This is a genomic window from Streptomyces sp. GS7 (assembly GCF_009834125.1).
Taxonomy (GTDB): domain Bacteria; phylum Actinomycetota; class Actinomycetes; order Streptomycetales; family Streptomycetaceae; genus Streptomyces.
This window is the reverse complement of sequence record NZ_CP047146.1, coordinates 4689018-4746159: the sequence shown is the minus strand read 5'-3', so window position 1 is coordinate 4746159 and position 57142 is coordinate 4689018. Positions and strand designations below refer to the sequence as shown.

46 protein-coding genes and 11 pseudogenes (2 of these 57 only partly in view) are annotated in these 57142 nt (G+C 67.9%); 32 read left to right on the top strand and 25 right to left on the bottom strand.

Features of this window, described 5'->3' with window-relative positions:
• A protein-coding gene (locus tag GR130_RS21130; protein ID WP_159506145.1) for an Lrp/AsnC family transcriptional regulator crosses the window boundary here: on the bottom strand, positions 1–250 show its 5' portion. 248 nt of this gene lie to the left of the window's left edge; 250 of the gene's 498 nt are visible here — the first part of the coding sequence; its start codon is at positions 248–250; its stop codon lies beyond the left edge, outside the window.
• Positions 251–349: 99 nt separating this feature from the next.
• Here GR130_RS21130 and GR130_RS21125 point away from each other — a divergent pair, with 99 nt between their 5' ends.
• On the top strand, positions 350–1561 hold the full coding sequence (locus GR130_RS21125) for a trans-sulfuration enzyme family protein (protein ID WP_159506144.1): 1212 nt from the start codon (positions 350–352) through the stop codon (positions 1559–1561).
• A 628-nt stretch (positions 1562–2189) separates the two neighbouring features.
• On the opposite strand, the gene GR130_RS21120 is transcribed toward GR130_RS21125, so the two are convergent.
• The 3 genes and pseudogenes from GR130_RS21120 to GR130_RS21110 all read right to left on the bottom strand — a co-directional run bounded on the left by GR130_RS21120 (position 2190) and on the right by GR130_RS21110 (position 4016).
• On the bottom strand, positions 2190–2438 hold the full coding sequence (locus tag GR130_RS21120) for a hypothetical protein (RefSeq protein WP_236573301.1): 249 nt from the start codon (positions 2436–2438) through the stop codon (positions 2190–2192).
• Positions 2439–2512: 74 nt separating this feature from the next.
• Positions 2513–3396, bottom strand: a pseudogene (locus GR130_RS39935) (AAA family ATPase); the annotation flags it as partial.
• Entirely contained in the window at positions 3297–4016 is a 720-nt protein-coding gene (locus tag GR130_RS21110; RefSeq protein ID WP_159506142.1) for a helical backbone metal receptor, read from the bottom strand. The pseudogene GR130_RS39935 and the gene GR130_RS21110, both read right to left, overlap by 100 nt.
• A 72-nt stretch (positions 4017–4088) precedes the next feature.
• On the opposite strand from GR130_RS21110, the gene GR130_RS21105 reads away from it, so the two are divergent.
• The 4 genes and pseudogenes from GR130_RS21105 to GR130_RS21090 all read left to right on the top strand — a co-directional run.
• Positions 4089–4949 carry a haloalkane dehalogenase gene (locus GR130_RS21105; protein ID WP_159506141.1) on the top strand — a complete coding sequence of 287 codons (861 nt, stop codon included), beginning with the start codon at positions 4089–4091 and terminating at the stop codon, positions 4947–4949.
• Between the two features lie 670 nt (positions 4950–5619).
• Positions 5620–6396: an alpha/beta fold hydrolase gene (locus tag GR130_RS21100; protein ID WP_159506140.1), complete on the top strand. Its 777-nt coding sequence runs from the start codon at positions 5620–5622 to the stop codon at positions 6394–6396.
• 1292 nt (positions 6397–7688) lie between these two features.
• Entirely contained in the window at positions 7689–8903 is a 1215-nt protein-coding gene (locus GR130_RS21095; protein ID WP_159506139.1) for a metal-dependent hydrolase family protein, read from the top strand.
• A gap of 42 nt (positions 8904–8945) precedes the next feature.
• Positions 8946–9065: pseudogene (locus GR130_RS21090) on the top strand (IS21-like element helper ATPase IstB); the annotation flags it as partial.
• 2 nt (positions 9066–9067) lie between these two features.
• On the opposite strand, the gene GR130_RS21085 reads toward GR130_RS21090, so the two are convergent.
• The gene (locus tag GR130_RS21085; protein ID WP_159506138.1) at positions 9068–9850 is read right to left on the bottom strand and encodes a GNAT family N-acetyltransferase; all 783 of its coding nucleotides are present in this window, start codon (positions 9848–9850) and stop codon (positions 9068–9070) included.
• Positions 9851–10305: 455 nt separating this feature from the next.
• Here GR130_RS21085 and GR130_RS21080 point away from each other — a divergent pair, with 455 nt between their 5' ends.
• Both GR130_RS21080 and GR130_RS21075 read left to right on the top strand, forming a co-directional pair.
• Positions 10306–10839: a hypothetical protein gene (locus GR130_RS21080; protein WP_159506137.1), complete on the top strand. Its 534-nt coding sequence runs from the start codon at positions 10306–10308 to the stop codon at positions 10837–10839.
• Between the two features lie 263 nt (positions 10840–11102).
• Positions 11103–12632, top strand: a pseudogene (locus tag GR130_RS21075) (ISKra4 family transposase).
• Positions 12633–12670: 38 nt separating this feature from the next.
• Here the strand turns inward: GR130_RS21075 and GR130_RS21070 are convergent.
• Positions 12671–13156 (bottom strand): hemerythrin domain-containing protein, encoded by a 486-nt coding sequence (locus tag GR130_RS21070; RefSeq protein WP_159506136.1) that lies wholly within the window; start codon positions 13154–13156, stop codon positions 12671–12673.
• Between the two features lie 473 nt (positions 13157–13629).
• On the opposite strand from GR130_RS21070, the gene GR130_RS41985 reads away from it, so the two are divergent.
• Both GR130_RS41985 and GR130_RS21060 read left to right on the top strand, forming a co-directional pair.
• Complete coding sequence (locus tag GR130_RS41985; RefSeq protein WP_159510115.1) at positions 13630–14214, top strand: NUDIX hydrolase; 585 nt, start codon at positions 13630–13632, stop codon at positions 14212–14214.
• Positions 14211–14672 (top strand): hypothetical protein, encoded by a 462-nt coding sequence (locus GR130_RS21060; RefSeq protein WP_159506135.1) that lies wholly within the window; start codon positions 14211–14213, stop codon positions 14670–14672. Before GR130_RS41985 ends, GR130_RS21060 begins: the two co-directional genes overlap by 4 nt.
• A gap of 21 nt (positions 14673–14693) precedes the next feature.
• Here GR130_RS21060 and GR130_RS41980 read toward each other — a convergent pair.
• Positions 14694–15663, bottom strand: a protein-coding gene (locus GR130_RS41980; RefSeq protein WP_443043640.1) for an IS110 family transposase whose coding sequence is annotated in 2 segments (ribosomal slippage) — positions 14694–14846 and positions 14848–15663 — 969 coding nt in all. Because the reading frame shifts where the segments join, the coding sequence is not laid out codon by codon here.
• A gap of 438 nt (positions 15664–16101) precedes the next feature.
• On the opposite strand from GR130_RS41980, the gene GR130_RS21050 reads away from it, so the two are divergent.
• Together GR130_RS21050 and GR130_RS41630 are read left to right on the top strand one after the other, a co-directional pair.
• Complete coding sequence (locus GR130_RS21050; protein ID WP_159506134.1) at positions 16102–16413, top strand: cupin domain-containing protein; 312 nt, start codon at positions 16102–16104, stop codon at positions 16411–16413.
• 83 nt (positions 16414–16496) lie between these two features.
• Positions 16497–17630: pseudogene (locus GR130_RS41630) on the top strand (IS630 family transposase).
• A 7-nt stretch (positions 17631–17637) separates the two neighbouring features.
• Here the strand turns inward: GR130_RS41630 and GR130_RS21040 are convergent.
• Both GR130_RS21040 and GR130_RS21035 read right to left on the bottom strand, forming a co-directional pair.
• On the bottom strand, positions 17638–18417 hold the full coding sequence (locus tag GR130_RS21040) for a methyltransferase domain-containing protein (RefSeq protein WP_443043639.1): 780 nt from the start codon (positions 18415–18417) through the stop codon (positions 17638–17640).
• A 381-nt stretch (positions 18418–18798) separates the two neighbouring features.
• Positions 18799–19437, bottom strand: coding sequence for an aminotransferase class IV (locus GR130_RS21035; protein WP_201304957.1), 639 nt, complete (start codon positions 19435–19437; stop codon positions 18799–18801).
• A gap of 152 nt (positions 19438–19589) precedes the next feature.
• On the opposite strand from GR130_RS21035, the gene GR130_RS21030 reads away from it, so the two are divergent.
• Entirely contained in the window at positions 19590–20156 is a 567-nt protein-coding gene (locus GR130_RS21030) for a putative immunity protein (RefSeq protein ID WP_159506132.1), read from the top strand.
• Here the strand turns inward: GR130_RS21030 and GR130_RS21025 are convergent.
• Positions 20153–21114, bottom strand: a protein-coding gene (locus tag GR130_RS21025) for an IS5 family transposase (protein ID WP_443043638.1) whose coding sequence is annotated in 2 segments (ribosomal slippage) — positions 20153–20727 and positions 20727–21114 — 963 coding nt in all. Because the reading frame shifts where the segments join, the coding sequence is not laid out codon by codon here. The genes GR130_RS21030 and GR130_RS21025 overlap by 4 nt on opposite strands.
• Before the next feature lie 1040 nt (positions 21115–22154).
• Here GR130_RS21025 and GR130_RS21015 point away from each other — a divergent pair.
• Positions 22155–22415, top strand: coding sequence for a DUF6415 family natural product biosynthesis protein (locus GR130_RS21015; protein WP_159506131.1), 261 nt, complete (start codon positions 22155–22157; stop codon positions 22413–22415).
• Positions 22416–22533: 118 nt separating this feature from the next.
• Here GR130_RS21015 and GR130_RS41975 read toward each other — a convergent pair whose 3' ends face one another.
• Positions 22534–23355: an SCO2400 family protein gene (locus GR130_RS41975; RefSeq protein WP_443043637.1), complete on the bottom strand. Its 822-nt coding sequence runs from the start codon at positions 23353–23355 to the stop codon at positions 22534–22536.
• 469 nt (positions 23356–23824) lie between these two features.
• Here GR130_RS41975 and GR130_RS21010 point away from each other — a divergent pair.
• Positions 23825–24470: pseudogene (locus GR130_RS21010) on the top strand (histidine phosphatase family protein).
• Between the two features lie 247 nt (positions 24471–24717).
• On the opposite strand, the gene GR130_RS21005 reads toward GR130_RS21010, so the two are convergent.
• A complete protein-coding gene (locus tag GR130_RS21005) occupies positions 24718–25638 on the bottom strand; it encodes an alpha/beta fold hydrolase (RefSeq protein ID WP_159506130.1) in 921 nt (306 codons plus the stop codon).
• Between the two features lie 112 nt (positions 25639–25750).
• Between GR130_RS21005 and GR130_RS21000 the strand changes: the two genes are divergently transcribed.
• Positions 25751–26392: a TetR/AcrR family transcriptional regulator gene (locus tag GR130_RS21000; RefSeq protein ID WP_201304956.1), complete on the top strand. Its 642-nt coding sequence runs from the start codon at positions 25751–25753 to the stop codon at positions 26390–26392.
• 42 nt (positions 26393–26434) lie between these two features.
• Here the strand turns inward: GR130_RS21000 and GR130_RS41970 are convergent.
• Positions 26435–26625, bottom strand: a pseudogene (locus GR130_RS41970) (IS256 family transposase); the annotation flags it as partial.
• A gap of 852 nt (positions 26626–27477) precedes the next feature.
• On the opposite strand from GR130_RS41970, the pseudogene GR130_RS40790 reads away from it, so the two are divergent.
• The 3 genes and pseudogenes from GR130_RS40790 to GR130_RS41965 form a co-directional block, all read left to right on the top strand.
• Positions 27478–28146: pseudogene (locus tag GR130_RS40790) on the top strand (ArsR/SmtB family transcription factor).
• A 1169-nt stretch (positions 28147–29315) separates the two neighbouring features.
• A complete protein-coding gene (gene infA, locus GR130_RS20985; RefSeq protein ID WP_014182332.1) occupies positions 29316–29540 on the top strand; it encodes a translation initiation factor IF-1 in 225 nt (74 codons plus the stop codon).
• Positions 29541–29692: 152 nt separating this feature from the next.
• Positions 29693–30127: pseudogene (locus GR130_RS41965) on the top strand (transposase); the annotation flags it as partial.
• A 665-nt stretch (positions 30128–30792) separates the two neighbouring features.
• On the opposite strand, the gene GR130_RS20975 reads toward GR130_RS41965, so the two are convergent.
• The 4 genes from GR130_RS20975 to GR130_RS20960 all read right to left on the bottom strand — a co-directional run bounded on the left by GR130_RS20975 (position 30793) and on the right by GR130_RS20960 (position 35329).
• Positions 30793–31752, bottom strand: a complete 960-nt coding sequence (locus GR130_RS20975) for an alpha/beta hydrolase (RefSeq protein WP_159506127.1) — start codon at positions 31750–31752, stop codon at positions 30793–30795.
• 413 nt (positions 31753–32165) lie between these two features.
• Entirely contained in the window at positions 32166–33059 is an 894-nt protein-coding gene (locus GR130_RS20970) for a hypothetical protein (protein ID WP_159506126.1), read from the bottom strand.
• A 311-nt stretch (positions 33060–33370) separates the two neighbouring features.
• Positions 33371–34324 (bottom strand): IS481 family transposase, encoded by a 954-nt coding sequence (locus GR130_RS20965; RefSeq protein ID WP_159506125.1) that lies wholly within the window; start codon positions 34322–34324, stop codon positions 33371–33373.
• A gap of 186 nt (positions 34325–34510) precedes the next feature.
• On the bottom strand, positions 34511–35329 hold the full coding sequence (locus GR130_RS20960; protein WP_236573287.1) for a lipase family alpha/beta hydrolase: 819 nt from the start codon (positions 35327–35329) through the stop codon (positions 34511–34513).
• 552 nt (positions 35330–35881) lie between these two features.
• On the opposite strand from GR130_RS20960, the gene GR130_RS20955 reads away from it, so the two are divergent.
• A complete protein-coding gene (locus tag GR130_RS20955; protein WP_159506123.1) occupies positions 35882–36073 on the top strand; it encodes a hypothetical protein in 192 nt (63 codons plus the stop codon).
• Between the two features lie 111 nt (positions 36074–36184).
• Here GR130_RS20955 and GR130_RS20950 read toward each other — a convergent pair whose 3' ends face one another.
• The 3 genes from GR130_RS20950 to GR130_RS20940 form a co-directional block, all read right to left on the bottom strand.
• A complete protein-coding gene (locus tag GR130_RS20950) occupies positions 36185–36343 on the bottom strand; it encodes a hypothetical protein (protein WP_159506122.1) in 159 nt (52 codons plus the stop codon).
• Positions 36344–36650: 307 nt separating this feature from the next.
• Positions 36651–37895: a serine hydrolase domain-containing protein gene (locus GR130_RS20945; protein ID WP_159506121.1), complete on the bottom strand. Its 1245-nt coding sequence runs from the start codon at positions 37893–37895 to the stop codon at positions 36651–36653.
• Positions 37896–38096: 201 nt separating this feature from the next.
• Positions 38097–38759, bottom strand: coding sequence for a DUF4097 family beta strand repeat-containing protein (locus GR130_RS20940; protein ID WP_159510114.1), 663 nt, complete (start codon positions 38757–38759; stop codon positions 38097–38099).
• A 262-nt stretch (positions 38760–39021) separates the two neighbouring features.
• Between GR130_RS20940 and GR130_RS20935 the strand changes: the two are divergent.
• A pseudogene (locus GR130_RS20935) lies at positions 39022–39243 on the top strand (helix-turn-helix domain-containing protein); the annotation flags it as partial.
• Between the two features lie 259 nt (positions 39244–39502).
• Here GR130_RS20935 and GR130_RS39920 read toward each other — a convergent pair.
• Both GR130_RS39920 and GR130_RS20930 read right to left on the bottom strand, forming a co-directional pair.
• The gene (locus GR130_RS39920; protein WP_201305277.1) at positions 39503–39775 is read right to left on the bottom strand and encodes a hypothetical protein; all 273 of its coding nucleotides are present in this window, start codon (positions 39773–39775) and stop codon (positions 39503–39505) included.
• A 164-nt stretch (positions 39776–39939) separates the two neighbouring features.
• Positions 39940–40158 (bottom strand): hypothetical protein, encoded by a 219-nt coding sequence (locus GR130_RS20930; protein ID WP_159506120.1) that lies wholly within the window; start codon positions 40156–40158, stop codon positions 39940–39942.
• Between the two features lie 1385 nt (positions 40159–41543).
• On the opposite strand from GR130_RS20930, the gene GR130_RS20925 reads away from it, so the two are divergent.
• The 3 genes from GR130_RS20925 to GR130_RS41960 all read left to right on the top strand — a co-directional run bounded on the left by GR130_RS20925 (position 41544) and on the right by GR130_RS41960 (position 44116).
• Positions 41544–41777 carry a hypothetical protein gene (locus GR130_RS20925; RefSeq protein WP_236573285.1) on the top strand — a complete coding sequence of 78 codons (234 nt, stop codon included), beginning with the start codon at positions 41544–41546 and terminating at the stop codon, positions 41775–41777.
• A gap of 343 nt (positions 41778–42120) precedes the next feature.
• Positions 42121–43740, top strand: a complete 1620-nt coding sequence (locus GR130_RS20920; RefSeq protein WP_159506119.1) for a serine/threonine-protein kinase — start codon at positions 42121–42123, stop codon at positions 43738–43740.
• A gap of 202 nt (positions 43741–43942) precedes the next feature.
• Positions 43943–44116 carry a prepilin peptidase gene (locus tag GR130_RS41960; RefSeq protein WP_443043636.1) on the top strand — a complete coding sequence of 58 codons (174 nt, stop codon included), beginning with the start codon at positions 43943–43945 and terminating at the stop codon, positions 44114–44116.
• Positions 44117–44294: 178 nt separating this feature from the next.
• On the opposite strand, the gene GR130_RS20910 is transcribed toward GR130_RS41960, so the two are convergent.
• Positions 44295–44696 (bottom strand): aromatic-ring hydroxylase C-terminal domain-containing protein, encoded by a 402-nt coding sequence (locus GR130_RS20910; protein WP_201304955.1) that lies wholly within the window; start codon positions 44694–44696, stop codon positions 44295–44297.
• Between the two features lie 93 nt (positions 44697–44789).
• Here GR130_RS20910 and GR130_RS20905 point away from each other — a divergent pair, with 93 nt between their 5' ends.
• The 9 genes and pseudogenes from GR130_RS20905 to GR130_RS20865 all read left to right on the top strand — a co-directional run bounded on the left by GR130_RS20905 (position 44790) and on the right by GR130_RS20865 (position 54099).
• Positions 44790–45404: an alpha/beta fold hydrolase gene (locus GR130_RS20905; protein WP_236573283.1), complete on the top strand. Its 615-nt coding sequence runs from the start codon at positions 44790–44792 to the stop codon at positions 45402–45404.
• Between the two features lie 220 nt (positions 45405–45624).
• Positions 45625–45723, top strand: a pseudogene (locus GR130_RS20900) (IS5/IS1182 family transposase); the annotation flags it as partial.
• A gap of 75 nt (positions 45724–45798) precedes the next feature.
• A complete protein-coding gene (locus GR130_RS20895) occupies positions 45799–46788 on the top strand; it encodes a pirin family protein (protein WP_159506118.1) in 990 nt (329 codons plus the stop codon).
• 809 nt (positions 46789–47597) lie between these two features.
• The gene (locus GR130_RS20890) at positions 47598–47780 is read left to right on the top strand and encodes a hypothetical protein (protein WP_159506117.1); all 183 of its coding nucleotides are present in this window, start codon (positions 47598–47600) and stop codon (positions 47778–47780) included.
• A 50-nt stretch (positions 47781–47830) separates the two neighbouring features.
• Positions 47831–49288 carry an NF041680 family putative transposase gene (locus GR130_RS20885; RefSeq protein WP_159506116.1) on the top strand — a complete coding sequence of 486 codons (1458 nt, stop codon included), beginning with the start codon at positions 47831–47833 and terminating at the stop codon, positions 49286–49288.
• Positions 49289–49343: 55 nt separating this feature from the next.
• A pseudogene (locus GR130_RS20880) lies at positions 49344–50113 on the top strand (transposase).
• Positions 50114–50642: 529 nt separating this feature from the next.
• A complete protein-coding gene (locus GR130_RS20875; protein WP_159503645.1) occupies positions 50643–51461 on the top strand; it encodes an IS5 family transposase in 819 nt (272 codons plus the stop codon).
• An 898-nt stretch (positions 51462–52359) separates the two neighbouring features.
• A complete protein-coding gene (locus GR130_RS20870; protein WP_159503645.1) occupies positions 52360–53178 on the top strand; it encodes an IS5 family transposase in 819 nt (272 codons plus the stop codon).
• 102 nt (positions 53179–53280) lie between these two features.
• Positions 53281–54099: an IS5 family transposase gene (locus GR130_RS20865; RefSeq protein ID WP_159503645.1), complete on the top strand. Its 819-nt coding sequence runs from the start codon at positions 53281–53283 to the stop codon at positions 54097–54099.
• Positions 54100–54219: 120 nt separating this feature from the next.
• On the opposite strand, the gene GR130_RS41955 is transcribed toward GR130_RS20865, so the two are convergent.
• Positions 54220–54519, bottom strand: coding sequence for a hypothetical protein (locus GR130_RS41955; RefSeq protein ID WP_159506115.1), 300 nt, complete (start codon positions 54517–54519; stop codon positions 54220–54222).
• Positions 54520–54571: 52 nt separating this feature from the next.
• Positions 54572–57142, bottom strand: partial view of a ribosome-inactivating family protein gene (locus tag GR130_RS41380; protein WP_159506114.1) — the end only. Its footprint extends 3609 nt past the window's final position; 2571 of the gene's 6180 nt are visible here — the last part of the coding sequence; its start codon lies beyond the right edge, outside the window; it ends in the stop codon at positions 54572–54574.

Here is a 57142-nt window from a genome sequence, read left to right as displayed (position 1 = left end):
CCCTGATGATTGCGTGAATGGGGTGGCCGAGTGCGCCGAGATCGAGCCGGGCGCTGACGCTCGTGATGACACCGGACTCCCGCAGGGCGCGTACTCGGTACGCGCAAGTCGACTCGGCGACGCCCACCCGGGCCGCGAGCGCGGCGTTGGTCATCCGGCCGTCCTCTACGAGCGCGGCGAGGATAGCCAGATCGGTTCCGTCGAGAGTCGCCGGAGTGGGTTGTGTTTTCTTCGGCTGCTGACTCGCCATGAACCCTCCTCTTGGTAAACCTGCGGCAATATTGGCTAATGCCTGTGGTTTCCACCATAACTATTGCATGCAATTGTGGATCGCTTCACTCTCTGGGCCATGAATTCGTCGTATCTGCAACTCGACTCCCTTGCCGTCCACGCCGGCCGTGAGGACCTGGCTGAACTCGGCGTCCACGCACCGCCCATCGACCTGTCGTCGACCAGTCCGCTCCCGAGCATCGAGGCCGGAGGCCTGTCCTACGAGGCCATGGCCGGCGGAGGGACGCCGAACGCCGAAGGCGGAGCCGTCTACGCACGGCTCTGGAATCCGACCGTGGCGCGATTCGAGTCGGCTCTCGCCCAGCTGGAGCACGCCGAGACCGCCGTGGCGTTCTCCTCGGGCATGGCTGCGATGACCGCGGCAATCCTGGCGACGATGAAGGAGACCGGCCGCCGCCACGTCCTGGCCGTCCGCCCCCTCTACGGAGGGACCGACCACCTGCTGGCCTCGGGCATCCTCGGGGCCGAGGTGACCTACTGCTCGGCGCCGGACGTTGCCGCCACCATCCGCCCCGACACGGCGATGATCGTGCTCGAGACGCCTGCCAACCCGACCCTCGAACTGGTCGACATCCGCGCCGTCGTCGAGGATGCCCGCGGCATCCCCGTCCTCGTCGACAACACCTTCGCGACGCCGATCCTGCAGAACCCCATCGACCTCGGTGCCGCGATGGTCCTGCACAGCGCGACCAAGTACCTCGGAGGGCACGGCGACGTCGTCGCCGGCGTCATCGCCTGCGGCCAGGAGCAGGCATCTGCGCTGCGCCGGGTCCGCGCCGTCACCGGCGGCCTGCTCCACCCCCTCGGTGCCTACCTCCTGCACCGAGGGCTCGCCACGCTTCCGGTTCGGGTACGTGCCCAGCAGGCGAACGCTCAGCGCATCGCCTCGTGGCTGAAGACCCACCCGAGCATCGCCCGCGTCTACTATCCCGGGATCGAGGGGGACCCACAGGGACTGCTCAGCCGGCAGATGAAGGGCACCGGGGCGATGATCTCCATCGATCTCCGCGGCGGGTACGAACAAGCCGAGCGCGTCGCCTCGGCGACCGGCCTGTTCACCCACGCGGTGTCCCTGGGCGGTGTCGACTCGCTGATCCAGCACCCCGCGGCGCTGACGCACCGGCCCGTCGCCCCCGAGGCCCGACCCGCCGCCAGCCTGGTCAGGCTCTCCGTCGGGCTCGAGGATCCCGAGGACCTGATAGCCGACCTCGATCTGGCCCTGGCCACGCACCACCCGATTCCCCTGTCTGCTGGCACGTCCCACGCGTAGACCCCCCGCCGTGCTTCCGGCCGAAGCACGGCGGGGACCGGGGCGCGCTCGTAGACGCCGCCGAGAAACCCGCCTCTGCCCAGGGACTGTCCACCCGCGCCTTCCTCGTCGAGGCCGGCCGCCCGTCGATGGTGACCGACCGGGGCGCCGCGCTCCTCGACATCGCCCCTCAGCCTCCGCGCCCGAACGAACGTCACCGGCCCGACCACGAACCGGCGGCCTGGCTGCCCGCCTCGCCCGGCAGGTAGGGAGACGTCCGTCTTCCAGCTGCTGGGCAGGATGTCCAGCAGGATCGGGAACAGCATCAGCGTGCCGACCAGCAGCGAGATCCCGCCCGCCACCGAGCGCATCAGCATGCCGAGCGCCGCGCCGAAGGCGGTGACCAGCGCGAGGTAGAGGTCCGCACCGAAGAGGCAGCGCAGCACCCCTTCCGCGCCGAGCCCCAGCGCGATCGGCTTGCCGGTGAGGAAGCTCATGCCGCCCAGGAACGACGCGAACGCGCCGATGGTGGCGACCACGAGCACCGCGCCGAAGCCGACCAGCGGCTTGGACCAGAGCACCGGCAGCCGCCTGGGAACCGTCGTCAGTGTCGACCGGATCATGCCGGTGGTGTACTCGCCGGCCGTGATCAGCACGCCGAGCACGCCGACACGCCGAGCACGCCGAGCGCCAGCTGGGCGAGCCCGCTGCTGCGAAGTGCCAGCGCGACCGCGTTCTTGGCGTCCGCGTCGGGGCCGTGCAGGTCGGCCGGGTTGTAGCGGTAGGCCGACATGACGCCGATGCCGACCAGGATCAGCAGCGAGATCCCCAGCGAGATCCCCAGCGTGATCCAAGTGGACCGCAGCGAGAGGAACTTGGCACCCTCAGCGCGCGGCACGCGCGGGAAGGCCACCTTGTAGCTCGGCCTCGCGGCCTCGGTCCGCGGCGTGGCCGGCGCCGTCAGGGTCGCGCTCATGCGGCCACACTCCCGTGGGAATTGGTGCTTGCGTTGCTGCGGTACTCGACGGTGTCCCCGGTCAGCGTCATGCACGCCTCCTCCAGGGAGACCACCTGCGGGGTCAGCTCGTAGACGGCGACGCCGGCGTCCGCCGCGCGCTGCCCGATCTCCCGCGCCGCCGTCAGGCCGTTGACGAGCAGCGTCTCCGAGCCTGCCTCGCCGGTGACCGTCACCTTCGGGCCAAGCAGCAGCTCGCGCAGGCGCGCGGAGTCGGCGGAGACGACCTTGACGCTGTCGCCGCCCGACCGCTAGAGGAAGTCGGCCACCGTGGTGTCAGCCGGCAGTCGGCCCCGGCCGACGATCACCAGGTTGGTCGCTGTCAACGCCATCTCGCTCATCAGGTGCGAGGAGACGAAGACCGTCCTGCCCTCGTCCGCCAGGCAGGTGAGCAGGTTGCGGATCCACAGCACGCCCACCGGGTCGAGCCCGTTGACCGGCTCGTCCAGCATGATCGTCTGCAGGGGTCGCCGAGCAGCGCGGCGGCGATGCCGAGGCGCTGGCCCATGCCGAGCAAGAACGCGCCCGCCCGCTTCTTGGCGACCTTTCCGAGCCCGGCGAGCTCTACCACCTCGTCGACCCGGCGGCGCGGGATGCCGTGGGTGAGCGCGAGCGAGAGCAGGTGGTGGTAGGCGGAGCGGCCGGGGTGGATGGACTTCGCCTCCAGCAGCGCGCCGACCTCCTGCAGCGGGGCGACGTGCTGGGCGTAGCGCTTGTCGCGGCGCCCGCCGCGCGGCCTGGTCAGCGGTGAGCTGCTCGCAGCGCCGCGCCGATGACCTGGGGCGCCTCCCGCATCGAGGGCCCGTACCAGGTGAGATGGCGTCCGCTGACCAGCGCCGTGGGAAGCCCGGGGAAGTCCTGCGGACCGTCGTCGGCGGTGAATCGGTACGGCTCGTCGGGCAGCACCACCAACTCGGCCCCGGCCGCGTTCAGTTCGCCGATCGGGATACGCGCATAGCGCTCGGCGTGACCGGCGTAGACGTTGCCGACCCCGAGCCGGGCCAGTACGTCGCCCGCGAAGGTGTCCCGCCCGCACACCATCCAGGGCCGCCGCCAGATCGGCACGACGGCCGGGACCAGCCGGGTGGGCGGCGCCACCCGCCGCCAGGCGTCCTCCGCCTCGGCCAGCCAGGCTGGTCCGGGCAGCCCGCAGCCCTCGACCAGCACCCGGCGCAGTTCGCTGAACGCCTGCTCCACGGTGCGTACCTCGGTGACCAGGACGCGCAGCCCGGTGGCACGCAACGCGGCCAGGTCCGGTGCCCGGTTCTCCTCCTCGTTGGCGATGACCAGGTCGGGCGCGAGCGCGGCGATCCGCTCGGTGTCGGGGTTCTTGGTGCCGCCCACCCGGACGACATCGAGGTCGTGCGGGTGGGTACACCAGTCGGTGGCGCCTACCAGCAGGTCCCGCCTGGTGGCGGCGACGGCTTCGGTGAGCGAAGGGACCAGCGAAACAACACGCATGACCACCAGTCTGCCGGATGCCGCGTGCGCCGAGTTGGGAGACTATGTGGCACGGCGTCCGAGGGAGGGCCCATGCTGATCGACTTCGTTCCCGACGGAGATCTCTACCCTTTTGAGTCGCGTTGGTTCGACTCGTCCGTTGGCAGGGTTCACTACATCGAGGAGGGGACCGGACCGACGATCCTGTTCTGTCACGGCGCTCCGGCGTGGAGTTTCCTCTACCGTCACATCGTGAAGGATCTGCGTGATCGGTACCGGTGTGTCGCTGTCGACCTCCTGGGATTCGGACTGTCCGAACGTCCTGTGGGTTTCGGTTACACGATCGCCGAGCACACCGCGGTCCTCGGCGAGTTGATCGATCACCTGCAGCTCGACGACTTCGTTGTGATGGGACACGATTGGGGTGGCCCTATCGGTCTGGGCGCGGTCACCGGGCGCGCGGACCGGGTGAGGGGGATCGTGCTGGGCAACACGGTGTTCTGGCCGATCGAGGCGATGGCGAATCGGGCTTTCAGCGTGATCATGGGTAGCCGTCCGATGCAGCGGCGGATACTCCAACGGAATTTCCTCGTTGAGCGCGTCCTGCTCGCAGAGCTGGGGCGTAAGCTCACCGCGGCCGAGGCTGACCACTACCGTGCGGTGCAGCCCACTGCGGAAGCCCGGCGTGGACTCGCCGTGATGCCCAAGGAAATTCGTGCCGCGCGGGCGTTGTTGGACCAGCTGGCACGAGAGGTGCCCGCTCGGCTCGGCGACAAGCCGACCCTGTTGGTGTGGGGGATGCAGGACATGGTGTTCCGTCCGAACACCTCCATCCCGCGGATGCGTGCCGCCTTCACCGATCTGGACTTGGTCGAGCTGCCCCACGCGCGGCACTTCATTCAGGAACACGCACCGGATGCGATCACGGCGGCGATCGCGAAGCGGTTCCCGTGAGTTCGCTCGACGCACGTCCGTCACCGGGGTGCCCGGACGGTGGCAGCCATCGCCTCCAGCGTCGAGAACAGGGGGCACTGGCCTCGCGGCTTCTGCCGGAAAACCAACGCCAAGCCGTTCCTGGGCTCAAGGGCGGCCGCAGAAGGAAACCGCCCTGAAGAAGCAGCTCAATACGGGGTTCAGATGCCGCCGGCCGCCCGACAGTCTGGCACGAACACCCCGAATGGGATTGGGCCGGCGGGCGAAAGCACAGGCCACGGGACTTACTGCTTCCAGCCGGCCGACCGGAAGTAGACCGGGTGCCAGACATGGCCGCCACACTCTCCGCCCGGCACCCGAGTGCACGAGTCGGCCCCGGACGCTGCGCCACGGGGGAACGGGCAGCGTCCGGGGCCGGTGAGGTGAACTCTATCGGCTCGGGCGGAGATTCCAGCCGGCAGGCCGCGCTCGTCATGCCGGACCAGGGCCGGGCGCTGATGTCACGTGAGCCAGTCGCGCAGGGCCGGCCGGGGACCGGGCATCAGCGGGAGCTAAGGCCGCAGTCCCGAAACGGGGCGGGGGAGTCGGCGAGCGGCCTACCCGGATCTGGGGCATGGCTGTGCCGGGCATGGCGTGGCTCATTCCCAGTAACTTCAGGTAGTTGGCAGCCCTACCGGCAAGGAGAGTTCAGGTGCCGTACCGCGACATTGGTGGAGCGCAACTCTGGGTCGAGGACAGTGGCGGTGACGGTCAACCGGTCGTGCTGTTGCACGCCGCCGCCGGCACCAGCGCCTGCTGGGCGGAGCAGCGAGCGATGTTCGAGACCGTGGGCTACCGGGTCATCACCTACGACATGCGCGGCTTCGGCCGGACGCGCTGTGCTCCCGAGGAGCGAGCCTCCGGGTCGATGACAGGTGACCTTGAAGCCCTGGTGGAGAAACTCGAATTACCGCAGTTCTCGCTGGTGGGCACCGCACGTGGGGCTTGGTGCGCCGTCGAGTACGCCCTTGACGATCCGTCGTCACTGGCCGCACTCGTCGTCTCCACCAGCTATTGCAGGCTCGTTGACCCAGAATCCGTTCGGTTCCGTGCTCAGTACGTCGATCCCGACCTCCTCGGACTGCCGACCGAGGAGAAGGAACTGGGCAGGACCTATCGGGCGGCGCACCCCAAGGGGGTGCGCCGTTTCCTGGACATGGCGCAGGGAGGTGACTCCACGGGCCACCTTTCCTACCAGTCCGTACGCGAACCCCTCACACTGGCTCGCGTTGCGGACATCTCCGTTCCGGCGCTGGTGCTCGCCGGCGATGAGGACCCTTATGCTCCGCCTCCGGTCATGAAAATGATGGCCGATCGAATTCCGGACGCCGAGTTCAAGGTCATGCGCCACGTTGGACACAGCGCCTACTGGGAGCAGCCGAAGGAATGGCATCAACTGGTGCGGCGGTTTCTGCACAGACACACGTGAGGACTTCCGGGCGTGTCACGGGCGGAGTCATCGCCCGATGCCGACACGGGCGAAGCGAGCCCCGAACCGACTGGTCCGGGGCTCGGTGTTCTTGCAGTGTCGGATGTTCAGCAACGCCGTTGGCAGGCTTCTGGCTGCAGACCGCAGTAGGGCTGGAAGTTTCGTCCTTCGTTTTCGCCGGCCCATGCACCGCAGTAACTGACGACGGTTCCGGCGACTGCGGGGCTTGCACCGGCAGCCAGAACGGAGCCGGGGCCTTCTGATGCGACACAGGCCAGGCCGACTGCGGCTTCGATCCCGACGATGACCCAGGCCGGAACCCCTGGGCTGACAGACAGGAGTTGAACGAGTGCCACCAGCCCGAGTTGAGGATTCCCTCCGTGGAGACGCCCCGGTGTTCTGGGAAGTCTCGTCGTTTTGGGTCACATCCCTGGTGAGTTCCGTCGTCCCGTTCAGCCAAGTCTGGACCGTTCCGACCCCAGGGATTTTTCTGTGAGGTGCACTTCTCGTTACCCAGAGATCTTGCCGTCCTGTATTGCTACGGTGATCGCACCGTGGCTCGCTGGGGGGCCTCCGGCCAGCGGATCGGTGGATATGTCCATTCTGTTACCCGAATGCGCCGCTGCTGCAGCGTAGTTCACCGTCCACCATTGGCCGAGGTGGGTGACTATCGAGGCGGACTCCGTGGCTGCGACGACTAATTCCGTTGCGGGTTTGATTTTCCCGGCGCTTCTGGGTTGTTTTTATCAAGTCATCCGCCCGAATGATCAGTTCGGGTAGTGCCCTTTGAGGCTCCGGCTCCATGGCCGAACCTTCTTCTTGCGGGCGCTAGCCCGAAGATCAGCAACAGGGCGAGTGCCGCAATCCAGCAAATCGCTGGATGGAATCGGGTGATTGTTGCCAGCAAGACAAGCCCGGATGACAGTGCGGGAATAGTAGCCCAGGCCAGTCGCCAAGAAAGCCCTGCCATGCGACGCCCTTCCCGTTATTCACCAGTGATCGTTTCCGTTTGACCCTTTCATGTCGCTCCATCGGTAGTACACACATGATCAAGCCAAACCCTGAACTCGGCAGCCAAGCGGCCAAGTCTTTGAGAGCCGGCGTCCTGTCCGGTCGGACACGCTGAGCCGGGCGACCAGGGGCTCATTGGCCAACGGTGCCCTTTCCCTCCTCCTGAGCGGACCTGTCCGTGCGCTGTCCCGTGGCCTAGTGTCGGTCTGCGCCCCATCAGCAAGATCGCGAACTGCGGCTGGAGTACTAGCAGTTACTGAGCGGTGAGGAGACACAGTCGGGTGATTGCCAACGGCGAACAACAACACATACAGGGCCAACGGATCTGGGCAGTCCGCGCGGCGCGGCTGTTCGACGGGTACGCATTGCGAGTGGGGCGCCCGCTCGTGGTCATCGAGGGTTCACGCATTGCCGGTGTCGATATGACGGGAGCGCCCCCCTCTGCGGATCTGCGCGTTCTGGATCTCGGCGACGCCACGCTGTTGCCCGGGCTCATCGACTCCCACGTGCACCTCGCCTTCGACCCCGACGACAGGTCGAAGCAGACGATGGCGGATGAAGATGACCACACCACCCTGACGCGCATGCGCTTCCACGCCGAACAGCAACTGCGGGCGGGCGTCACGACCGTACGGGACCTCGGCGATCGTCGCTTTCTCGCCCTGTCGCTCCGTGACCGCTACACGGCAGGCATGGAGATGGGTCCGGAGGTTGTTGCCGCCGGGCCTCCCATCACGCGAACTGGCGGACACTGCTGGTACTTGGGCGGCGAAGCCGACGGCATCGCGGCTGTGGAGGCCGCGGTCGGACAGCACGTCGCTCGCGGCGTCGACGTGGTCAAGGTCATGGCGACCGGTGGTGTGACCACTCCTGGTTGGGGGCCGCACCAGTCGCAGTACACACGCGACGAACTGGCCGCGGTGACCCGGATCGCCCATGCGCACGGCAGGCCGGTCACCGCGCATGCGCACGGCCGCCAGGGGATGGCTGATGCCGTCGCAGCCGGCGTCGACGGCCTCGAGCATGCCTCCTTCTTCACCGAAGGCGGTGTCGAGCCCGACTGGAAGACCGTTGGGGCCGTGGTGGAGGCAGGCATCTTCGTCGGCGCCACCGAAGCATGGCTGCCGACAGGCTCGATGGTCGCACCGCACATGGCCGAGCGTGTGGAGCAGCGCAGCGCGAACTTCGCACGGATGCACCGCGAAGGAGCGCGGCTGGTCTGCTGCTCCGATGCCGGTGCCGGTCCCCGTAAGCCTCACGGCGTGCTCCCGTACGGGATCCTCCACTTCGGCTCTCTCGGCCTCACCAACACCGAAGCCTTGGCTTCGGCAACCTCCCTTGCCGCACAGGCATGCGGGCTGGCCGATCGCAAAGGAAGGATCGCCGTCGGCTACGACGCCGACCTCATCGCGGTAGCCGGCAATCCGCTGCAGCATCTGGAGACTCTGTTCGACATCCGAGCCGTGATCCGAGCTGGAAGGACATTCCAGGGCTGATCCCGCTCACTTGCAACGAGATCCGGCGTACCGGTCCTCAGCCTTTGCGTGGCGATCGTCGACCGCGTCACCTTCAACGGCACCATCATCGAGACCGGCACCGATTCCTACCGCCTCGCCAGCACCTGGGCACCAGATGAGGGGCCGGCGAAGGCCGGCTGAGCTCAGGGCGACCAGACATACGGTGTCGTCGTGGTTACCGCGTGCAGGCCAAGGCGAGTGAGGATCGGGGCGCTGTCGGCCGAGGCATCGACGTAGACGTAGCGGACGTCCCGGGCAGCGGCGAGCTGGGCTCGGTGGGCGACCATGGCCCGGTAAATGCCCTGTCCGCGCCATTCCTTGAGCGTTGAGCCGCCCCAGAGGCCGCCGAAGTCGACGCCGTCCTTGAACACCAGCCAGGCGGCACCGACGACTTCGGTGCGTGCCTCGGCGACGAGGACGATGGTGTTCTCCGGGGCATTCTCGATCCGGGCGGTCAGGTCGTCCGCGAGCCAGCTCCAGTCCTCGCCCCAGACGGTGCTCTCCATAGCGGCAATGCGCTGGAGGTCTGATCGGGCGGTGACACGGCGGAGGGTCACGCCGTCGGGCAGGACGGGGTCGGTGGCAAGGTCCGCGGACCGCCCGATGAGCACGGTCTCGCTGTCCTCGGCGACGAAGCCCGCCGCGGTGAGTCGGTCGGTGAGGTCGGCGGGCAGATCGTGGGCGCGAGTCTTCCATTCGACCGCCTCACCACGGGCAGCGTAGTAGTCACGCCGCCGCGCTATGAGCGTGTCGAGTTCCGCCCCGCACACACCGAGGTCGCGTGGGCCCGTGACGAAGCCACGGTGCCAACCGACGACACGTGTCAATGGGCCGTCCTGCTCGATGCGGGCGCTGCCGCCAGGCGGGGTGACACCACGGAGTTGGGCGTCATACGCGGCGCGGAGTTCGTGTCTCCGAATGTCCATCACTCGAACACCGTACGGACCGGGTCAAGTGATTAAAGGCCGGTCGAAAACGCCCGCACGCCAAGGGCTGGCTGCACTCTCTCACCCGGCCACGGGGAGTCAGAAACAGGTACCGACCTCTGCCGCTACCTGCCTCGACGGCCAGCCGCCCTCCGGGTGGCTGGCCGTCCCCACGTTCGTATCCACGCAGTGCCGTCATGTCTCCTCCACATTCCAGAGCCGGTTGATCACCAACTGCCTCCGGAAACTGTCCCTCGCCAATGAATCCAGGCCGTTTGCCACCGAACCCAGTCGTTGCGGCGGAGGCGAACGGCCCGTCGGCCACATCGTCTCGGAGGATGACTGTGCTTCCGCCGCCCGCCTGATCACGCCGCGCAAGTCTCGTACTGGCGGCTCATACGAGTGTGCCGCGCAGGCTGACGGAAAGCGTCGGGGAAAGCTTGAGGATGAGTCACATGGACTTCCACCTCTCCTCCTCTCCCACCAAATTCGCAGCGGCAGCACCCCGTTGGGCGATCTGGGCCGCGCATCTGACCACGCTGGTGGTTCTGCCGAGTGGGCTGTGGCGCATCGCCATGGTGCTCGGATACCCCGCTGGTTACACGGAGTTGGGCTTCGTGCCCTTCGAGACGGTCGGGTCCAAGGCATGGATGCTGACGCTCAGTGTGCTCTGCGAGCTGGTCGCCTTCCTGACGATCGGCCTGGTACGGCCGTGGGGCGAGGTTGTTCCGGGTTGGATGCCGCTGGTCGGAGGGCGCAGGGTGCGTCGCATGGCTGTTGTCGTCCCTGCAGCCCTGGGCGCAGTGGCTCTGACCGTGCTCTGGGCCAACGTCCCCTGGTGGTGGACGTATCCGCACGAGGACATGACACCCACCGGACACCTGCTCGTCGGCATGCTCTACCAGCCGCTGGTCCTCTGGGGCCCGCTGACCGCAGCCGTCACGTTCTCCTACTACCGCAGGCATCGCGCCGTACAGCGCCGGGGATAGACCGACTGAGGGACCCGACGCCAGGCGGGCGGCTGGAATCGGTGACGAACGGGCTGGGTTCCTTGGCAACGGACAGAACCGAGGGCACCCGGTCGGAGCTGAAACGGTTGGTGGAGCGGGGCTGGCTGGACGAGAACGTCCCCGGTTCACCCCGGCCTGCCGCCAGACGGGCGCTTTGTCCAACTCCCGTTGACAGCAGGGCTCTTCCACCTACATTCGAAGGTGCCAACCGTGTCGGACGCAGGACGGGAAGAGCCCCGGAGATGAAACCGTACGACACTCATGCCGCAGCCGCCCCCTTTGCCCGCTCGGTCAGCGCCTTCGCGACACTGATGGACACCCTGTCGGGCGACCAGGCCAGCGCGTGGACCCACGCCGAGTTGGAGGAACACCTGGAGACGGCGGGGCGGAACCTGTTACGGCTGCTGCAGGGCCATCTTGACCTCCCTGCCCGGCGGGAGGAGGACCAGGTCCGCGCCGGTGCCCGGCCGGTCGTGAGCGGGCAGGAGGGACGGGTGCGGACATGGCGGGAGACGCGACACGCGCGCTGACTGGCCGGCGTGGTCGGGCCGGTCCGCATCACCCGAGTCGGCTACCGGGGTCCCGGTGCCTGCCATGTCCACCCCGCTGACGCTGCGCAGCCCCTGCCCGTCGGCCGGCACTCGATGGGCATGCGCGAGATCGCGGTCACCGAAGCGGTGCGCGGCTCGTTCGACCAGGCACGGGACGCTGTGACGCACCGCCGCGGTAACGTGCTCGGCAAGCGGCGGCTGGAAGAACTCGTGGTTGGCGCCGCGGTCGACGTCGACGCCTTCTACCGCGCCCGGATCCCTCGCCCGTGCAGCCGGGACATGCCGCTGGTCGTGCAGGCCGACGGCAAGAGTGTGGTCATGCGGCCCGAGGCCCTGCGCGAGGCCACCCGCCGGGCCGCTGAGAAAGCCGCGGGCGGCCACCGCGCACGGCTCGCGCCCGGTGAGAAGCCCAACCGCAAGCGGGTGGCCACCGTGGCCTGCGTCTTGTACACCCGTCCCGCGCCCCGGCGCCCCCACGACGTGATCCGTCCGCCTGGCGGCCGCAGCGACGAGCGAGCGGCCCGCCCGGGGCCGAAAGCCGAGAACAAGTGGTGCACCGCCTCTCTGGTCCGCCCGCCCGAGCAGGTCGTCGCCGACGCCTTCGACCAAGCCCAGGCCCGCGACCCGAAGCAACTGCGGCCGTGGATCGTCCTCGTCGACGGTGCCCGCCACCAGCTCGCCCTGATCGCCGCTGAGACGATCCGACGCCGTATTACCGTGCACGTACTGCTGGACTTCGTCCACGTCGCCGAGTATGTCTGGGCCGCCGCCCACTCCTTCCGCAAATCCGGCACCAACGAAGCTGAAACCTGGGCCGCCGACAACCTGACCGCGATCCTGGCAGGTCACGCCGCCCGCGCCGTCCACGAGATGACTGCCCAAGCCGACAAGGAAGGACTACCGGCCGCCCGGCGCGAGGCCGTCGATGCCTGCCACCGCTACCAGATGGGCCACCTTGACCAGCTCCACGACGACACCGCCCTCGCCAGCGGATGGCCGATCGCGACCGGCGCGGTCCAGGGCGCCTGCCGCCACCTGATTGCCGACCGCCTCGACATCACCGGCGCCCGCTGGGGCCTTGCCGGATCTGAAGCCGTCCTGCGACTGCGCACCCTCGTTTCCCACGGCGACCTCGACGTCTACTGGCGCTTCCACGCCGCCCGCGCGTACCGGCGCCTCGACCCCACCCCTGACCAGGACCAATACGAGCTCATTGCCTGATCACGCACTTCCCGGCGAAGAACCACAACCATGTCGACTCACGCCATACCGAACCGGAAGACCATGTCGGGCCAGTCGGTGTCAGGCATTCCGTCGTCGAGTGCCTCGCTGATCGTCCGCTCTTCATAGCTGAAGTGGGATTCCATGATCGCAGCCAGGCCGTCAAGCTCACGCCCGATCGCCTCCAGGACGGGGCCACGTGATTCGGCAGCCCTGCCAGCGAGTTCACGCACACGGGACAGGATCGAGGCGATCATTCCATGATCTTCAATCGGCTTCGCGACCGTCGGTGCGAGATCCGGGCGTTCGCGCAGCAACTGGGAGAACACCCCGTCGTCCTCGCCCTGATGATGCGACGTCAATGCGGCACAAAAGGCCAGGCAATGGGTGACAAGTGCGTCGTCGCTCAACCGACGGTGTCCGAGACCTGTCCTGATCTTATTGATCTGGCGACGCAGTTCTTGATGTGCTTGTGAGAGCTGCAGGCTCAAGGCGGCTACACGCTCGCCGTCGCGGGAAGCCACGGATGGCCTTCCCTTCGGTTCTCCGCCTCCATGCCTGACGCAGTCCGCCACCGGCACGCGATGCTGCCGCCATCTGATCACGCAACGCGGCGGCGCGGCAAGCACGTTGCCCGCCCGCACTGTGCTCCAGCGTTCCGCCAGCTCAGCCCTTCACCCCAGAGGAACTGCACCCAACGCCATCAGCGCGCCGCCAGCGAGGATGAAGACGGCACATAGGGAATCGACAGCGTGGCCGGCACGGGCCGGGAGGGGTAAGGGACCTCGCTGTCGCCCGGTGGGCGCTTGCGGGTCCGCGGGTAGTGCGCCGCCCTGTGCGTGCCGGGGCAACGTTCCTGTGCCGACCGACCACAGCCCCCCGGGCTGGCGGCTTCCCCTCGTCCGTGTACGTCATTTCGCTCCCCCTGATGATCACCATCCAACAGGGGGGCAGGCGCGCACGAAGCCGCCGCAGGCATCTTTGATGTCATTCTGGCATCACGAACACTGTAGTTCGCCGAGCGGTCGAAGAAGGCGATGTGCGCTGGCAGTTCCCGGCGGGCAAGGTCGAGGCCGGCGAGACCGGGGAGCGGGTGGCCGTTCGGGAGGCGCAGGAAGAGACCGGCCTGATCGTCGAGCCGCTGAAACTCCTCGGTGAGTGGGTGCACCCGAAGACCCATCAGTGGATGACATCAACGCACCGCGCTACGTCACTCAGGCAGCCGGCGGGTATGCCGCATCGCCACCTTGCTCTCGCGTCACGGCTGACCGGCGCTGTCTCTGGGACCGTCAGCGGGACGATACCTGCTCGCCGCATAGCCGGCCTGAAGCAGCGGGTGGCCGATCTGACGCATGCACGCGCCTGGTGCGCTGCCTACCTGCCGCGGAATCAGCCATGGCCCAAGCATCCGGCCCGTGCGTCGAGCTCTGATGCAGCCGTAGACGTCCTGGCCCGTGAGGGGGGGCACGGCCGCACCTACCGCGTGGCCGACGTCCAGGCCGGTGCCCCGGCCGGCACCGCACCCAACCGATCTCGCTACTTTCCGCATTCAACAGTCACTCTGTGTATAGTTTTCGCATGACTGCTCCCAGTGCCGTCCGCCGCATCTTGATCGCCACCGGCTTTTTGGTGCTTGTGCAGGCGGCGGTCGGCTTGGTCGTCAATCTCTACGTCCTCTATGCGGCTCCTCATCCGGGCTCTCGGGCGGGGGCCTATCTCATCGGGGCCTATGAGGGCTTCGTCTGGGCGGTCGGGCACGGCACCCTCGCCCTAGCCGTGCACGCCGTGCTCGGGCTCACGCTCGTCCTGCTGTCGATCGTCGCGGCAGTGCGCGCCGTGCTGCTCCGTCAGCGTGCGGTCGCATTCTGGACCGTGCTCGGGGCGCTCCTCGTCATCGGTGCGGCCGTCAGCGGTGGGGGCTTCCTCGCCGACGGCAAGATCCTCAACTCACTGCTGATGGCCCTGCTCGCGCTGAGCGCCGAGGTGTGTTTCCAGCTCGCCATCCACCTTCTGCCTTCCGGGCGGCGCCCCGCCTGCTGAGTTCGTCCTCGATCCCTGGCGCTACTGAGGTTCTGGGCGTGTTGTCGGGTGCTGGTCGTTGCCGGTGAGTCCGGTTTCGCTCCGGCAGCCGTCGATGAGGTGGGGCCGGTACTGGATCTGACGCAGGCCGCGGCGCAGGGTCCGGGTGGGTTGGTGGGCGTCGGTGAAGGCCACCGTTGGCCAGTGGGCCGCGTCGTAGGAGGGACCGGATGCCTTCTACGGGGTTGAGGGCCGCGGTGTCCGGGCCGACGCCGTAGCGGTCCAGGAGTTTTGGTGCGCGGGAGGTGATCGCGGCGGTGATCCTGGCGGTGAGGTCGTTGATCTCTTCGGTGAGGTGCTGGATCCGTCTGGCCAGCAGCCGAAGGGTGTGGCGGGCTTCAGCTGCCGGGGTTGTGCGGTCTGCGGATTCCAGCGCGAAGCACTTGCGAATGAGCTTGGGGTTGCTCAGGCCGGTCAGTGCCTCGCGCAGTGCGGGGTCGGCGGCGACCAGGGCGGCCTTGAACTGGTTGATCGCCTGTGAACAGGACTTGATCGCGGAGGTCTTGGCCATCTTGAACATGCGGATGGATTCCACTGGGCCGTCGGAGGTCTTGGCGGTGGCCGTGGCCCGGCCGGTTAGCACTGCTTGGGCGGCGGCCGCGGCGTCGATCGCGTCCGTTTCGCCGTGTCGCCATCGGGTGGTCTTGTCGGGCGGGTCTACCTCGGTGACCGAGATGCCTTCGCTGTTCAGGTAGCGCGCCAGGGCCGCTCCGTAGGAGCCGGTGCATTCCACGCCGGCTCGCTGCAAGCGGCCGAAGGCGCGTGCCCAGGCCGGCAGTTGACGGTAGCCTTCCCGGGTGGTCGGAATGCTCCGGGCGTCCAGCAGGGCTCCGGTCATCGTGATCACCGCCGCCACGTGAACGTCCTTGTGGGTGTCCACACTGAGCACGATGTATTCGGCCGGTAGGGATACGTGGTGACGGGGCTGAGCGGCCTGAGTCATGCTGGGCACCTGTCTGTCTCCTGAGCACATCGGGAACACCGGTGGCCGACGCCGCGCCGGGTGAGGCGATCAGGACTGTGACGGTGCCTGTCGCGAAGGCCCCTATCGGGACACGCCCACCGGTCCGGCGGCAGCAAGCACCGCCTCGAACGACTGTCGGCAGATCAAACTCAGGGCATCAGAGCCAGCCGTACCTCGGGCCGGACCGCCGCCCGAGGCGGCACCTGCTCATCCTCACGGTGATACCTCGTGGCCACGGCCCGGTGGCGCTTGAGGCGCCCGGCCGGGCAGGAGAGGAAGGACCGCGACGAGGAGGTTTTTTACGGAACGGTCGACCATCACTGAGCCATTGCGTCGTAACGTCGTGGTGTCCCTTGATCACGATTGCGGGCGTCTCCCGGCGGCTCATTCAGCCCTCTGGTCAGGCAGCCCGTCAGGAGGCATGTCATGAACGTTGTCGACCTACCGAGCACGGCCGCGGAACTGCCCGATGCCTGGACCTCGGTCCTGCTCGGGCAGGTCGGGCGTACCGGGGTGAAGGTACTGCGGATGGACGGACGCGCCTTGGAACCGGAATCCCATGACACAGCGGAAGCATTGCTGGTCGTCGACGGGACGCTGCAGCTGATGGCGGGCGACATCGACGTCGAAGTGCGCGCGGGGGAGATGCACATCGTCGAGGCGGGAATAGAGCATGCCGTGCGCTCCGGCAGCATAGGCTCGCTCGTCATTATCGAACACATTGCAAACGCGCCATAGTGCCGCATCAAGCTACGTTCGCCCTGTCGTGATGTGTCGCCCAGTTGCTGCGCCGGGAAGCACCAGACAGCCAGAATGATCACGTGGCTGAACGCGTGCGTGTCCGGGAAGTTGATGACGACGAGGGCAGGCGGTTGCTGCCGATCATCCGCAGAGGCACTGGTTCGGTGGTGACCTGGCGGTGGGCTCAGATGGTGCTGTTATCCGCGCAGGGCATGCCGGTGGCGAAGATCGCCGAGGTGACGTTCACCAGCCCGGACCGGGTCCGCGACGTGCTCCACAACTTCAACGCGGACGGCATCGACTCGCTTTATCCCAAGTACAAGGGTGGCCGGCCGAAGACATTCACCCTCCAGGAACGCCGGGAGATCAAGAAGATCGCCAAGGCGAAGCCGGCCGAGCACGGTCTGTCGTTCTCGACTTGGAGCCTGGCCAAGCTGGCCGACTTCCCGGTCGCCGAGGGGGCGGTCGACGACATCAGCCACGAGGGCCTTCGGGTCGTGCTCCGCGAAGAGGGCGTCTCGTTTCAACGCGTGAAGACCTGGAAGACCTCACGCGACCCCGACTACGCGGCCAAGAAGGCTCGTGTCGAACACCGCTACGCGATCGCCGACGGTGAAGTCATCCCCGAGGACGGCGAGCCCGAAGTCATCCTCTGCGTGGATGAGTTCGGTCCGCTCAACCTCCAGCCGCACCCCGGCCGGCAATGGGCCTAGCGCGGCTGCAAGCACAAGCACCCCGAGCGCGAGCCTCGGCGTCGGCGCCGGGCGACCTGCAACCGATACGGCGGGGTCCGCCACCTGTTCGCCGCCTTGGACCTCAAGCACGACAGGCTCTACGGCCACATCAAACCGGTCAAGAAGCCGTCCCAGTTCCTGGAGTTCTGCCGCTACCTGCGCACCCTCCACCCACCCGAAATCCGTATCGCGATCGTGTGCGATAACTTCTCCCCGCACCTGACCACGAAACGGTGCCAGCGCGTCGGTACCTGGGCGATGGCCAGCAACGTCGAGATCGCCTACACCCCGACCAACTCCTCCTGGCTCAACGGCATCGAGGCCCAGTTCACCGCCCTGCGCTACTTCGCCCGGGACGGCACCGACCACGCCAGCCTCACAGAGCAGGGCAGCATGATCCGCCGCTACCTGATCCGGCGGAACCGCCACGCCGACGACCGCCGCCTCCGGGCCGTCGTCGCCAAGGCCAACGTGGCCTGATACGACATCAGTCGGCCTGCAGGACGAAGAACAGGAAGCACACGAAGGCCCCCGAGGGCTTGTCCACGAAGACGTCGGGGAACAGCTCGCGGGCGCCCGGTGCAGGGAACGGTTCGCTGATGACGTTGATCCGGAACCCGGCCGCGGTGAAGGCGTCGGTCATCGCGTGCAGCGGCCGATGCCAGAAGGCCATCAGGGCGGTGTGCCCGCCGAGGGTCCATTCCTCGGAGTGCTTATACGTCGCGAAGTAGTCGGTGCCCGGCTGCACGAGGCCGATGGAGGGGTGATCAACGGACACGATCAGTCGGCCGCCGGGAGTCAGCACGCGCCGCAGCTCGGCCAGCGGTGCCCTCCAGTCCTCCAGATAGTGCAGGACCAGGGACGCGACGACGTCGTCGAACGCGGCATCGGGGAACGGCAGCGGGCTGCCCAGATCGGCGAGGTGCAGGGCCGCGTCGTCACCGAGCCGCTTCCTGGCCAGCTCCAGCATCTTGGTGCTGGAGTCGAAGCCGGTCACGATCGCGCCCCGGTCGCGCAGCGCCGCGGACAGGGGGCCGGAGCCGCAGCCGGCGTCCAGGATCCGTCGGCCGGCCACGTTCCCGGCCAGGTCCAGCATCGCAGGCCGCTCGTAGTGCGCGTTGAAGAGGCTGGTTTCGTTCTGGGCCGAGTACGCCTCGGCGAAGCTGTCGTAGTCGTTGGGCACAGCCTGCTCGCCGGGCCCGGCGGAACCCTCCGGGACAGGACGGATCCACAGCGGCTGCGAGGGTGCCGGGATGTCTGCGTGCACGTCAGAGCTTCTGGAAGCGGAAGTCATACGGTCGATCCTGGCACGCACGTCCCATCTGGCGTCGGGTGATTCACGATCACCCTGCTTCCCATGGCTGCCGATGAGCGCCATACAGGGCGTACGTTGTCCGATGCGGCACTAGTTGCAGTCCTCAACGAGTGGCTGTGACCAGAACTTTCCCAGCAACTCCTAGACGGTTTGCCAGGGGTTGGTCCCGTAGCAGTCCACGAGCAGGCCGTAACGGTCGAGTCGACGGCCAGCTCCGCCCCATCAATGCTTGCGACCGGCACGGCCGGCGAGATCGAGTTCGTCAGAAAGGCAAAGTAGACCGGGGAGCCGGATGCACAGGCCGCGACTTCACTGAGCTGGACCTCACGCCGCTCAGATGGGCTGCCCTTGGCCTCCAGCCCCCGCTGCAGCAACTGCATCGTGATGCCCGGCAGCGCGGCGGCCTCGGGCCAAGATGATCCGATCCCCGTCGTAGAAGCCGATGTTCCAGACCGACGCCTCGCTGATCCGGCCGTACCGGTCGGTGAACAGTACGTCGTCGTACCCGGCCATCACCGCCTGCCGCTGGCGGTGAGTGAGCCCGAACGTCCCGGCGTGCTTAACATGTGGCAGGTCCCGCTCGTACTCCACAGCCCGCAGCCGCATCGGTTCGGTCTGCGCCTCGGCCGGGGCGCTCGTGGCCACCGCCACTTCCGGCTCCACGGCTTCGCCGCGCAGCACGGCATCCAGCCTTCGGGTAAAGACGGTCACTCGGACTGATACCGCGTCCGGGCCTCCATCGAGGGCGTGTCGCACGTAGGCCCGCACCGACTTGGCGTCCAGGGCCCTGCCGAACAACTCACGCGCGCTCTCATCCAGCCGCTTCAGATGCAGATCGAGACCCCGGACCGCACCGCCCCGCACCTGCATCGAGGTGAAATGCGCGTAGTTGACCCGCGCGAGCAGCTTCAGATCCTCGCTGTCCGCCTCAATACCGTTGATTTCCACCCGGTCGATGACGATCCCTCCCACTCCCATACCTGGCCCGGCGACCACATGTTGACCATCCTGGGGACTGTCCTACGGATCACGGACGGAGCCAAGCCTGGTGCCTCTCGCCCGGACCAAGGAGCAGGGTCTGCCCGGGAGCGTGCCCCACTCCTGAATGTGCGACGATCGGCCTCGTGACGAGCGTGAACGGTGACTTCGAACTGTCCATGGACGAATTGCGAGTTGTAGCGCGCTATGTTGCCGAGACAGCGCAGGAAGTTCTCCCGGTGTTCGAGGACGCCAACCCCGGTGACCCCCGACCACGTGCGGCCATTGACGCGGCATGGGAGTTCATCAACGGTGCGCCCAGGACCAAGCGTCAGCGCGTCACGTCGCTGGACGCTCACCGAGCGGCGCAGGAGACTGCCACCGAAACTGCACGTCTCGCTGCGCAAGCCGCCGGCGATGCCGCATCTGCCGCTTACCTGCACCCGATCGCGAAGGCTCACCAGGTGGGTCACATCCTGCGTGCCGCTGCGAATGCGGCACGCATCGCCGAAATCGGCGCGGGCGAGGATCCCAGGGCCGGGAACAGGGCGATCGAAGAGGCCCGCGAACGAGCCACACCGGTCCTGCTCGATGTCCTCCAGCGGTACCCTCTCGCGCCCAGCGGTAGGAGCCGCGCTGCGCAGCTCATGACTGCTCTGGACGCCGCCCTCCGTGGGTCCCCGCAAGTGGGGCCGGAACGCACAGGACACTAGGGCGTTTCTGATGGCTCTTGGACGGTGTCGCGGAGCCAGATGACGATCGCTGCAACGGCCAGGGTGCCGTTGAAGATGTAGTCACGCTTGTCGTACCTGCTGGCCACTGCGCGGTACTGCTTCCACTTGCTGACGCACCGTTCGACGGCACTGCGGCGGCGGTACTGGGCCTTGTCGAAGGCCGGAGGACGTCCGCCGGCCCGGCCCTTCCGCCGGCGCTTGGCCCGCTGGTCATCGGGCTGGGCGATGGTCGCCTTGATCCCCCGCCGTCGCAGATAAGCACGGTTGTCGTAGCTGGAGTACGCCTTGTCACCGCGGACGCGATCCGGTCGACTGCGGGGTCGGCCCGGTCCGCGCCGCCGGATCCGCAGCCCCTCCAGCACAGGGATGAACATAGGGCTGTCGCCCCGCTGGCCTGGAGAGGTCCGCCAAGTCAGCGGGCGGGCCCGGTCGTCGGCCAGCAGATGGACTTTGCTGGTCAGCCCGCCTCGTGAGCGTCCCAACGCCTCACGCCCATCGCCTTCCACACGCGAACCGCCCCCTTTTGCGGAAAGTCCCGCGGCGGCCTGTGGCGGGCACCGGCTGCGTGCTGGTGGGCCCGGCAGGACGTGGAGTCGATGTTCACCGCCCATTCCCGCCGGCGCCGCACACTTTCCTTCTCGACGTCCTTGGCCAGGGCCCCGTCGGGATCGGTGGCATCGGCCTCGATCTGTAACTCGGTCAGGATCTGCTGCCAGGTTCCGTCCGCTGACCAGCGACGGTGCCGCTCGTAAACGGTCTGCCAGGGGCCGTACCGTTCGGGCAGGTCCGGCCAGGGAACACCGGTACGGGCCCGAAACAGCACCCCGTTGATCACCCTGCGGTGATCGGCCCACTGCCCGCCGGGCCTGCCATTGGCAGGCAGTAAAGCCTCGATCTTCTGCCACTGCGCGTCCGTCAGCTCATGTCGCCGCACCATAGAACGCACCTGCCCAGCCGGAGCACTGATCCACCCACCCCAGCAAGAGCCATCAGAAACGCCCTAGGCCGTCTCGTTCGGATCGTTCGCTGGGGCATCGGGCCGAGTAACTTCTCCTCCGGGTCAGGGAGCCGCCGGAGGCGGTGTGCGAGTGCGAGCTGCGTCGGCGGCGGATGCTTTCCGCTGCGGACGTCGTCCTCGTCAGCTCGTGCCTGGCAGGGCGTTTTCCAGGAGGACCTCTGCTGCTGCCCGCGCGTGTCGTCCGTAGTCCGCATCACTCAGCACCATGGCGCGGCTGGCGGCCCCGTCCGCGAGAGTGACGAGTTGTTCGGCGAGAGCCGCCAAGAACGCACGCGAAGTCATGACGCAGTAGTCGTCAACACGGATCGCACCGGCTCCCTGTACTGCCAGGCAGCCGGTTGTTCTGTTCAGGGTGCAGTGGGCGTTCCCTGCGGCGGCTGGCGTGCTGGGCGTGGTGGCCCTGATCGCTGGCGGGGTGGCTGCTGGCTCCTGTTGTCGGCCGGTGGCGTGGGTGTGGGTTCTGGTTGTCCCGGCGGGCGTATCCCTCCGCAGCCCGCGCCCGCCGCGACAACCGGAAACCCAGTCCGACACCGCCCAGCATCAGCATGACGCCGCCGCCACCGCACCGACACCAGCGCCGCCAGACCCACTGGCAGAAGTCACTGCACCGCATACTCCGGTGGTTCGGCGTACTTGCCCCCGAAACCCCGGCGCCTGCGGCAACGACTTTACGAACTCCGGCAGATGCAGAACCTTTCGCTACGAGGCCCTCGGTGACCGTGTGCGGCGTCGGCCGCCGGAGACGAACAGCCCAAGCGGGCTGGGGAGGGGCACCGTCTGCCGTCGAGCAGTTCGCCTCGCGCCACGGCACAGGACTCATCCTCCGCCTATCGCGCAGGAAGAGATGTCGGCACGGGCAGAAGGCACGCCCACAGGGTCTGGCCTGCGGTGACGGGGCACTGCGTCCTCGATGACGTCCCATCCTCGGTCCGAGCCTCGGAACCACCATGAACCCCACGATGAGACCACCCGTGGAGCCGCCCAAGAAACCAACCTTCGATCCGATCCCACCAACCCGGAGCGACGCGGACTCGCCGTGGCGCGGGGACATCGCCTGGTACCAGCGCAGCGCCCGCCTGGACAGCATCACCCGGCAGGTCGAACAGCCCCTGTCCCACGAGCCGTTCGCGGCGCTCGTGCACGTGCAGCTCCTGGCCCGCGACTGCGGCTGGCTCCTGGGACGACAGGTTGAGGCCACGACCACTACGCATCCCTGCTGACAGCGGCCGCTACCGCCCGTCGTCCTTTGTGCCGGCCTCGCCGATGTCTGCGGCGAGGCCGCGCCGCTTCAGTCGCGGAGGAGTGCCCCGGTCCCCGTTCCCGGTTCCGCGGTGTCGGTCAGGAGCCGACGCAGACGAGTCCCAGCAGGCACACGTTCGTCGGGGCCGTCGGCTGGGCCGTCGGCGGTGTGGAAGCGGTCGGTGCGGGGCGCGTCGGAGAGGTGCTGCCCGTGCCGGAGGGTGTGGTGGCCGCGGGTGCGGTGGGTGCCGGTGCTGCCGCGGCGGCATGGTCGACGTGCGGTCGCTCGGCTGACGCGGGCGCGGTGTGCGACATCGTGCGGGGCGCCGCGGCCGGGTGGGCCATGGCTGCGGAATCCGGATGCCGGAACGTCATGGCAGAGGGAGGCGTTGCAGGGGTGTTCTGATCGCGGCCGGCCGTCGCAGGCAGGCGGGTGCCGTGGTGCTGTGCGGCCTGGTTGCCCGGATCCGCCCCCGGTGCGGCGGCGAGAGTCGTGGTTCCGGGAGCGGACCCGCGCTCCGGCTCCGGCGTCGTGGCCGCCTGGGTGTGGCTGGCGGATGGCTTGTTCTGCAGCAGAGAGACGGTCAGTCCGCCGCCGACCAGGGCAACGGCGGTCGCAGCGGCAGCCCGGCGCCGGTGCTTCTTCCACCGTGCGAGCTGACGGCGCCGGGCCGCTCGTCCCTGCCCGGTTGAGGCCGTGACGTCGGCAGGGGGCGCGGCATCGAAGTCGTGTGGCTCCGCTTCCTGGTCGGGGCCAGGAGCCGCGGAGCCGGCTGGATGCCATGGGTCCCACGCCGCGGGGGCGGCCGCCGCTGCGTGTCGGCCGTGGGCAGGTGGGGCTATGTCCGGGGCGTAAGCGCCGCACCCGGGGCACACCAGTGCACCGTTGAGAATCCGACTGCACGACGAGCAGTAGTCCATCTGGGATCTTTCTGTGCTGACTGCGCCGCCAGGGGCGCCGACGACCTGACCAAAATTCGCACGTGGAACCGGGCGGCGAGCAACGCTAGCGGCACACCTCGGCCCCTACGCGTAGGTCATGTGGCACCCTCGTGACCCTTGTGTGTAGATTCCTTGGTGACGGGCACCGCAGTCCGGACATGTCATGGCGAATGCCTGATGAACCGCTGGAGGCACTGGACTCGGCGACGCGCCCCGCTCTCTGCCAACCACTCCCCAAACGGCCCCGGTCCCGCCCACGAGCGCGTCGCCGCTTTCCCGGAGCGCGCAGTCGCCCGCGGCGAGACCGATCGCCTTGCCGCCGCAGACGCCCCCGCCCGGTGCGTCTTCACCGGCAGCCTGCCAGTCAGGCAGGCGCGTCGTACGAGGGAACCCGGTGGGGCTACGCCCGCCTCGGCCTCCGAATGCCGCCGGTGCAGAGAAGCCTGAGATGACCAGCGCGGTCACGCGTTACCTCTCTCGTTCGGCACGGCGAGGCACCGCCTGGCGAGAGTGGACTGGCAGAGGCCGGCAGGCGGCAAGCGGCACTGCTCGGCCAACGCCTCCGGAACATTCCTCTTACGACTGTTCACCACGGTCCGCTGCCGCGGGCAGAGGAGACCGCACGCCTGATCGGCGAGCAACTGAAGAACGCTCCTCTGCGCGTCTCTGAAGTCGCCGGTGGCCACGTGCCCTACGTGCCGGACGAGGGCGAACTTCCGGCCGAATCGGCAGACTTCTACCCGCGCTACCTTGCTGGTGCCACCGACGAGGAGCTGAAGCGCGGACCCGCGCCGGCCCGCCAGGCGCTGGATCTGTTCACCGGGCCGGTGGACGGCGATGAGGACCGGCACGAACTGGTCGTCACCCACAACTTCCTTGTCGCCTCGCTCGTCCGAGACGCCATGCAGGCGCCGATGCGGCGTTGGCTCGGCCTCAACCACTGCAACGCGGCACTCACGGTCATCCGCTACGCGCCCGGTCGATCCGCCTCCGTCCTCATCGCCATCGACATGCGGCATCTGCCTGTCGAGCTGCGTTGGACGGGCTTTCCACCCTCCCGAGCTGCACGTCTAAAGGCGCCTGTCGGCCACTGAGACGGCTCATCGCGCAAGGCGAAGGCGTCGCGTGTGTCTCTCCAGACGGCTGGTCCGTCGATCGGCTGCGTCCGTCCGATGAGTGATCGCTGATGAGATGTGGCGCCGGATCGAGCCGTTGAGGCGGGCCGATCCGGTGCGTGGAGAGCAATTGTCAAGAGATGTGGGCGTGTGTGCTCGAAGCTGCCCGATGTGGCAGTTCGGTTCCAGTGGTCCGTGAAGTAGGGCACTGGGAGGCGGCCGCCGGTTACCTGTGCGTGACCCCGTCGGTCTGCGGTTGCTCGTGGGCCTGGTCTGCGAGCGCGCGCAGTTCGTCGGCGTAGGTGGCCCAGACGCCGCGGGCGAGGAAGTGGCCGACGCCGGGCACAGGGCACAGGCGTGCGCCGGGGATGGCGGCGGCGATGTCGCGTGCGGCCGACACGCGTAGCAGTGGATCTTGCTCGCCGTGCAGCGCCAGGGTCGGCGCGGTGATCGCGGCGAGTGACCCGCCGTGCCACTTCGCCCCGATCTGGCGGCTTTGCGCCTTCTGGTCGCGGAAGCTGGCGACCTGGTGCGCTGCCTCCTTGTCCACGAATTCGCGCACATCGTGCTCGTCGATGTGCTGGCCGGGTGCGGCCAGGATGCGGACGACGGCCAATGCCAGCTCCAGATTGCCCTGAGGGGTCTCGGGGGAGTGAAGCCGGGCGAAACGGAGTAGGGGTGCCAGGCGCAGGTGGCGCAGGACGTGCAGGCCTTTCGCGTCGCTGGGGACGGCCGAGGAGGTGGCCAGGCTCAGCGCGCGCTGCGGGTGACGGATCGCGATGCGCTGGGCGATGAGTCCACCCATCGAGTGGCCGAAGAGGTGGGCGCCCTCCCAGCCGAGGGCGTCGAGGACGGCGACCGCGTCGTCGGTGAAGTCCTCGACACGGTAGGCCGGCGCTTTGCGCTGCAGCAGGGCCTTGACCGGCGGGCCGATGCGCTGGTCCGGCAGGTGGGTGGACTCGCCTGCGTCGCGCTGGTCGTAAGCCACGACATGGAAGCCGCGGCCGACCAATTCGGCCACCAGGCCGTCCGGCCACCAGAACCGTGTGGTCCCCAATCCCATGATCAGCAGCATCGGGTCGCCGCCCGCGCCGCCCAGGTCTTCGAAGGCGATCTGGATCTCGCCGTTGTACGCGAAGCGCGTCATCACCACACCCTTCCTGGTTTGCGAACATCGTTCGCGAACAACGTATGCGATAGGTAGGCTGGCGGCAACACTGGAGGTGGCGGTGGCAGGACAGCAGGAACCGTTGATCTGGATGCGGCCTGAGCAAGCGCCGGTCGGGCGCCCGGCTGAACGCAGCCGTGCCGAGATCACCGCTGCTGCGGTGGAACTGGCCGACCGCGAGGGACTGGAGGCCGTCTCCATGCGCCGTGTCGCATCCGTCCTGGGCACCGGCGCCGCCTCGCTCTACCGCTACGTGGCCACGCGCGACGACCTGCTCGACCTGATGACCGACAGCACCGCGAGCGAATACGACCTGCCCGCCCCCAGCGGCGACTGGCAGTCCGATCTGCTCACCATGGCCCGCCAGGCCCGGGACATCATGCGCCGTCATCCATGGCTACCCACCATGGTTGTCAGCCGTCCGGCCCTCGGTCCGCACGGCATCGACCTGCTGGAGCACGTGCTCCAGGTGCTCGCCGACCATCCGGCCGAGCCCACCCGCAAACTAGAGGCATTCGCCCTCCTCAGCGGCCTGGCCGCGCTGTTCGTCCAGAACGAGATGGCTACGGCGGACACCAGTGCCCAGCGCCGGTCCGCCTACCTCCGCCACGTTGCCGCCGCAGGAAACCACCCCCGCATCACCGCTTTGCTCGCCGCTTCCCCGTCCGAAGGCAATCCCCGCGACCAGTTCGATGCCGTACTCGCCCGCGTTCTGACCGGCGTGCTGGGCTGACGCCGCAGCAGCTGACCACGCACCTCGGCCTCATGATCAGGCAGCGGTAACCTCCGGGCGCTCGGCCAGGACGCCGTCTTCGAACCTCGCGCCGGCCCGGACCAGAGGGACCGCGAGAAGCCGGCATGCTTCGTCGGTCTCGGCCGCCAACCCGGGTAAGTACAGATTGACTTCCGCTTCCAGTGCGGCTGCGAGCACCGGCGGGCGCCTTCGCGCACAATCCCGTCGATCAGGGACCCGTCTCGACCCCGGCACCCGGGTCTACCACGGTGGCCAGATCTGGGCGCGCAATCTGCCCGGTGGTACCGGCACGGTTGTCCGCGGGGGGCCGGATTTTCTCGGCGATTCCGAGTATCTGGTGCGCACCGGTGCTGACTTCTCCCGCCGGCCGGGCCCCGACAAGCCAGAGACCGACGAACGCTGCCGGTCATCCCGCCACACCCGGCGTGCGGCAACCGAGGAGACCTGGTGACCCCTTGCATCTGGGCCGGCTGGTCGGCTTCGATGTGGAGCCGACCAGCTCCGACCGCTGGCCGCTCATTGGGAGGAGGTCAGCCGCCTAGAAGCCAGGAGCCGCTCAAGACTCTTTGAAGACCTTCGGTGATCGGGACAGTTCCGACCTGGGCAGCTACGACAGTGGGCTGGTAGCCGTCGTCGGCGTTGGCGGGGCCGGCTCCAAGGATGATCAGTACTGAGGCCGCTACGGCTGTAGCGACAGCGGTCAGGTGCTTCACGAGGGACCTCCAGTGGTCAAGGCGACTTTTCGGCAGGATCATTCGCCGTCCTTCCTCCCGCCACCCGAACCTCCCCCAGCTGGCGGCCATGTCACCCCAACCGGCCATGTCACCCCAACGCTGCGCCGGTACTCATCGTGCATGACGGTGACCGGCCCAGGAGTGTCTGGCTGACGCGGAGTTCCTCGCCAAGGTCTTCGGCCCGCATGCCACGGCATCCTGCAGCTCTGGATCGGGTCGTGGTCAGGGGCCGGTTGGGCTGGCGATGGTTTCGCCGGTTGCGGTGCTTCGCGGCCCCACTGCCCACGCCCACGCAGGCCAGAAGCGAGAAGGAACCAGGTCTGTGAGGTCCTGACCGGTCGCGGCCGGGGCTCCCGTTGCGTCCTTCTGGACGGCCGGGCCTGGACGGCCCGGGAGCTCGCTCGGCACGCCGGTGTGGCACCCTCGACCGCCACCGAGCACCTGAACGCGCTGGTGGCGGCGGGCTCCTGGCAGAGGAGCGGCACGGCCGCCACCGGGACCTGCGACTGGCTGACCCCAAGGTGATGGCCCTGATCGAGAGCCTGGCCGAAGTCGCCCCACGCCGCGCTGCCCGGCCACTTCACTGGGCGCGACGGGCCGGGCCAAGGCACTGGCTCGCGCACGGCTGTGCCGCGATCACCTCGCGGGAGCCCTCGGCCTGGCCATCACGGACGCGATGGTCGACAACGGCCTGATCACCTGGGACCCGGAGCCACAGCCCACCCTGGCAGGGACGGCCTGGACGGCCGAGAAGGGCATCAAGCTCCCCACCCGCTTCGCGCCGCCCGCTGGTGCGCTCATGCATGGACTGGACCGAACGCCGCCCCCATCTGGGCGGTGCCGTGGGAGCCGCGATCTGCTCCCGCACCCTGGAAGCAGGCTGGGTCACCAGGATCGGCACGGGCCCGAGCCCTGGCCCTGACAGAACCAGGCAGCCAGGAGTTCCGCGAACGCTTCCGGGTCCCAGCAGACCGACTGCCCACGGGTGGGACCAGGTAAGCGGACCTTCCGCACCCGGGGCGGGCACCGAGCGCCGCTCGCCCCAGCCACGACCTACCCCTTCGACATCAAGCTGCAGCTGCGCTCGCGCGGGCCGAGTGGGACGAAGGTGGGAGCGTCCGGCCTGGCGGAGAGCCGGGCCGCGAGTGCGGCGAGCGCATGCGAGCCGCCTTGAACCCGTAGAGAAAGTTGTTACTCAGTAGGCGTGGGGGCTGTCGGTCGCGGCATGAACTTCTCGGCAAGGGAAGGGAGTTCGGCTTCCTCATGGTGGGTCGGGCCGAGGAAGTTCGATCCGGCTTCCGGAGAGAACACCGGATCATGAGTGCGTTTCGTGCTCATGGAAAAGGGTTTGAGCGAGGCGGCACCCCGCTGCTACTTTCAGGGTGGACCGTGAAGTCGTCGTATGGAGGTGAGCCCCGTGAACACAGTTACCCGTGGGTGCTCCCTCAACCCGTCACGGTCCGGCGGCTGACGTTCGGTGTCGCCAGGAGCGCCTGAGATCGAGGCACTCCTGGAAGGAGACTCCGATGAACACGAAGCCTTTCGCATCCGGCCTGAGCGAGAACGCGGTGATGATCGCGCGTATCGCGGACAGGCAATGGCATGCACTGGACGACGACCTGGTGATCGGCCGCGGGCATGCGGAGCACCGGCCCGACGGACGCTTGTTCGTCAGTATCGACGCCTGGCACGACGCCACCTTCGACCGGCTCGCCGAGGCGATGCTGGCGGAACTGCCGGCGCCGCTGTACACGGTGGTCGACGAAGCCGACGTCGAGCTGACGGCCGGCTGGCGGCGAGCCGGGTTCACGATCCGGCGCCGCGAGTGGGAGTACGTCGTGCCGACCGACCCGCGGGGCACAGGGCTCGAAGCAGTCCTGCCGCCTTCCGGCGTGACGATCGTGCCCGCCGGTCAGGCGGACGAGAGTCTGCTAAGGGCGGTGGACCGCGCGATCCGTGACGAAGTCGAGGCGACCGTCGGGTGGCAGTCGATGCCCGCGGAGGTGATTCCCCGCCCCGAAGGCGACACCATCGTCGACCCGTCGAAGTACGCGGTGGCCGCGGCGCCGGACCGCTACCTGGGGCTGATCCGGGTGGTGACGGTGAACCGGCCGCGTATCGGGCTGGTCGCGGTCCGGGCCGGCGAGCAGCAACCTGGAGCTGGTGCGATGACGAAGAACAAGAACGTCATCGAAGTCGAGGGCAAGGTCGTCGAGTGCCTGCGCAGCGCCATGTTCACCGTGGAGCTTGAGAACGGCCACCAGGTGCTCGCGCACATCAGCGGGAAGATCCGCAAGCACTACATCAAGATCTACCTGGAAGACCGGGTACTGGTGGAGCTCCCGCCGTACGACCTGACGCGCGGCCGGATCGTGTTCCGGTACCGGAACTAGCGGCGGTCGGCACCTTCCGCGGTAGCTGATCCTGGGGCCCCGGTCACGGAGTCTCCGGACGCTGTCGGTTAATCCGGGGGCTCGCGTGACGTCGGCTCCCAAGACGCGGTTGTGGTCTTGGGAGCCGACGTTGTCGTATCGGGCGGGTGTCGATGTCTGTGCAGCCGGTGGAGCCGGGGGAGGTACCGGTGGAGACGGTGCGGGTGGCGCGGGCCGCGTTCCCGAAGGGGAGCCTGGCGATCCGGGTCCGGGACGAGTTGGCTCCGCTGTTCGGTGACGAGGAGTTCGCGGATCTGTTCCCGGCCTGGGGCAAGCCTGCCTGGCCGCCGGGGCGGTTGGCGCTCGTGCTGGTGTTGCGGTTTGTGGAGGGACCGACCGACCGACAGGCGGCGGAGGCAGTGCGGGCGAGGGGCGACTTCCAGTAGGCGCTCGGGCTGGAACTGGGCGATCCCGGGTTCGACTTCTCGGTGTTGTCAGAGTTCCGGGACCGTCTGGTGGAGGCGGATGCGGGGCGGCGTGTCCTGGACGGCATCCTCGCCGCGGTCGGATGCCCGGCTCGCCGAAGCGGGCCGTCTGCCCGGCGAGCACCTGGTTGACGCCGGATACGTCGACGCACATGAACTCGTTCCCGCCCGCCATGAGTACGGCATCACGCTCACCGGGCCGGTCAGGCGGGACGCCAGTCCCCAGACTCTGGCGGGCGGCGGCTTCACTGGCGACGCCTTCACCATCGACTGGGAGAACGAGCAGGTTTCCTGCCCTGGAGGCAAGACCACGAGGCGTTGGAACCCCGACCGTTCCGAGGAGGGCGTCCCTGTGCTCCGGGTCCGCTTCAACAGGGGCGACTGCCGGCCTTTCCCCATCCGTGAGCGGTGCACGGCCTCCGGCACCGGCCGCGGGCCAGGAGCCTTCTCGTGGGAGGCCCCTCAAACGTCCACTCCGAGGTGTTGAGTGGGTCTGAGGGGCCTTCGGGCGTTCTCACGGGCCCTGGGGCACCCCGTGAGGGAATTCCATCCTGAAGTCGCCGGTCAGCATGCTGACGTGGTGTCGGCAAGGAATGCTCGTGCTGACTGGGAACATGACCGCCGTGCGGTGATCGTCCGTCGGCGGGTGACCTCCGCGTTCGTCGGTGCGAGGAGAGCTGCCCAACACCGTGGCACCGGTCGTCGGCGCCTGGCCGACTCCCGTGCCCACAAGCAGCTGCCGTTGGTCGCGGCCGACGTGCTGCGCGTCGCCGCGCGGCAGTCTCTTCTCAAGTGGTGGCGAGCGTGTGCCCCAACAGCGACATCGCGTCGGGCATCACCCGCCGCCAGAAGCCTTCCGTGTGCTCCCCGTCGGGGAACCGCGCCTCTCGCGCTCGCGCCTGCCGCGCGACCTCGCGGGCGGCCGGGCAGAACGGGTCCTCCTGGCCGCACCACACGCCGAGGGCACCGGCCTGCATCCGGTCGAGGCGGAGCGTCGGCTCGTGGGCCTGCCAGTCCGCCTCGTCGGCGTACCCGCCGGTGACGCGGGCGTCCGCCCAGGTCCGGAAGACGCCCGGGCTGAGCAGCGCCACGGCGTCCAGGTTGCGGCCGCTCTGCGTGCGCCCGATGGCGTACTGAAGGGCGCCCGAGCCGCCCATGGAGATCCCCATCGCGGCGCGCGGTGTGGGCAGTTGGCGGGCGTGCAGCCAGCCGGGGAGCTCCTCGCGGAGCATCGCCTGCGGGTCGTCGCCGTCACCGGGGGAGCGCTGGTGCCAGTACGTGGCGTCCCCGCCGTCCACCGCGACGACGGCGAACGGCGGCATGCCGCCCTTGACCGCGGCCGCCAGGAACTGCGGCGTCCCCAGCGTCACCATGCCCTGCGCGTCGTTCCCGCGCCCGTGCAGCATCACGCAGACCGGCAGCTTCGTGCTCGCCGCGGTGCCGGGCGGCAGCATGGTCACCATCGTCACAACCCGGCTCCGCGCCGCCGAGCGCACTCGCTCGACGTGTACCGCCCCTGGCGCCACGTCCGGCACCGTGCCGTCCTTCCCGGTCAGCCCCAGCACCTTCTTCAGCTTCACCCCACCGGGCAACCACCCGACGAGCATTCCGCCCGCGGCGGCGGCCCCCAGCAGGGTACCGCCGCCCGCGACGCCGGCCCCGAGCCGCAGCATGTGCCGCCGCGACACCGCGCGGTCGACGGGGTCCGCCGAGGGCTGCTCGGTGACGCCGCCCATATCTGTGGTCATGTCTGTCGGCCTTTCACCATGCGGTTTCGTGCGTGCGGTCGAGGTCAGCCGCCGCATAGGTCCGAGCCCGTGAACATGCCCGCGTTCACGCGGCGCGCACACCGATGTCCGCCCAGCCGGGCCTGACCCCGGCGACCACGGAGACGACCCGCACGCCACGGCCGCGGCCACTGCTCCACGGCACGGTCGCCCTGTGCGCCACGGGCGCGCGCGGCGATTCGGAACAGCGGCGGAACAGCGGCAGCGGGCCGGCAACAGCAGTGCTGCCTGCATGCCGTTCTGCGCCATCTGGTTGGCACCGTCCGCGGTTGAGCTGACCTGCGTCGCAGCCTGGCTGAGAGTCGGCGGATGAACAGAGGGCTCAGGGAAAGACCCGGGTGGGACAGCCGACGCGGAGGCTCCGACTTCGGCGATCAGTGCTGCAGGTTCTTCGACAGCTGCGCCGCGCCCGGCACCTCATTCGCCGGTGGGGTGCTGATCTTGGGGGCGGTGCCGTAGGCGGAGTAGGTGGTCTGGATCCCGGGCTTGTAGGGGAGGCCGGGGTCGCTCATGCGGACCTGGACCAGGCGGTTCTGCTCGTCGATCCAGAAGTCGTAGGTGGCCGACTGCTGGTGCATGGCCCCGGCCACCTCCTTCTGTTGGGCGGCGACGCCGGGCAGGGCGGCGGCCCAGACATCGGTCTTGATGAAGCTCTGGATATGGACCGTCTTCGTGCCGCCGACCGTCTCGTTGCCCGCCTTGGTGAGGCGGCCGGCCTTCGCGTTGGCGGTGAGCTGGGCGACCGGGTTGTAGAACTCGCGCATCTCGGTCATGGCGGCCGGGCTCGGCACCGAGAGGTCCGTCTTCTTCATGGTCGGGTAGGTGGTGGAGTCGCACTTCAGCCACTTCTTCCCGCTGCCGTTTTTGGTGATCTTGTCGCCGCCGAAGTACATCGTCCCGTCGACGTACAGGGTGATCTCCGCCCGGCTGCCGTTGTTCATGGACATCTGGAACGCCTCGGGCGACTTCCAGGTGTACGACCCGCTGCCGCCCTGCCCGGAGGACGACCCGCTACTGCCGCCTGCGGGGGGAGCGACGCTCGATGTGGCCATACTGGCGCTGCCCGCCTGAGCCATGGCGGTGGCCGCTGCCTCCAGTGCGCCCTTGGGGTCCAGGTCGGCGGCCTTCTTCTCCGGCGCCGTGGAACCCCCGCCCGAAGATCCGCCGTCCGAGGACCCCCCGCCCTGGGATCCTCCGCAGGCCGACAGGCCGGCCACCAGCAGGGCCGAGAGCGTGGCGGCGGTGGCTATACGCCACGTGGTAGGCATGAGCAGTTCCCCCGTCTTGTTGGTCCGATCGGCGTCTCAACTGGGCTGATAGTGGCAGACTTTGCGGATTCCCGCATTGAAGATCCACCACGCTCCTGCGTCCCTGCTCGTACTGACGAACGCCGAGGTCACCCGCTGACGGAGGGTCTCGATGCCAGACAGTCACCCCCGACCAGCACGAGCACACGACCCACCACCCACGCCAACCCCATGACCGGCACCTCCAGGATGACCAACGCTCACTGGTCGTCGGGTGCCGGTCGGCCACCAACAGGCAAGGAAGGAGACCGTTGGCGGTTGCCGAGCGGTGGCTAGCTGTATTGCCCTGTGAGGTTGGGGACGCGGCTGGCGGGTGGTTTGCCCTTGAGCGCGGTGTGTCCGCGGTGGTGATTGTAGGTGTGGAGCCATTGGGGGAACGCTTCGCGGCGTTCGGTCTCTGAGCGGTAGGGCTTCGCGTAGGCCCATTCGTCAAGCAGGGTGCGGTTGAAGCGTTCGACTTTGCCGTTGGTCTGTGGTCGGTAGGGCCGGGTTCGCTTGTGGGTGATCCCGGCTGCTGCGAGGGCATCGCGCCAGGTGTGGGACTTGTAGCAGGCGCCGTTGTCGGTCAGGACGCGTTCGACGGTGATGCCGCAGGTGGTGAAGAACGTTTGGGCCCGGGTCCAGAAGGCGGTGGCGGTCTCCTTTTTCTCGTCGGTGTGGATCTCGCTGTAGGCCAGGCGGGAGTGGTCGTCGACGGCGGTGTGGATGTAGCTGTAGCCGACTCCCGAGCGGGTCTTGCGGCCTGCTTGCCGGCCGAGTGTCCTGTGGCCGCCGCCGTCGGGGATGTTGCCGAGCTTCTTGATGTCCACGTGGACCAACTCGCCGGGGCGGTCGCGTTCGTAGCGGCGTATCGGCCGGCCTGTGGCCCGGTCCAGGTGGGTCAGGCGGGCCAGGCCGAACCGGGTCAGCACGCGGTGCACGGTCGAGGGGACCAGTCGCAGCAGGTGGGCGATGCGGGCCGGGCCCCACCGGCGCAGGAGGCGGACCTTGATGATGCGCCGTTCCGTGCGTGTCGGGGTGCGGCGCGGGCTGTGGTGCGGGCGGCTTGAACGGTCTGCCATCCCCGCCTCACCCAGCAGCCGGTAGCGGTCGGCCCAGCGTTGGGCGGTGGTGGGCGAGACCTGGAAGCGTTCGGCGGCCCGCCGCAGGGTCCAGCCCTCGTCGACGACGCAGCGGGCCAGACGCAGCCGTCCAGTCTCGGTCAGGGGTGCATTACGGTGGGGCACGAGGGCCTTTCGGTCGGTGTAGACGTCGCAATCCACACCGAACCCGGAAGGCCCTCACCTGTTCAAGATCCCTCAGCCGAGACCTGCCTCACCGTCCACAACCTCCCCGGACAGAACAGCTAGCGCCTGCCGCTTTTCCGCGCAGAGTGCCGTGAACTCTCCTGTGCTGTGGCCGACGAATCGGAGTCACAGCGGAATCGGCCTGAGCGCACAGTGCACCGGCGCGGCGTGTGCGGGGTCGAGAGCGTTCAGCACCAACTGGTGCACGTTCGGGTCGTCCGCGCCGCTGAAGTGACCGGTGAGGTCCAGTGGGCATACGTCCTGCAGCAGGATGTTGTGGACGGTTGCACCAGGCACAGCGGTGAGGAACTGGTTGGTGTACGGGGTCACTAGGGTGTCGGTCTTGGTGACGATGTTGGTGTAGGTGACACCGGGCTCGGTGTCACCCTTGGCGTAGAGATGCCGGAGCACTGGGGACCCGACCGTCTGGTCCTCGGCGGCGGGGACGTCCAGGCCAAGTGGCTTGCCGGTGTGTCCCGCCACGTCCAGTACTGCATCGGCGACATGGGCCAGGCCGTCAACGGTGGTGCCGTGGTTGCTGGGGTTGATGCCCACCAGCCGGTGCACCTTCGCGGCGCCGCGGTTGAAGCGCAGGTACCACTGGGGCATCAGTCCGCCGCCCTGGGAGTGGCCCACGAGGTCGACCTTCCGCGCCCCCGTGGCGGCAAGCACCTTCTCGACATAGGCGGCCAGCTGCTTGGCCGAGTCGGGAACCGGGCCGGTCCCCTTCATCAGGGCGTGGGGTTTGGTCTGGCCGTAGTTGAGGGCGAACACGCAATAGCCGGCGTGTTTCAACACCGGGGCAAGCCCGCTCCAGTTGCTGAAGGCGTTCTCGAAGGTGCCGTGCACCAGGATTACCGGGCGGGGGTGGGCGGCGGAGGGCCGGCAGGTGAAGTCGTTGGCTCCGGCCGGGGAGCGGTCGGGGTCCGGCACTGAGGCAAGCACCGGCAGAGCGAAGTTGACTGCTCCCAGTCGGCCGAGTGGGGTGGTTGACCGAGCCGGCGGGGGCTCGGCGGCGACATGCCGCGGCGCGGTGGGCACGGCCGAAGCGGCGAAAACGGACGCGGCCGAGCAGACCGTCACGGTCAGGACAGCAGCTGCGGCCGTGAGGAATCGGCGCATCGTGGCGCACCTCCGGTGACGAGGCGTCGAGGATTGGAGCGGCCCCAGCTTCGACAGTCGCCGCGCTGCGTGCGCGCACGGCACGCTGCGTTCACCCGTTCGGTGCCTGCGGTCAGCCCATCAGGCGGAGGGGGAAGGCCACAGGTCAGACAGACGAGCCGCGTCACGACCGCCGTTGACCAGCCCGTTTCACCCCCGCGGGATGGGATGGAAGTGGCTCACTGATCCAAACGAAGAGCCAGAAGACGTTGCAGCCGTGCTTGCCATCCGGTGTCTGTCCGCAGTGCGATACATGGCCACAACTGAGCGACAGCGGTGAGAAGATGCTGCCGCTGACCGCGAGGAAGCCTGAGACCCGTGCAAACGGCCAGTGACGTGAGCGACGCCTTACGACGGATCGCCGACGCCATGACTGATGTCACAGAGGCTGAGATGGTTGACGCGCTGCGCGCGCTCGGTGTCGCAGTCTCGGAGCGTCGGCGGACCGTCGTGGCAGAGGTGCCCAGAACCCCTCTGCCGACGCAGGGAGGCCCCTCGAACGTCCACTCAGAGGTTGAGTGGGTCTGAGGGACCTCTGGGCCAGAGCGTTCGTCATTCACGGCATGGTCAGCGTCGCATCGATCCGGCTGTGGATCCGATAGTGAGAACGAGGAGGGAGAACGAGGAGGGAGAACAAGCTCAGCGGGTGAGCACGATCCCAACCGCGGCGCCCAGGAAGAGCACGCTTCCGGTGAGCAGGCCGATGACCGTGGGTTGGAGGTGCTTCCAGGAGAACGCCCTTGCACTGTCGGGGTGTTCGGGCAGACAGACGACCGGCACATGGGTTCCAAGGTCCATCCCTATCCCTATCCCCACCCTCGTTCCCGTTGCAACGGGCGGTAGCCGCCTTCGCCGTCGGGCATTCGACTGCTGTCCCTGATCAGCCTTCGCTGAGTCGAGCCGATCAACGAGTCAGTGCAGTCAACTGACCAGGCACGGCAGGCTCGCTGACCTGTCGGACACGCCCTGAGCTCCTAGCGACAGCCAGTTGATCACGGTGTTGCGACGACCCCTGGAATTCGCCGTGTTCCGGGGCGCGAGCGATGGACACCGGCCGGTCGGCGACCGAGTTCGTGCGCGGTTACGCCGGTGTCCGTCGTCGGTGTCAGTCGTCGATGGCCTGGTAGAGCGTGGTCCAGAAGTCGTGGACGAGTTGTGCCGGGGCCGGGAGGGACAGTCCGACCTGGGTGAGCAGGACGCCGACGAGCCCGTTGTGCGGGTCGGCGTAGGCGGTGGTGCCGGTACCGCCGTCCCAGCCGAACTGGCCGATGGGTGCGTAGTCGCCGCGGTAGGTGCGCACCGCCATGCCGTAGCCCCAGCCGCCGTGCTGTCCCTGGCCGAAAGAGATGTGGACGTTGTTGCGGGCCAAGTCGCTGCGGGCGGCATTCTGTTCGGGGGTGAGGCAGTTGGTGGTCATCAGTTCCACGGCCGGCCGGGACAGGATGCGTTCGCCCTCGTGCATTCCGCCGTTGAGCAGCATGCGGAAGTAGGCGTGGTAGTCGTCGACGGTGGAGACCAGTCCGCCGCCGCCTGACTGGAACGCCGGAGGCGTGCTGTACTGTCCGCCCACCGCCTCGTCCCACACGGTGAACTCCCCGGTCTCCGGGTTGGGCGTGTAGCAGGGTGGCAGCCGGTCGATCTTGCCGGCGGGCACGTGGAAACCGGTGTCCTTCATCCCCAGCGGGCCGAAGATCCGTTCGCGCAGGAACGTCTCGAACGACTGGCCGGTGACCCGGGCGACGAGGACACCGAGCAGATCGTTGCTGACCTGGTACTGCCAGTGCGCTCCGGGCTGGTGCATCAGTGGCAGCGTCGCCAGCCGGCGCATCCACTCGTCCGGCGCGGCCACCGCTGTCGCGCTCTGACTGAAAATGCCCCGCTCGAAGACCGCGTCCATGATCGGGGTGCCCAGTGCCGTCAGATCCATGCCCAGGCCGAAGGTGGAGGTCAGCAGGTCCCGTACGGTGATCGGCCGCCGCGCTGGGACGGTGTCCTCAAGCGGGCCGTCGACCCGCTTGAGCACTCGGCGGTCGGCGAGTTCGGGCAGCCACGGCTCGACCAGGTCGTCTAGGCGCAGCCGGCACTCGTCCAGCAGGACCATCGCCGCCGCCATCGTGACCGGCTTGGTTGTCGAGGCCATCCGGAAGATCGTGTCCCGGCGCATGGGCGCCCCGCCGTCGTGGCGCATCGTGCCGATCGCTTCGACGTGGGTGTGACCGCCCCGGCTGACCAGGGCGACGAGTCCGGGAATCTTCCCGGACTCCACGTGCCGTGTCAGCACGTCGCGGACTGTGCGCAGCCCCGTTTCGGAGAAGCCGCCGCGCTGACCGGGGGTGAGGCTGAGGGACATGATTGTGGCTCCTTGTGAGGTGTGTGGTCGGTGGGTGGTTGGCTTGGTGGTGTGGCTGCCGGCGGGCGCGTCCCGGCGCGGTGGCGGTGCTGCGTTCGGGGTGCGGGACGCTTCCTCGGCGTGGTGTCCATGGAGTTCGCGTTCGTGTTCGCCCGATGGCCGGGTTGTGTTGTGTTGAGGGGTGCTGCTTGGGGGGCCGGGTTAGAGGCTGCGGGCGGTGATGTCGCCGTGGGAGGTGGTGGCGCGGATGTCGAGTTCGGCGGTGCCGTCGTTCTTGAGGGCGTTGTGGATGCGGCCGTAGGCGGTGTGGGCGTCCAGGGCGGCCGAGACGCCGGCGGTGGCGCTGATCGTGATGTCGCCGGCCTGGGTGCGGAGCACGACCTTGCCGCCCGTGGCTTCGGTGATCCGGATGTCGCCCCGTGCGGTGCTGATCTCCGCGGGCCCGCCCAGCCGGCCGACCTCGACGTCACCGTCGACGGCAGTGAGGCGCACGCTCGCGGCCTCGTCCAACTTGGTCTGGCTGTAGGCGCCTTCGAAGACGACGTCGCCGAGGCGGCCGAGGGTCCGGAGTTCGGCACTGGCAGTCTTGGCCTGGACGTGGGAGCCGGCGGGCAGCTTGACCGTCACCTCGATGGATCCGGACGGTCCGAAGTACTGGTCCTTCGCCGACGACTCGATCCGCAGGACGCCGTCGGCGTACTCGATCGTGGTCTGCTCCGCCGCCTTCACGTCGCGGCTCTTCGAGGTGTTGGCGGGCAGGACCTCGACCGTGGTGTCGGCTCGGTCTGCGGCGATGAACTGGACGCGTCCGGCGGGGATGCCCAGGACGGCGGAGATCGGGGCGGGGGTGTGGAACTTGTGCATCATGCGCTCCTGTGTGCTGGCGACTCGCTGTTTCCTGATGACGGAAACGCTACGTTGCTTTCCAACTTCGAGCAACAAGTCCTTTGCATGAAAACAGCATCTGCGCAGGCGAAAGCGCGATAATCATTGCAATACCCTCCCGCTTAACGCAACGATGGAACGGTCGCCCGTTGCAATGCGTTGAGGGTGAACGCTATGGTGAAGGCGTCGAGGAACACCGAGCAGCACCATGGAGCACCCGTGGGGCATGAAGGGGGTCGTCATGCCGGGAGGCAGGCTCACCCAATCCGAACGCCAGCAGATCGCCACAGGGCTGGCCGACGGCCTGGCCTACGCCGAGATCGCCCGCCGTCTCGACCGCCCCACCTCCACCATCACGCGCGAGGTGATGCGCAACGGCGGCCCCGCCGGCTACCGCGCCGACCTGGCCCACCGCGCCACCCAGCAACGCACCCACCGGCGCAAACACACCACGCAGCAGGGGCCGCGGCGATCCTCAACCACCTGCGTTCGTCCCGATCCCCGACCAATGAAGCCACGATGTCAAGGAGTTGGCCCGTGCCCAAGTGGTCGCCGTCCGTCGAGCGTGCCGCAGCATCACGGGCGTAGACACCAGCGAGGTGCGGGAGTCTGTACCGGCTCTATACTTCGGCGGCTGGCACCGGAGGATTGGTCGGGCGGTTTGGTCCGCAGGGCGCCGAGATCATCCGGCTGTCCTTTTCGGCTGCCTTGGCCGGTCCTCTTCAGGGGCGGACGTGACCTGTTTCGCTCTCCCGGGGTACGTCGTGCAGCTTGCGGAGGTCGTCGATCTGCTTGCGCAGGTCGGCGACTTCCTCCTGCGCCTGTGTCAGGAGCCGGTGCAGCGCCTGGATGGAGACGATGGCCACCCCGTTGCTGTCGATACAGCTGATCGTGCGGTTGTTCTCCCCGACCTCGAACGCGGACCACCAGTCCTGTGCCATGGGCCCCATGTGCCGGACATGCGGGTCCTCCCAGTGGTAGCGCCACGAGCTCACCGGCAGCGCAACCACCTGCTCCGGAACGCGGTAGCCATTCACCGGACCACAGCTGCGCGCAGTGGCAGGACCGGCCTTTGATGCCAGACCGGCCGGGACGGATCCCGGAGAAGTTGCCTTCCAACTGCCGGCCACTGACGCGAGAAGGGCCCGTACTCTGGTGATCATGCGTTCCAGGCCACGGGCGTCACGTCCGTCTTCAGCGCACGGTCGGAGAGGCCGCCGAGAAGGCCGCTGAGAAAGCCACCGGTGGCGCCGCCCAGAAGGCCACCGAGAAGGCCGCCGGGGCCCTGCGCTTGGGCAGGCGTGGCCAGGATGATGCTCCCCAACGTGAGGAGGGCTGTTGTTCCGATAGTGGTGATGGTGCGGTGTTTGGTGTTCATGGCGAACCTCCCGAGCCGTGGCGGCTGTTGCCGCACAGGTCGGATAGGAGGGTTTCCAGTCGTTGGACGGACACGTGCCTGATCCTCCTGCAAGAGGGGGCGTACTGGAGCCCGTCAACGGCGCTGGGCCCAACGGCCGCTCCTTCGCAACTGGCTCCCGACCCGCTCTGTGTCCAGCCCCTTCGGACGGGGCTGGACACGGCACGCCGGTAGGTGGTGGGTATCGGGCCGCTGTTGGGGTGGGGAGGGCGCGGGCGAGTCGACGGCCCGTGCAGGCGCTCAGCGGTGTGAGGTCACCGGTGGAGCGGGCGGCGATCACACCGTCGGGGCGGACCAGATACAGCGCGACACGGCGGGCGCGGTACCCCTGGGGGATGGTGGGATCGGTGAGGAACAGCGGGCGGAGGAGGCCGTCGCGGGCCGCAGTCCAGGCCAAGGGGGCCTCGGTGTCGACGTCGGGCCCGGGGAGCAGGAGCAGTTGCTGACGGGTGTCGTCGCCCCAGGCCGGGTACCAGTGGTGCTCTCTGGGGCCGGGGGGCGATCTGCCCGGGTTGCGGGCCGCCACGCCGGTCGCGGCGTGGTTCGGGGCGATCAGTGGGCTGGGGGTAGCTGACGCTGAAGCCGGTGGCGCTGTCGAACAGAGTGGTCTGCAGTTTCGGGATGTGCAGCAGCAGTCGCAGGGCGTTGTTGCGGGACCGGACTCGGCGGACTGGCCGGCGCGGTACTGGGCTCGGCGGCCACATACGTGTTCGCCGTGTCGGGCGGCATGCCCTGGGTGATCCTCTTGGGGCGACGGGCGGAGGCTTCGCCGCCACGCTGCTCATCGGGTCGATGGCGGGACGGTATCCGGCAGTCCGCGCCGCACAGCTCCCCCCGACCCTCGCTCTCCAGGCGGGGTAGGCACTCCGACCGCCGTGTGCCTGGGGCTGTACGCGTTCCGCCGCATAGCCCGAGGCACGGTAACGGCATCATGCCTTCGCCTGGCGGGAGCCGATGGGCTTGCCGGGTGCGCCATGGCCGGAACCCTGCTCACCCCGGCGCGGCAAGCCCGAGCGGGCAGACCGGCCGGAGGCTGTACTACATCGCCTGCTCCGCCACCTCTGGGGAGGCGCGCACGTCGCTGACGAGGAGGAGTTCGCCGAGGGGTCGCCAGGGGCGTCAGGGCCTGGCTGTGAACAGCGGAGCGTAAACCGCTCACGACCCTCCGTCGAGGAATCTCCTTCCGGGGTCGTCAATGGAACTCCGGCCTCCGATTGCCCATCTCTCTGAGCGACCCACGTTTCTGGACGCCCGACCGACCAGAACTTCGAACCAGTGCAACGGGGACCGCAATGCGCGAATTGAGCCGCCGACGGATATGCGGACTCGGGGTTGGGGCGGCGGCCGTGCCCTCGGTCGCCGGGTGCTCGGCCATTGGGTCGTCCACCTCCGGCAAGGTCTGCACCAAGCCCGGACAGGTGGTGGAGGGCAAGCCGATAGGCGACGGTTCGACCGCGTACACCGGGAAGCAGCCCAACCAGCCGCCCGCGCCGCAGAAGCTGGAGCCGGGCCAGGACCCGCAGGCCCTCGCCGACCTGCGCCGCCTCGGGGTGGGACAGCGGTTCACCGGAAGTGGCTGATGGTGCGTCAGCGGGCGGGGCCGGCGAACGCTGACCGGTGCGCGATCAACACCCGCGGGCGGTCGGGGCGCGCATCGTGCCCGGCGCGCGCCACCAGGTAGCCCGTTGCCCGTCCGAGGTCTCGGATTGGTCTCCGTAGCCATGCTCGGCAGCAGCGTCCTTCGTAGTAGGAACCGGTCTGCGCCTCGGCGACCGGTGCCTGGTCGAGGACTGTGATGGGGTTGGCGGCGCGGGCGATGGTGTGGACATGTCGTCGGTGGCGCAGTCGCCCCACATAGCAGTTCAAACAGGCAGCTATGGTGACAAAAAGAAGTGAACGGGCCGGAACTGGCGGAGGCAGGCTGTGACGGACGAGGGGCGACTCATCGCCGGGCGCTACCGGCTCACCCAGCAGATCGGCCGTGGCGGCATGGGCACGGTGTGGCGCGCGCAGGACGAAGTCCTGGGCCGCCAGGTCGCGCTCAAGCGGATCCATGTCCATCCGCACCTGTCCGAGGGCGAGCTTGCCACGCTCTACGAGCGCATGCGCCGTGAGGCGCGCAGCGCCGCCCGCATTGTGCATCCCAATGTGGTCGTGGTCCATGACGTCGTGGACGACGACGGTCGGCCCTGCATCGTCATGGAATACGTCCCGGCGGTCACGCTCGGAGATCTCCTCAAGGACAGGCAGACCATCCCGCCCGAAGAGGCGGCCCGCATCGGCCTGGAGATGACCGCCGCACTGCGGGCCGCGCACGCAGCCGGGGTGCTGCATCGCGACGTCAAGCCCGGCAACGTCATGCTCGGCGCCGAGGGCCGCGTGGTGCTCACCGACTTCGGCATCGCGATGACCTCCGACGTCTCCACCCTCACCAAGACCGGCGAGATGGTTGGCTCCATCCAGTACATGGCGCCGGAACGGATACGCGGTCAGAAGCCGGGACCGGCATCAGACCTGTGGGCACTGGGCGCGACGCTGTACCAGGCGGTGGAGGGCCGGCCGCCGTTCCACCGGCCCACCGTGATGGAGTCCGCGTACGCCATCGTCGTCGACCCATTGGAGCCCATGAAGCACGCCGGGCCGCTGGCACCGCTCATCGAAGCCCTCATGTCCAAGGATCCGGACGAGCGGCCGTCGGCGGAGGAGACCGAGCGGGCCTTGCGGGCCGCTCAGTGCAGTGGATCGGCTCCATCGACTGAATCGGCTGGATCGGGTGAATCAGCTGGACCGACCGGGCCGACGACGGTTCTGCCTCCGGAGCCCGTTGCAACCCCGTCCGCCGGACCGCACAGCGAGGCCCCGGCTCGGTCTTCCCGTGGAGAGACGGTAGCGGCCGGACCCGCTCGAACCGATGGCGGCAGGGAACGGCGCCGGGGCAGCAAGCGCCGCGTCCTCGTCGCCACCACCGTTGCCGTGACCGCAGGGGCCGCGGCCATCGCAGGCACGATCTACGCGACATCGGACCATGGCACCGGCACACCCGACACCGGCGCCCTGAAAACCCCCGGTACTGCTACACCGGCGTACACGCCACCGCCCGTACCCAAGGGATTCCACCAGGTCAGCGAGATCGGCGCCTCCTTCCCCGTGCCGGACGGCTGGAAGGCCGTCACGCGGTCGGGTGAACTGGTCACCTTCGCCGACAAGTCCGGCCGGGGCGGCCTCACGGTCAAGATGGTGGAACCCGCGGGTTCGACCCCCATGGCACACTTCACGGATATGGAGGCGATCACGAAGGGCAACTACCCCTCCGGTTACCGGAGGCTGCGCATGCAGCAGACCACGTTCCGGGAACAGCCCGCCGTGGTATGGGAGTTCACCTTCAAGGGGAAGGCGCGCGTGTTCCGCGGCATCGAGCAGGGCTTCGGCCGCGCGGGCGGGCGGGAGTACGACATCTACCTCTCGGCACCGGAAGCACAGTGGGACGCCTACCGCCCCGTCTTCGACACCTGCAGGGACGGGTTCACAGTGGCCAGCCAGTGATTTTTCCTTCGGCGGGTCGACCGGCGAAGCTCCTTCCGATCTCCGAGCTCGCGGGCGATCGCGAGGCACGCTTACGCCACCAGACGCAGCCAGGCAGCGGCGAGGGCGGCGTGACCGGCCGGCGTCGGGTGCACGCCGTCCGCAGCCCAGTGCTCCCTCCGCGGGGATCACGTAGCCGTCCGGGGCGATCGTGTGCCAGCCCATGTCATTGACGCCGACGAGGATCGACACCACGTCCGGGGACGCGTCGAGCACGTCCGCTTGCCATCGGGCTTCCAGATCGCTCACCTTGTGGCCCCCGATCCCGGTGTTCAGCCAGGTCACGGGCCGGTCCGGGTGCCGCAGGTGCCACTCGCCCGCGACGCGCAGCGGGTAGCCGAACCCGAGGCCGTCCTCGCTCTGCAGCCGCCGGCTGTCGGTGATCGAATCTCCGGTGAACATCACGGTGGTTCCCGGACGGAGGGCGATCGTCAACTGTGCTCCTTGAAACGTGGGTTGGGAGAAGGGGAGGGTGGGTTGGGGAAGGGAAGGTTCGCCGGGGAACGGGCGCCGGCTCAGGTTTCCGCAGTGCCGAACCACTCGCCGCCGGCCCGCTCGAATGCCTTCCGGTCGATGTCGCGCTCACCCGCCCAGGCGACGATGCCGTCCGGTGGGACGAGCACGGCTCCCAGTCCCAGGTTGTTCTTCGCCGTCCCGGCCGCGTAACGCAGCCGGCTTTGCCAGCCCGTCGCCGCATCCCGCAGGCGGTGGTCGCTGCTGAAGTCGAGCACGACGCCTCGTCCGTCCTGCATCAGGTCAGCGAGGCAAGTGCCGTCCTCCAGACGGAAGTCCGGGGCGTTGTGGCCGACCAGCGGCTGATCGCTGCCGAGGTCGTGGCGAGACGTTCTTGAGAGCCTCGACGCATTCACCATTGGCGAGTTCGATGCGCAGGTGTCCACGCATGCCTGACTGCTCATGGGATCCCTGCCGTGGGACGCGAACCAGTTTTTTGACGTTGTGGCAGGACGAGGCATCGGCGGCCGCCCCCCGCGCTTCTTGTGCACGGCACCATGAGTTGGGGCGCCGACTGCTTCCACGGCCAGCGCCTGCTCGCTGAGCATTTCCGGCTGGAGTTGATGGACCGGCGCGGCTTCAGGGACAGTCCGGACATCGAGCGCAGCGACTACGAGGTGGACGCAGACGACATCGTGGCGCTACTCGGCACCGGCGCGCACCTGGTGGGTCACTCCTCCGGCGCGGCGGGTGTGGTGATCGCGGCAGCGCGCCGGCCGGAGGTTGTTCACTCGCTGACGCTGATCGAGCCGTCCGCGTTGCACGTGGCCGAGGAGCATCCAGCGGTCGCGGAGGCGCTGGGCCGGATCCGGGCGGCATGTGGCGAGCGGCGTGAGCCGATGAGCCCCGAGGAGTACCTGCGGTACTCGACTGAGGGCTACGACCTGCCGTCGCCCGAGTCCACCCCGCACCTGCTGCGCGCCGCCGCCTCGGGGATGGCCGAGCGTCCGGTCTGGGACGCCAAGATCCCGTTGACCGCGCTCGCGCGGGCCGACTTCCCGAAGCTGGTGGTCAACGGCACCTGGGAGACCGCGCACGCTGAGTACCGCGCGTTCATCGGCGAGGCCATGATGTCCTGTGGCGAGTTCACAGCGGACCGGATCGGCGCCTGACTGGTCCTGGTACCAGGCGCCGATCACTCACCGCATCGTGACCAGCCCGAAGCGGTGAACAGCCTGCTCGCCGAGGCATGGGCCCGGTGCTGACCTGCAACGCCGGCCGCGTTGCCTGATTGCGCGGCGATGGCGGGCGTTGGCGTCGCGCCGGCACAGGTAGGAGTGCAGCGCGCGGGGCTGGACGGTGTGGTTGGGGTGGTTCGAGTGCGCCAGGGGCGTCATCGACGCCGACACCCGGCTCATCGTGCTGGTCGGCCGACCTACGCCTGGCAACCGCAACGACTGCAAGGCGTGGGAGGGGGCTGGAGCCGTGGCGGTACCTGCTGGTGCCACCGCACACCATCCGGCCGATAATTGAACATGAAAGATTCGGGTTGGGAGGCGGTCCACGGTGAGCAATCTCGAAACGAAACCCATGGAAATGCGATGCGGCGCCGCGGCGGCCGGCGAGCGGCCGGCCGAGGCGGCACGGGTGGATGTACTGACTGCCCGCAAGGTGCCCCTCGGCGGCCCCCGGGCGATGACCGTGCGGCGGACACTGCCGCAGCGCGCCCGGACCCTGATCGGCGCGTGGTGCTTCGCTGATCACTACGGTCCCGATGACGTTTCGCTGACGGGTGGCATGGATGTGGCCCCGCATCCGCACACCGGGCTGCAGACGGTGAGCTGGCTGTTCGGCGGGGAGATCGAGCACCGTGACAGCCTGGGCAGCCACGCCTACGTACGGCCAGGCGAGCTGAACCTCATGACGGGCGGATTCGGTATTTGCCACTCCGAGGTGTCCACGCCGCGGACCACCATCCTGCACGGTGTCCAGCTGTGGGTGGCGCTGCCGGAGGAGCACCGCAACGCCGAACGGGCCTTCCAGCACCACGCCCCCGAGCCCGTGCGGATCGACGGGGCCGAGATCAGGGTTTTCCTGGGGTCCCTGGCCGGCGATGTCTCGCCGGTGCGGACCTTCACCCCCCTGGTCGGCGCCGAGATCCTCCTCCGGCCCCGCGCGACCGTCACGCTTGCCGTGGACCCCGGCTTCGAGCACGGCCTCCTGGTCGACCAGGGCGACGTACGCCTGGGCGACACCCTGGTCGCCCCCGCGGAGCTGGGCTACGCCCGTCCGGGCAGCGACGCGCTGATGCTGACGAACGATTCGGACGACATCGCACGGATGGTCCTGCTTGGCGGAACTCCCTTCGAGGAGGAGATCGTCATGTGGTGGAACTTCGTGGGGCGGTCGCACCAGGATATCGTGGAGGCCCGTTCGGCCTGGATGAATGGTGCGGATGGTGCGCGCTTCGGCGAAGTGAAGGGCTACGACGGCGATCGACTACCCGCCCCCGAGCTGCCGAACGGATCTTTGAAACCACGCGGACGTGTGCGCTGAACTGCTGCTATGAGTCGTCAGTGGATCAGCGACGCGTGCGTCCGCCACCAGCCGGGCTGTGCGGCCCTGAGTGGCCAGCCGTGCTTCAAAACGGTGACTCCGGGAGCACCCTGCGGGTCGCGTGTTCAGTCATGTGTGACAACCTCTGGTCGGACTCATGCTGACCCCATGCTGACTTACCTGAAGGTCAGTCAGTTCAGCCCGGAGTGCATGCCGACCTCGCGGGCGGTGGTGCAGTCGTAGTGGTTGTGGCACGCCCACAGCCCACGGGGAAACTCGCAGTGGTCGGCCACGAGGACGTTCACTCACCGCAGCCACCGGCGCCCCAACCAGCTGGCGCAGTCCTCCCCCCGTCTCCTGTCTCCGCCTGCGGATGACTGACCTGGACGCCGTGGTTGGCACGAAGATCTACGATTGGTCGCCGTTCTTCACAGAGATGGGGCTACGCGGCCCGGTTCACGAGTTTGCATGGCCGGGCGAGTTGCTGGCGGACTCTGGGTGGAGAAGGGCTGATTCAGAGCCCGGCAACGGCTTCCAGCCGCTTCAGCGAGACGCGAGGCCGCGTCGGACGCGGCGACCCGTCCGTCGCGGGCGTGCGCGATGACGTCGAAGTCCTCCCAGACGGTGAGTGCTGCGGTTGTCACGGTGTTCGGCTCCTGGCGCCCGGTGGCTCCGATACCGGGCACTTTCCACTGAACTCAGGGCATTTGCGGTGCCGTGGATCCGCCGCCGCCCGTGTGGACACTGATCACCATGCGCACCGACTTTGACCGTGCTGACATGTCCCGCAATGAGTTCTACTGGTTGCTGTGCCGGCCGCGCTGCACGACGCGGACCGCGACGGTGGTGCTGCGGTCGATCGCCTGGGTGTCGACCATTTCCGCCGAGGGGACGGCGAACCTAACTTGTTTTTTAAGATCCAGTCTCGAATGTGCTTCGAACTTGATCAGCGTTTTCGCAGTTCAGCGGACGTGAAGGCGGCCTTCGGCTGATCATGTGCTCCGACCAAGGAACGCACACACTCAGCACGAAGGCCGTAAGGATGAGTCTGTCGCATCACGCCGTTGAACATGGGCAGTTCGCAGAACTGTCACGCTTCCGAGGCGAGTTCTACTCCTGTCTGACCAGGCGTGCGGACGCACAGTTCGAGTTGGCCGATGCCGTGCTGAGTGCGGACGGCCCGGTCCGTTCTCTGGTTGAGTTGTCGCTGGTGGGGGAACATCGCCGCGGGCACGGTGGCCTCTACGACGCCTTGGCCGCCGGCCGGATGGACATCGGCCGGCTGCGGCGGGCAGTGGCCGCAGTACCTCTGCCACGGGCTGCGGACGGCCGGCTGGTGCTGGCCGCCGACATCACCTGCTGGCTGCGGCCCAACGCACACACCTCACCGCAGCGGATCCTGTGCCACACCTACGGCCGCGGCAAAGACCAGCACATTCCCGTTCCGGGTTGGCCGTACTCGGTGATCTGCGCGCTGGAGACGGGCCGCAGCTCGTGGACCGCGCCACTGGACGCGCTCCGACTGGCACCGGGCGACGACGACGCCACCGTCACCGCCAGACAGATGCGCGAGTTGGTCGGCCGGCTGATGGAGGCAGGGCAGTGGAAAGGCGGCGACCCCGAGATCCTCATCGTCGTGGATGCCGGATACGACGTGCCCCGCCTGGCATTCCTGCTCAAGGATCTGCCGGTGCAGGTGCTGGGCCGGATGCGTTCGGACCGCGTCCTGCGTCGTGCCGCCCCACCGCGAAAGCCCCATACGATAGGCCGCCCGCCGCGTCACGGCGGCGAGTTCGCCTTCGGCGACCAGTCCACCTGGGACATCCCAAACGCGCAGACCGTCACGCAGACCCGTCTGTACGGCACCGCCACCGCCCAGGCATGGGACCGTCTCCACCCACGGCTGACACACCGTTCCGCCTGGGTCGCCGAACTGGGAACCCTCCCGGTCATCGAGGGAACTGTGATCCACCTGCAGGTCGAGCACCTGCCCAGCGGCGCCATCCCGAAACCGGTGTGGCTGTGGTGGTCGGGCACCGACGCCACCCCCACTCAGGTCGACCTGCTCTGGCAGACCTTCCTGCGACGCTTCGACATCGAGCACACCTTTCGGCTGTTCAAACAGACCCTCGGCTGGACCCGCCCCAAGATCCGCACCCCCGAAGCCGCCGACCGGTGGACCTGGCTCATCCTCGCCGCATACACCCAACTCCGCCTTGCCCGGCCACTGGCGGCCGACCTGCGGCGGCCCTGGGAACGACCAGCAGAGCCCTACAAACTCACCCCTGCCCGAGTCCGCCGCGACTTCAGGCACCTCCGCCCGAAGACCCTCTGCCCCGCCGAAGCACCGAAACCCTCCCGCCCCGGCCCAGGCCGACCACCCGGCCGCAAGAACACCCACCCCACACCCCGCCACGACGTCCACACAGTCCGCAAAACAGACAAAACGAAACGACGAACGAAGAAATCAACAACCCCACGACCCCGCCGCAAAGGTTAAAGATCAAGCTAAGGGCTGTCCCGTAACTGCTGGTCACAGGTGAGATGATCTTGCTGTGTCTGGTGTGATCACGGCTTCGGAGCCGTCCTGGATAGCCCCGTTCACCGGGCTGAGTCCGCGGCAGTTCGGCAAACTGATCAACGCCTTGCGTCGCGAGGGCGCGGACCCGGTCCGCAAGGGTCGGCCCTGGAGCCTGCCGCTGGAGGGCCGGGTCCTGCTGGTCGCCGCGTACTGGCGCACTAACCTCACCCTGCGTCAACTCGCCCCCTTGTTCGGGGTGTCGAAGTCAGCTGCCGACCGCATCGTCGACCACCTCGGCCCCTCGCTCGCGCTCCAGCAGCGCAAGCGGTTCCGCAAGGACGCCGTGCTGATCGTGGACGGCACCCTGGTCCCCACACGCGACCACACCGTCGCCGAGCAGTCGAAGAACTACCGGTACTCCACCAACCACCAAGTCGTCATCGACGCCGACTCCCGGCTCGTCGTCGCCGTCGGCCGGCCTCTGCCCGGCAACCGCAACGACTGCAAGCGTGGGAGCTGTCCGGCGCCAAGGACGCTGTCGGCCAGACCACCGTCATCGCGGACGGCGGATACCGAGGAACCGGCCTGGTCATCCCGCACCGTCGCGAGCCAGGCCAGGCTGAACTCCCGGCCTGGAAAGAGGAACACAACACCTCGCACCGCAAAGTCCGCGCCCGCGTCGAGCATGCCTTCGCCCGCATGAAGAGCTGGAAGATCCTCCGCGACTGCCGCCTCAAAGGCAACGGCGTCCACCACGCCATGCTCGGCATAGCCCGCCTGTACAACCTGACCCTCGCCGGGTGACGAGAAGGCACAGGTCATCGAGCATGCCCTAGATCATTTACGGGACAGCCCTTAGCCCCTGCGAAGTTCTGAGGAAAGTGGTATCGGTCGGGCTGACGTTAGCCCAGGTCAGCGGGGAGGCCAATAGTGTGGCGAGTGAACGTGGGGCCCGCGCCGTACCCGCTGCCCGCAGTACGTCGGATGAAGACCAGCCGTTCGGCAAGAAATCCGCAGCGTTGATTGCCACCGTGCAGACTCGTAGGCACCGCCGAGATCGGGGGTCACGTACAGACCGTCAATCTCAGTACGTACATCATGGAGTTGTCCAGGCACCGCCCTTGACCTGCGATGTTGCGCGTCAGTAGGTCGCTGACTTGCGCGAATGAGCCTTTCACCGTCTTTCAGGCTCGTGCCGGGTTATGCAGCGGATTCTCCCCATGCGCTCCCCAAGGGCTTAGGACTCCTAGCAAAATGAGCTGTACTGCCTTGGAATGACAGGCCGTCAGCCGGTGTTGTGCCTCTGTCTGGTGTTGTGGTGGGGGCGTTGGGCATGGTGCAGCGGAGGCCGTGGGAAGTCGAGGACGGGTTGTGGGAGCGGATTGCCGGGCTGCTGCCGGTGATTGAGCGCCGCGTGAGGTATCCGGGTCGCAAACGGCTCGATGACCGGCGGGTGCTGAGCGGGATCCTGTTCGTGCTGTACACCGGCATCCCTTGGGAGTTCCTGCCCCAGGAGCTGGGATACGGCTCGGGCAGCACGTGCTGGCGCAGGCTGCGCGACTGGCATCAGGCCGGGGTGTGGCAGGCTCTTCACGAACTGCTGCTGGCCGAGCTACGTGCGGCCGGGCTGCTGGACTTCTCCCGGGCCGCGGTCGACGGCTCCCATCTGCGGGCGATGAAGGGCGGCGCGAAGACCGGGCCCTCACCGGTGGATCGGGGAAAGACAGGCAGCAAGCACCACGTGATCACCGAAGCGCACGGCATCCCGCTGGCGGCCACGCTCACAGGCGGAAACCGCCACGACGTCACCCAGCTCATGCCGCTGGTCCACGCCATACCGGCCGTCAAAGGCAAGCGGGGGCGCCCCCGAAAGCGCCCCGACGCTCTGTTCGCCGACCGCGCCTACGACTCCGACACCTACCGCCGCGAACTGCGCGAGGTGGGCATCCGCCCCCTCATCGCCCGCCGCGGCACCCAGCACGGCTCCGGTCTGGGCATTCACCGATGGGTCGCCGAAGCAGCCTTCGCCCTCCTGCACTGGTTCCGGCGCCTGCGCATCCGCTGGGAGATCAGAGAAGACCTCCACGAAGCTTTCCTCATCCTCGGCTGCAGCATCATCTGCTGGCGACGCCTGAAAACCTCATTTTGCTAGGAATCCTTAGATTCTCCCCAGATTCTCCCCAGCCACCTGCACGTTCACGGCCGGAATCGAGGTGTGGGAGCCGCCAATGCCGCAGGCACGCTCGGTGATCGTCGTCAGGCGTGAGCGCGTAGTGGTCGCCGCGGACGAACACCTCTTCGGGCTGGATAGCCGCACCAGCACCATCCGATCAGCAGGTTCTTGGTCTGCTGGTGGTACAGCGCTCATGGCGGTGTTGACCTGCTGGAACGGTGGTTGTGATAGGCGTTGGAGGAGAGCTGGTCCGTGTATGGTCCGGATCTTGGCGTCGGCTTCCTGACTGCTCCCAGAGCCGTCGACGGCACTCGGGGGCCGTGCACCACGCGGTCGGCGCATCTCCTGGAGCAGCGCGGCGTGGCGATCCTCAATTGCTTCGAACGTGGTCGTGGTCGCTTCCCTCCGCGGAACTGCCATCGAAGTTCGGCGAGCAGCGGGCGGAGTCCAGGGAAGAGGGGACTGCCAACCGTCGGGATATGAGCACACCGACCTCGCAGGATGCTGATTGCGACACCTCTTCGGATTCCAGTGGCGCCGGGTTTCGGGCAAGGTTGTGGCTGCGGCGGGTTGACCAGTATCTATCCAGGCCAGAGGTGGTGCGCAATGGTTTGGTGCATGTGCATGCATGTGTCGCCATCTGTCACCACCTCTGGCAGGGTTCATGCTGACTCGAAGCTGACTTCACTGATGCACCGTCAGTCAAACCTGAAATTGTTTCATATCGGCTGCGTCGCATGCATTGGACCAGGCGCAGAACGGGCCCGGATGCTGTGGGTATTAAGGACTCCTAGCAAAATGAGCTGTACTGCCTTGGAATGACAGGCCGTCAGCCGGTGTTGTGCCTCTGTCTGGTGTTGTGGTGGGGGCGTTGGGCATGGTGCAGCGGAGGCCGTGGGAAGTCGAGGACGGGTTGTGGGAGCGGATTGCCGGGCTGCTGCCGGTGATTGAGCGCCGCGTGAGGTATCCGGGTCGCAAACGGCTCGATGACCGGCGGGTGCTGAGCGGGATCCTGTTCGTGCTGTACACCGGCATCCCTTGGGAGTTCCTGCCCCAGGAGCTGGGATACGGCTCGGGCAGCACGTGCTGGCGCAGGCTGCGCGACTGGCATCAGGCCGGGGTGTGGCAGGCTCTTCACGAACTGCTGCTGGCCGAGCTACGTGCGGCCGGGCTGCTGGACTTCTCCCGGGCCGCGGTCGACGGCTCCCATCTGCGGGCGATGAAGGGCGGCGCGAAGACCGGGCCCTCACCGGTGGATCGGGGAAAGACAGGCAGCAAGCACCACGTGATCACCGAAGCGCACGGCATCCCGCTGGCGGCCACGCTCACAGGCGGAAACCGCCACGACGTCACCCAGCTCATGCCGCTGGTCCACGCCATACCGGCCGTCAAAGGCAAGCGGGGGCGCCCCCGAAAGCGCCCCGACGCTCTGTTCGCCGACCGCGCCTACGACTCCGACACCTACCGCCGCGAACTGCGCGAGGTGGGCATCCGCCCCCTCATCGCCCGCCGCGGCACCCAGCACGGCTCCGGTCTGGGCATTCACCGATGGGTCGCCGAAGCAGCCTTCGCCCTCCTGCACTGGTTCCGGCGCCTGCGCATCCGCTGGGAGATCAGAGAAGACCTCCACGAAGCTTTCCTCATCCTCGGCTGCAGCATCATCTGCTGGCGACGCCTGAAAACCTCATTTTGCTAGGAATCCTAAGGACTCCTAGCAAAATGAGCTGTACTGCCTTGGAATGACAGGCCGTCAGCCGGTGTTGTGCCTCTGTCTGGTGTTGTGGTGGGGGCGTTGGGCATGGTGCAGCGGAGGCCGTGGGAAGTCGAGGACGGGTTGTGGGAGCGGATTGCCGGGCTGCTGCCGGTGATTGAGCGCCGCGTGAGGTATCCGGGTCGCAAACGGCTCGATGACCGGCGGGTGCTGAGCGGGATCCTGTTCGTGCTGTACACCGGCATCCCTTGGGAGTTCCTGCCCCAGGAGCTGGGATACGGCTCGGGCAGCACGTGCTGGCGCAGGCTGCGCGACTGGCATCAGGCCGGGGTGTGGCAGGCTCTTCACGAACTGCTGCTGGCCGAGCTACGTGCGGCCGGGCTGCTGGACTTCTCCCGGGCCGCGGTCGACGGCTCCCATCTGCGGGCGATGAAGGGCGGCGCGAAGACCGGGCCCTCACCGGTGGATCGGGGAAAGACAGGCAGCAAGCACCACGTGATCACCGAAGCGCACGGCATCCCGCTGGCGGCCACGCTCACAGGCGGAAACCGCCACGACGTCACCCAGCTCATGCCGCTGGTCCACGCCATACCGGCCGTCAAAGGCAAGCGGGGGCGCCCCCGAAAGCGCCCCGACGCTCTGTTCGCCGACCGCGCCTACGACTCCGACACCTACCGCCGCGAACTGCGCGAGGTGGGCATCCGCCCCCTCATCGCCCGCCGCGGCACCCAGCACGGCTCCGGTCTGGGCATTCACCGATGGGTCGCCGAAGCAGCCTTCGCCCTCCTGCACTGGTTCCGGCGCCTGCGCATCCGCTGGGAGATCAGAGAAGACCTCCACGAAGCTTTCCTCATCCTCGGCTGCAGCATCATCTGCTGGCGACGCCTGAAAACCTCATTTTGCTAGGAATCCTAAACAGTGTTTCATCCCGGTGGTGGTGTTTGCTTCGGCATTTAGGCGTCACGCCAGTTTGGGGTGGATTCGGCGATGAGGCGTCTGGTGGTTAGGTCGATCGTTGCCGGTAGATCACGGCTTCGGAGCGGTGGAGTTGGGCGTTGTAGTCACGGGCTGGGCGTCGATGATGAATGAGCCGGCCGAAGGTGCGCTTTGCAACTGAGCTCGTGGGATCACCGTGAACAGCACTTGTCTGTGGCCCTCGGCCAGCAGCGTGCGCACCTGGGCGAGCAGGTCGGTGGTGGCCCCGGGTCGGGGCAGACGCAGCGCAGCGGTGTTCTGCAGCAGCGTCTTGGTCTGGCGCTCGTGCCGGAAACCGTCCGCCCCGGCATCTGTAGGGGGTCCGACCTGATGTTGGGCGACGCTCTGCATGAGCTGAACGGGGTGCCCGGGCCGTGACCTGGGCACCCCGCATGGGCTTGTATCAGCGGATTATGCCTTTGGCGACCGCGATCCATTTCGTCAGTGTCGCGCGGTCACGTGTCTTGCCGCCGATCGCCTCACTGAAGGTGTCCCCGGGCTCTGGTATGAGCAGGTAGTCAGAGATGGGCTTCCATGCGTTCTCCAAGTCCCGCACTGCTTGCTCTGGGATGTTCCCGTCCCGCCACCTGTCCTCGGTCTTGTTCTTGAAGGTTATCGCTTGGAAGACGGCGTTGAAGCGGGTGGCTTCGGACACCATCTGTATCACGGTTGTCAGGGGGTTTTTGAGGGAGTACTGATCCTTTTTCGCGGTGAAGTTATGGAGCTGTTCAAGCGCGGCGTCGAGCGGAGTACAGCCGAGGGGGATTTTCTCTCGTTCTCCCAGGGAGTTGTAGTTTCCGTCGTAGGTGAGGGTGAAGCACCGGTCCCTGTCGACGCTCGGGGTGTAGTGGTTCGCCTTCTTCTCATCGGCTTCGTCCGTGAAGCGGATGAACAGTGTCCGGGCGATTTCCGCCTTGGCCTCGGGGTCGACGTAGGCATCGGTGTACCAGCCGACCAGGTAGGCGTCGCTCCGGCGGATGACGAGTGTGATCGCGGGTTCGCCGTCGCGGGTCACCTGAATATGGATGAACTGGTTGACTGCTTCGGAGTTCGTTGCCGGGATGGGTGGTGCCGCAATGCCGGGAACAGGCACTTCGCGGTCGGTCAGGGCACCACGGAAGGCGTCGATGAACGCTTTGTAGTTCTCACGCGATGCGGCGTCTTCCGCATCGGAGACGTGGTTGTAGACGACTGGTGCTCGCTCTTCCCGATCGTGGTGGGGCTGAGGTGCGCCGAGTGCCACCACAATGCGCTCCGCGTGACGTGCGGGACGGGCCGGGGCAGTGGTGATGGCAGTGTCAGTGGTGGACTGTTGCTGTGGGGCGTTGTCGGAGGCCGCGGTGTGATGAGCCGTGAGGGTGCCACTGGAACTGTCGGCGAGGCGGCCGATGAGGGTGGCAGTGGCCTGTGCCGCCGGAGGCAGGTCGTCCAGGGTCCATGTAACTGTGGTCTGGCCGCCGGCCGTTGTAGTCCAGGTGCCGTTCGCGGATGTGGCGAGCGCCTTGTACGCGCTGTTGTCGATGACAGTGGTCAGGCGAAGATTCTTGAGGGTGCCGGCTCCGGCGTTGGTGACGGTGATGACGTGGGTGACGTCCTTGCCCACGAGGGCGGGGTCCGGAGTGGCTTGCACGGCGAGTTGCAGTGCGGTTCCTGCGTTGACCGTCACCTGGCTGGGCTGCGTGACGGGCTGGGCAGTGCCGGCCGTCACAGTCGCGGTGAGGTCCTGCTGGCCCCCGGTGTCGGGGGCGCAGTGGACAGCGAGCGTGATCTGAGCCGAAGTGCCCGGCGCGAGATCGCCGACGGGGAGCTGGCAGGTGTTAGCACCAGCGGGGGCCGGAGTTTGGGGGTGTGTGTTGAGGTAAGCCTCGTCCAGACCGAACGCCGTGGGCAGCGTAGCGGTGAACAGAGTGTTCACCGCGGTGGAGGGGCCGGTATTGGTGACGGTCCACTCCAAGCGGGCGTCGGCTCCGGCGCGCAGCGGGGTGATGGTAACGGGGGCGATCGCCAAGTTGGAGTTGGTGGTGACGGCCAGGTGGGTGGTGGCCGGGGGACTCGTGGGTGTGCCGCTGGCTTCGGCGACCGCGGTCACCTCGAGCTGAGCCCCGGTAGTGGCAGGGGCATCGGGCGCGAGAGCGAGGGTGGCCGTGACCGTGGAGTGGTCCTGTGTGACCAGTCTGGTAACGGGGATGACTGTGCGCCCGTTCGCGCTGATGACCGGCTCCTCGGAGATGCCGTCGACGGTGGCAGAGGCCACGGTAGCGGCAGACGGCAGGTCGAGGATGAGCTGCGGGTTGAGAAGAGGACTTGTACCCGCCTTGGTGACAGTCCAGGTCAGGTCGTGGGTGGTGCCGGCGTCGAGAGAGACCGTGTCCGTGCCGGCGGTGGCCAACAGCGTGGTGTCGCCGAGGACTTCGAGGTGGGCAGTGGCCTCGGCCCGGTCATCGGCTGTGGTGATGGTGCCTGCGCAGGTGAGGAAGCCGGTCTGGCAGTCGGCCAGGCGAGCAGTGACTGTCACCGAAACCGGGGTGCCGGGAGTAAGCCCCTTGGGCAGCGGAGCGGACCAGGACGGGTCGGCGCCTTTGGCAGGTGTCTCCTTGCCGTCGACCTTCAAGGAGGTGAAGGAAACTCCGGCGGGCAGGGTGGTCGCGAACACTGCGTCATGGGCGGTGGAAGGGCCATTGTTCGTAATGGTCCATCCGTAGGTGATCTCATGCCCGCGAGTAGCCGGGCTGACGTGCGGGGCTCCTTCCAAGCCCAGCACCGTCATGGCATGGGCGGTCAGCGGAGCGGTGGCAGGTGGCGGGCTGTCCGCCTTGTCGGCACTGACTGAGGCTTGCGCCACCGGGGTCAAGTCGCCAGTGGCATCGGCGGCGAGACGGGCAGTGAGGGTGACCGTGGCCTGCGCACCCTGCGCGAGTGTGCCCAGGGCAGGCCAGGTGATGCTCCGGCCGCTGCCAGTGCCTCCTCCGGAGGC

Excerpts from the sequence above, each read along its gene's own strand:
- GR130_RS21000 (WP_201304956.1), top strand. The coding sequence starts at position 25,751 with ATGCGGCCTGAGCAAGCGCCGGTCGGGCGCCCGGCTGAACGCAGCCGT.
- GR130_RS20885 (WP_159506116.1), top strand. The coding sequence starts at position 47,831 with ATGAGTCTGTCGCATCACGCCGTTGAACATGGGCAGTTCGCAGAACTG.
- GR130_RS20870 (WP_159503645.1), top strand. The coding sequence starts at position 52,360 with ATGGTGCAGCGGAGGCCGTGGGAAGTCGAGGACGGGTTGTGGGAGCGG.
- GR130_RS41960 (WP_443043636.1), top strand. The coding sequence starts at position 43,943 with ATGTCATTGACGCCGACGAGGATCGACACCACGTCCGGGGACGCGTCG.
- GR130_RS41955 (WP_159506115.1), bottom strand. The coding sequence starts at position 54,519 with ATGCAGAGCGTCGCCCAACATCAGGTCGGACCCCCTACAGATGCCGGG.
- GR130_RS20910 (WP_201304955.1), bottom strand. The coding sequence starts at position 44,696 with ATGAGCAGTCAGGCATGCGTGGACACCTGCGCATCGAACTCGCCAATG.
- GR130_RS21105 (WP_159506141.1), top strand. The coding sequence starts at position 4,089 with ATGCTGATCGACTTCGTTCCCGACGGAGATCTCTACCCTTTTGAGTCG.
- GR130_RS20865 (WP_159503645.1), top strand. The coding sequence starts at position 53,281 with ATGGTGCAGCGGAGGCCGTGGGAAGTCGAGGACGGGTTGTGGGAGCGG.
- GR130_RS21125 (WP_159506144.1), top strand. The coding sequence starts at position 350 with ATGAATTCGTCGTATCTGCAACTCGACTCCCTTGCCGTCCACGCCGGC.
- GR130_RS20970 (WP_159506126.1), bottom strand. The coding sequence starts at position 33,059 with ATGCCTACCACGTGGCGTATAGCCACCGCCGCCACGCTCTCGGCCCTG.
- GR130_RS20950 (WP_159506122.1), bottom strand. The coding sequence starts at position 36,343 with ATGGACCTTGGAACCCATGTGCCGGTCGTCTGTCTGCCCGAACACCCC.
- GR130_RS20875 (WP_159503645.1), top strand. The coding sequence starts at position 50,643 with ATGGTGCAGCGGAGGCCGTGGGAAGTCGAGGACGGGTTGTGGGAGCGG.
- GR130_RS20975 (WP_159506127.1), bottom strand. The coding sequence starts at position 31,752 with ATGACCACAGATATGGGCGGCGTCACCGAGCAGCCCTCGGCGGACCCC.
- GR130_RS21005 (WP_159506130.1), bottom strand. The coding sequence starts at position 25,638 with ATGACGCGCTTCGCGTACAACGGCGAGATCCAGATCGCCTTCGAAGAC.
- GR130_RS20945 (WP_159506121.1), bottom strand. The coding sequence starts at position 37,895 with ATGTCCCTCAGCCTCACCCCCGGTCAGCGCGGCGGCTTCTCCGAAACG.
- GR130_RS21015 (WP_159506131.1), top strand. The coding sequence starts at position 22,155 with ATGAGACCACCCGTGGAGCCGCCCAAGAAACCAACCTTCGATCCGATC.
- GR130_RS21110 (WP_159506142.1), bottom strand. The coding sequence starts at position 4,016 with ATGCGTGTTGTTTCGCTGGTCCCTTCGCTCACCGAAGCCGTCGCCGCC.
- GR130_RS21085 (WP_159506138.1), bottom strand. The coding sequence starts at position 9,850 with ATGGACATTCGGAGACACGAACTCCGCGCCGCGTATGACGCCCAACTC.
- GR130_RS21080 (WP_159506137.1), top strand. The coding sequence starts at position 10,306 with ATGGACTTCCACCTCTCCTCCTCTCCCACCAAATTCGCAGCGGCAGCA.
- GR130_RS21060 (WP_159506135.1), top strand. The coding sequence starts at position 14,211 with ATGACTGCTCCCAGTGCCGTCCGCCGCATCTTGATCGCCACCGGCTTT.
- infA (WP_014182332.1), top strand. The coding sequence starts at position 29,316 with ATGACGAAGAACAAGAACGTCATCGAAGTCGAGGGCAAGGTCGTCGAG.
- GR130_RS21050 (WP_159506134.1), top strand. The coding sequence starts at position 16,102 with ATGAACGTTGTCGACCTACCGAGCACGGCCGCGGAACTGCCCGATGCC.
- GR130_RS20905 (WP_236573283.1), top strand. The coding sequence starts at position 44,790 with ATGAGTTGGGGCGCCGACTGCTTCCACGGCCAGCGCCTGCTCGCTGAG.
- GR130_RS41975 (WP_443043637.1), bottom strand. The coding sequence starts at position 23,355 with ATGGACTACTGCTCGTCGTGCAGTCGGATTCTCAACGGTGCACTGGTG.
- GR130_RS20930 (WP_159506120.1), bottom strand. The coding sequence starts at position 40,158 with ATGAACACCAAACACCGCACCATCACCACTATCGGAACAACAGCCCTC.
- GR130_RS20940 (WP_159510114.1), bottom strand. The coding sequence starts at position 38,759 with ATGCACAAGTTCCACACCCCCGCCCCGATCTCCGCCGTCCTGGGCATC.